Origin of the sequence: Pseudoduganella guangdongensis, assembly GCF_009857475.1 — a bacterium.
Classification (GTDB): Bacteria; Pseudomonadota; Gammaproteobacteria; order Burkholderiales; family Burkholderiaceae_D; genus Rugamonas; species Rugamonas guangdongensis.
In genome coordinates, this window is sequence record NZ_WWCJ01000011.1 from 57672 (window position 1) to 114974 (window position 57303).

At 64.0% G+C, this 57303-nt stretch carries 49 protein-coding genes and 1 tRNA gene (2 of these 50 running past the window's edge); 14 read left to right on the forward strand and 36 right to left on the reverse strand.

Features of this window, described 5'->3' with window-relative positions; genetic code table 11:
* The 4 genes from GTP41_RS16460 to GTP41_RS16475 all read right to left on the reverse strand — a co-directional run.
* Positions 1-624, reverse strand: partial view of a zinc-dependent metalloprotease gene (locus tag GTP41_RS16460; protein WP_161026664.1) — the 5' end (the start) only. Its footprint begins 1779 nt before the window's first position; 624 of the gene's 2403 nt are visible here — the first part of the coding sequence; its start codon is at positions 622-624; its stop codon lies beyond the left edge, outside the window.
* Between the two features lie 3 nt (positions 625-627).
* Positions 628-2802, reverse strand: a complete 2175-nt coding sequence (locus GTP41_RS16465; protein WP_161026665.1) for a prolyl oligopeptidase family serine peptidase — start codon at positions 2800-2802, stop codon at positions 628-630.
* Between the two features lie 92 nt (positions 2803-2894).
* The gene (locus GTP41_RS16470; protein WP_161026666.1) at positions 2895-5270 is read right to left on the reverse strand and encodes a putative bifunctional diguanylate cyclase/phosphodiesterase; all 2376 of its coding nucleotides are present in this window, start codon (positions 5268-5270) and stop codon (positions 2895-2897) included.
* 4 nt (positions 5271-5274) lie between these two features.
* Positions 5275-5910, reverse strand: a complete 636-nt coding sequence (locus GTP41_RS16475) for a methylamine utilization protein (protein WP_229502914.1) — start codon at positions 5908-5910, stop codon at positions 5275-5277.
* Positions 5911-6029: 119 nt separating this feature from the next.
* Here GTP41_RS16475 and GTP41_RS16480 point away from each other — a divergent pair, with 119 nt between their 5' ends.
* Together GTP41_RS16480 and GTP41_RS16485 are read left to right on the forward strand one after the other, a co-directional pair.
* Positions 6030-7874 carry a GGDEF domain-containing protein gene (locus GTP41_RS16480; protein ID WP_371867364.1) on the forward strand — a complete coding sequence of 615 codons (1845 nt, stop codon included), beginning with the start codon at positions 6030-6032 and terminating at the stop codon, positions 7872-7874.
* A complete protein-coding gene (locus GTP41_RS16485; protein WP_161026667.1) occupies positions 7871-8437 on the forward strand; it encodes a DUF5625 family protein in 567 nt (188 codons plus the stop codon). Before GTP41_RS16480 ends, GTP41_RS16485 begins: the two co-directional genes overlap by 4 nt.
* Here the strand turns inward: GTP41_RS16485 and GTP41_RS16490 are convergent.
* The 5 genes from GTP41_RS16490 to GTP41_RS16510 all read right to left on the reverse strand — a co-directional run bounded on the left by GTP41_RS16490 (position 8421) and on the right by GTP41_RS16510 (position 13513).
* Positions 8421-8768 carry a hypothetical protein gene (locus GTP41_RS16490; protein WP_161026668.1) on the reverse strand — a complete coding sequence of 116 codons (348 nt, stop codon included), beginning with the start codon at positions 8766-8768 and terminating at the stop codon, positions 8421-8423. The genes GTP41_RS16485 and GTP41_RS16490 overlap by 17 nt on opposite strands.
* Positions 8713-9684, reverse strand: coding sequence for a tetratricopeptide repeat protein (locus GTP41_RS16495; protein WP_161026669.1), 972 nt, complete (start codon positions 9682-9684; stop codon positions 8713-8715). Before GTP41_RS16495 ends, GTP41_RS16490 begins: the two co-directional genes overlap by 56 nt.
* Positions 9685-9759: 75 nt before the next feature.
* Positions 9760-11814, reverse strand: a complete 2055-nt coding sequence (locus GTP41_RS16500) for a TonB-dependent receptor (RefSeq protein WP_161026670.1) — start codon at positions 11812-11814, stop codon at positions 9760-9762.
* A gap of 81 nt (positions 11815-11895) precedes the next feature.
* The gene (locus tag GTP41_RS16505) at positions 11896-12243 is read right to left on the reverse strand and encodes a hypothetical protein (protein ID WP_161026671.1); all 348 of its coding nucleotides are present in this window, start codon (positions 12241-12243) and stop codon (positions 11896-11898) included.
* Between the two features lie 19 nt (positions 12244-12262).
* Positions 12263-13513, reverse strand: coding sequence for an Hsp70 family protein (locus tag GTP41_RS16510; RefSeq protein WP_161026672.1), 1251 nt, complete (start codon positions 13511-13513; stop codon positions 12263-12265).
* A 117-nt stretch (positions 13514-13630) separates the two neighbouring features.
* Here GTP41_RS16510 and GTP41_RS16515 point away from each other — a divergent pair, with 117 nt between their 5' ends.
* Positions 13631-14722 (forward strand): LacI family DNA-binding transcriptional regulator, encoded by a 1092-nt coding sequence (locus GTP41_RS16515; protein WP_161026673.1) that lies wholly within the window; start codon positions 13631-13633, stop codon positions 14720-14722.
* Positions 14723-14796: 74 nt separating this feature from the next.
* Here the strand turns inward: GTP41_RS16515 and cphA are convergent, their stop codons facing one another.
* Both cphA and GTP41_RS16525 read right to left on the reverse strand, forming a co-directional pair.
* Positions 14797-17367: a cyanophycin synthetase gene (gene cphA / locus GTP41_RS16520; RefSeq protein ID WP_161026674.1), complete on the reverse strand. Its 2571-nt coding sequence runs from the start codon at positions 17365-17367 to the stop codon at positions 14797-14799.
* A 15-nt stretch (positions 17368-17382) separates the two neighbouring features.
* Positions 17383-19560 carry a cyanophycin synthetase gene (locus GTP41_RS16525; RefSeq protein ID WP_161026675.1) on the reverse strand — a complete coding sequence of 726 codons (2178 nt, stop codon included), beginning with the start codon at positions 19558-19560 and terminating at the stop codon, positions 17383-17385.
* A gap of 105 nt (positions 19561-19665) precedes the next feature.
* Between GTP41_RS16525 and GTP41_RS16530 the strand changes: the two genes are divergently transcribed.
* From GTP41_RS16530 to GTP41_RS16540, 3 genes are all read left to right on the forward strand, one after another.
* Complete coding sequence (locus GTP41_RS16530) at positions 19666-21951, forward strand: cyanophycin metabolism-associated ABC transporter (RefSeq protein ID WP_161026676.1); 2286 nt, start codon at positions 19666-19668, stop codon at positions 21949-21951.
* Positions 21941-22408: a cyanophycin metabolism-associated DUF1854 family protein gene (locus tag GTP41_RS16535; protein ID WP_161026677.1), complete on the forward strand. Its 468-nt coding sequence runs from the start codon at positions 21941-21943 to the stop codon at positions 22406-22408. The genes GTP41_RS16530 and GTP41_RS16535 overlap by 11 nt, the downstream gene beginning before the upstream one ends.
* A gap of 98 nt (positions 22409-22506) precedes the next feature.
* Positions 22507-22893, forward strand: a complete 387-nt coding sequence (locus tag GTP41_RS16540; RefSeq protein WP_161026678.1) for a bacteriohemerythrin — start codon at positions 22507-22509, stop codon at positions 22891-22893.
* 59 nt (positions 22894-22952) lie between these two features.
* Here GTP41_RS16540 and fnr read toward each other — a convergent pair whose 3' ends face one another.
* The 5 genes from fnr to GTP41_RS16565 all read right to left on the reverse strand — a co-directional run bounded on the left by fnr (position 22953) and on the right by GTP41_RS16565 (position 27466).
* Entirely contained in the window at positions 22953-23726 is a 774-nt protein-coding gene (gene fnr, locus GTP41_RS16545) for a fumarate/nitrate reduction transcriptional regulator Fnr (RefSeq protein WP_161026679.1), read from the reverse strand.
* Between the two features lie 99 nt (positions 23727-23825).
* Positions 23826-24461, reverse strand: coding sequence for a response regulator (locus GTP41_RS16550; protein WP_161026680.1), 636 nt, complete (start codon positions 24459-24461; stop codon positions 23826-23828).
* Positions 24454-25572 carry a hybrid sensor histidine kinase/response regulator gene (locus tag GTP41_RS16555; RefSeq protein WP_161026681.1) on the reverse strand — a complete coding sequence of 373 codons (1119 nt, stop codon included), beginning with the start codon at positions 25570-25572 and terminating at the stop codon, positions 24454-24456. Before GTP41_RS16555 ends, GTP41_RS16550 begins: the two co-directional genes overlap by 8 nt.
* Positions 25569-25982, reverse strand: coding sequence for a response regulator (locus GTP41_RS16560; RefSeq protein ID WP_161026682.1), 414 nt, complete (start codon positions 25980-25982; stop codon positions 25569-25571). Before GTP41_RS16560 ends, GTP41_RS16555 begins: the two co-directional genes overlap by 4 nt.
* The gene (locus GTP41_RS16565; RefSeq protein ID WP_229502915.1) at positions 25982-27466 is read right to left on the reverse strand and encodes a sensor histidine kinase; all 1485 of its coding nucleotides are present in this window, start codon (positions 27464-27466) and stop codon (positions 25982-25984) included. Before GTP41_RS16565 ends, GTP41_RS16560 begins: the two co-directional genes overlap by 1 nt.
* Positions 27467-27641: 175 nt before the next feature.
* On the opposite strand from GTP41_RS16565, the gene GTP41_RS16570 reads away from it, so the two are divergent.
* Positions 27642-27902, forward strand: coding sequence for a TraR/DksA family transcriptional regulator (locus tag GTP41_RS16570; protein WP_161026684.1), 261 nt, complete (start codon positions 27642-27644; stop codon positions 27900-27902).
* Here the strand turns inward: GTP41_RS16570 and GTP41_RS16575 are convergent.
* Positions 27899-28492: a hypothetical protein gene (locus tag GTP41_RS16575; protein ID WP_161026685.1), complete on the reverse strand. Its 594-nt coding sequence runs from the start codon at positions 28490-28492 to the stop codon at positions 27899-27901. The genes GTP41_RS16570 and GTP41_RS16575 overlap by 4 nt on opposite strands.
* Positions 28493-28654: 162 nt before the next feature.
* Here GTP41_RS16575 and GTP41_RS16580 point away from each other — a divergent pair, with 162 nt between their 5' ends.
* Complete coding sequence (locus GTP41_RS16580; RefSeq protein WP_229502916.1) at positions 28655-30508, forward strand: ATP-binding protein; 1854 nt, start codon at positions 28655-28657, stop codon at positions 30506-30508.
* Here GTP41_RS16580 and GTP41_RS16585 read toward each other — a convergent pair.
* Positions 30505-30951, reverse strand: a complete 447-nt coding sequence (locus GTP41_RS16585) for an Hsp20/alpha crystallin family protein (RefSeq protein ID WP_161026687.1) — start codon at positions 30949-30951, stop codon at positions 30505-30507. The genes GTP41_RS16580 and GTP41_RS16585 overlap by 4 nt on opposite strands.
* 203 nt (positions 30952-31154) lie before the next feature.
* Here GTP41_RS16585 and GTP41_RS16590 point away from each other — a divergent pair, with 203 nt between their 5' ends.
* Both GTP41_RS16590 and GTP41_RS16595 read left to right on the forward strand, forming a co-directional pair.
* Positions 31155-32867, forward strand: a complete 1713-nt coding sequence (locus tag GTP41_RS16590) for a molecular chaperone HscC (protein WP_161026688.1) — start codon at positions 31155-31157, stop codon at positions 32865-32867.
* Between the two features lie 16 nt (positions 32868-32883).
* Complete coding sequence (locus GTP41_RS16595; protein ID WP_161026689.1) at positions 32884-34488, forward strand: TonB C-terminal domain-containing protein; 1605 nt, start codon at positions 32884-32886, stop codon at positions 34486-34488.
* A 15-nt stretch (positions 34489-34503) separates the two neighbouring features.
* Here the strand turns inward: GTP41_RS16595 and GTP41_RS16600 are convergent, their stop codons facing one another.
* The 13 genes from GTP41_RS16600 to GTP41_RS16660 form a co-directional block, all read right to left on the reverse strand.
* Complete coding sequence (locus tag GTP41_RS16600; protein ID WP_161026690.1) at positions 34504-35715, reverse strand: erythromycin esterase family protein; 1212 nt, start codon at positions 35713-35715, stop codon at positions 34504-34506.
* Positions 35716-35779: 64 nt separating this feature from the next.
* Complete coding sequence (locus GTP41_RS16605; protein ID WP_371867365.1) at positions 35780-36643, reverse strand: SMP-30/gluconolactonase/LRE family protein; 864 nt, start codon at positions 36641-36643, stop codon at positions 35780-35782.
* Between the two features lie 2 nt (positions 36644-36645).
* Positions 36646-37686, reverse strand: a complete 1041-nt coding sequence (locus GTP41_RS16610) for an aldose epimerase family protein (RefSeq protein ID WP_161026691.1) — start codon at positions 37684-37686, stop codon at positions 36646-36648.
* Entirely contained in the window at positions 37683-38297 is a 615-nt protein-coding gene (locus GTP41_RS16615) for a 2-dehydro-3-deoxy-6-phosphogalactonate aldolase (protein WP_161026692.1), read from the reverse strand. Before GTP41_RS16615 ends, GTP41_RS16610 begins: the two co-directional genes overlap by 4 nt.
* Positions 38294-39187 (reverse strand): 2-dehydro-3-deoxygalactonokinase, encoded by an 894-nt coding sequence (locus GTP41_RS16620; protein ID WP_161026693.1) that lies wholly within the window; start codon positions 39185-39187, stop codon positions 38294-38296. Before GTP41_RS16620 ends, GTP41_RS16615 begins: the two co-directional genes overlap by 4 nt.
* Positions 39181-40329: a galactonate dehydratase gene (dgoD, locus tag GTP41_RS16625; protein WP_161026694.1), complete on the reverse strand. Its 1149-nt coding sequence runs from the start codon at positions 40327-40329 to the stop codon at positions 39181-39183. Before dgoD ends, GTP41_RS16620 begins: the two co-directional genes overlap by 7 nt.
* Entirely contained in the window at positions 40326-41096 is a 771-nt protein-coding gene (locus GTP41_RS16630) for an SDR family NAD(P)-dependent oxidoreductase (RefSeq protein ID WP_161026695.1), read from the reverse strand. Before GTP41_RS16630 ends, dgoD begins: the two co-directional genes overlap by 4 nt.
* 15 nt (positions 41097-41111) lie before the next feature.
* The gene (locus GTP41_RS16635) at positions 41112-44951 is read right to left on the reverse strand and encodes an NAD(P)-binding protein (RefSeq protein ID WP_371867366.1); all 3840 of its coding nucleotides are present in this window, start codon (positions 44949-44951) and stop codon (positions 41112-41114) included.
* Between the two features lie 7 nt (positions 44952-44958).
* A complete protein-coding gene (locus tag GTP41_RS16640; protein ID WP_308700858.1) occupies positions 44959-46716 on the reverse strand; it encodes a glycoside hydrolase family 2 protein in 1758 nt (585 codons plus the stop codon).
* A gap of 499 nt (positions 46717-47215) precedes the next feature.
* Positions 47216-47290 (reverse strand) — tRNA-Val (locus tag GTP41_RS16645).
* Positions 47291-47302: 12 nt separating this feature from the next.
* Positions 47303-48004, reverse strand: coding sequence for a DNA polymerase III subunit epsilon (gene dnaQ / locus GTP41_RS16650; RefSeq protein ID WP_161026697.1), 702 nt, complete (start codon positions 48002-48004; stop codon positions 47303-47305).
* A gap of 50 nt (positions 48005-48054) precedes the next feature.
* Positions 48055-48495: a ribonuclease HI gene (gene rnhA, locus GTP41_RS16655; RefSeq protein ID WP_161026698.1), complete on the reverse strand. Its 441-nt coding sequence runs from the start codon at positions 48493-48495 to the stop codon at positions 48055-48057.
* Complete coding sequence (locus GTP41_RS16660; protein WP_161026699.1) at positions 48488-49267, reverse strand: class I SAM-dependent methyltransferase; 780 nt, start codon at positions 49265-49267, stop codon at positions 48488-48490. The genes rnhA and GTP41_RS16660 overlap by 8 nt, the downstream gene beginning before the upstream one ends.
* A gap of 21 nt (positions 49268-49288) precedes the next feature.
* On the opposite strand from GTP41_RS16660, the gene gloB reads away from it, so the two are divergent.
* Together gloB and GTP41_RS16670 are read left to right on the forward strand one after the other, a co-directional pair.
* The gene (gene gloB, locus GTP41_RS16665; RefSeq protein ID WP_161026700.1) at positions 49289-50074 is read left to right on the forward strand and encodes a hydroxyacylglutathione hydrolase; all 786 of its coding nucleotides are present in this window, start codon (positions 49289-49291) and stop codon (positions 50072-50074) included.
* A gap of 11 nt (positions 50075-50085) precedes the next feature.
* Positions 50086-50736 carry a 2-hydroxychromene-2-carboxylate isomerase gene (locus GTP41_RS16670; protein ID WP_161026701.1) on the forward strand — a complete coding sequence of 217 codons (651 nt, stop codon included), beginning with the start codon at positions 50086-50088 and terminating at the stop codon, positions 50734-50736.
* A 138-nt stretch (positions 50737-50874) separates the two neighbouring features.
* Here GTP41_RS16670 and aceB read toward each other — a convergent pair whose 3' ends face one another.
* On the reverse strand, positions 50875-52464 hold the full coding sequence (aceB, locus tag GTP41_RS16675) for a malate synthase A (protein ID WP_161026702.1): 1590 nt from the start codon (positions 52462-52464) through the stop codon (positions 50875-50877).
* A 122-nt stretch (positions 52465-52586) separates the two neighbouring features.
* Between aceB and GTP41_RS16680 the strand changes: the two genes are divergently transcribed.
* On the forward strand, positions 52587-53492 hold the full coding sequence (locus tag GTP41_RS16680; RefSeq protein ID WP_161026703.1) for a LysR family transcriptional regulator: 906 nt from the start codon (positions 52587-52589) through the stop codon (positions 53490-53492).
* A 72-nt stretch (positions 53493-53564) separates the two neighbouring features.
* On the opposite strand, the gene GTP41_RS16685 is transcribed toward GTP41_RS16680, so the two are convergent.
* From GTP41_RS16685 to GTP41_RS16700, 4 genes are all read right to left on the reverse strand, one after another.
* Positions 53565-53768, reverse strand: coding sequence for a cold-shock protein (locus GTP41_RS16685; protein WP_028102570.1), 204 nt, complete (start codon positions 53766-53768; stop codon positions 53565-53567).
* A 200-nt stretch (positions 53769-53968) separates the two neighbouring features.
* On the reverse strand, positions 53969-54325 hold the full coding sequence (locus GTP41_RS16690; protein ID WP_161026704.1) for an Hpt domain-containing protein: 357 nt from the start codon (positions 54323-54325) through the stop codon (positions 53969-53971).
* 3 nt (positions 54326-54328) lie between these two features.
* The gene (gene upp / locus GTP41_RS16695; RefSeq protein WP_161026705.1) at positions 54329-54979 is read right to left on the reverse strand and encodes a uracil phosphoribosyltransferase; all 651 of its coding nucleotides are present in this window, start codon (positions 54977-54979) and stop codon (positions 54329-54331) included.
* 45 nt (positions 54980-55024) lie between these two features.
* Positions 55025-56707: an isovaleryl-CoA dehydrogenase gene (locus GTP41_RS16700; protein ID WP_161026706.1), complete on the reverse strand. Its 1683-nt coding sequence runs from the start codon at positions 56705-56707 to the stop codon at positions 55025-55027.
* Positions 56708-56953: 246 nt separating this feature from the next.
* On the opposite strand from GTP41_RS16700, the gene GTP41_RS16705 reads away from it, so the two are divergent.
* On the forward strand, positions 56954-57303 hold the start of the coding sequence (locus GTP41_RS16705) for a putative bifunctional diguanylate cyclase/phosphodiesterase (protein ID WP_161026707.1). 1399 nt of this gene lie beyond the right edge of the window; 350 of the gene's 1749 nt are visible here — the first part of the coding sequence; the start codon lies at positions 56954-56956; the stop codon falls past the right edge of the window.

The window sequence follows — 57303 nt, forward strand, 5'->3', positions numbered from 1 at the left end:
CACCTGGCGCACATACTCGCCGCTGCCCGGACCGGCAAAGGTCAGCAACGCTTCAAGTTCGATATTGTCGGGGAATGCTTTCGCCTCGGCCGGCAGCACCGCGCTGCGCCTTTCGTCGATGCGATAAGCGCCCTGCTTCGTATCGGCCAGGCGCTGCACCACGCCATGCTGGTCAGCCAGCAGGAAGCTGGAGAAATCCACCAGGTGGCGCGCGCCTTCGCTGGCCAGGATATCGCCCGACCACAGCACGGCACCGGCAAAGGATTCTGCCACCGCATTGCGCTCGTCGGCATCGGCGGAACGCGCGACAAAGCGCGTGTTCTCCTGCACCAGGAACAGGCGGTTGCCAAACTTCTGGAAGCGCACCACCTTGCCCTCGCCCGCCTGGGCACGATCCAGGCCGACATCGTTCGAGCCCAGCGCATAAGGTAAAGAGGTGGTGAGCAGGAACGGCTGGCCCAGCTCGCGCACGGAAAGGAGCACGCGCCCCTTGTCCGCGTCGCGCCACAGCTCGATGAAACCGGTCTGCGGCGCGAGCGAGCGCGTATGGTCAGCGAAGGTTTTTGGCGCCTCTGCTGCCGTGGCCGGCGCAATCAGGGCAGCCCACAGCAGCAGCGCGCGCACGGCTTACTGCCCGCCGGTGGTGGACGCAGCCGGTGCGGCTGGCTGCATATCCAGGGCGCGGGTCAGGAAGCCCCAACGGTCGGCCACTTCCTCGATCTGCTTGGTGGTCGGTTTGCCGGCGCCGTGGCCAGCCTTGGACTCGATGCGGATCAGGATCGGGGCCGCGCCGCCCTGCGCAGCCTGGGCTGCGGCAGCAAACTTGAAGCTGTGCGCAGGCACCACGCGGTCGTCGTGGTCGGCGGTCAGCACCATGGTCGCCGGGTAGCAGCCGCCCTGCTTCAGGTTATGCAGCGGGGAGTACTTGACCAGGGCCTTGAACTCGTCGGCATTGTCGGACGAACCGTAGTCCGAAGTCCATGCCCAGCCGATGGTGAACTTCTGGAAGCGCAGCATATCCAGCACGCCCACCGCAGGCAGGGCCGCGCCGAACAGGTCCGGACGCTGGGTCATCGCCGCGCCGACCAGCAGGCCGCCGTTGGAACCGCCGCCGATCGACAGCTTGGCTGGCGAGGTCACCTTGTTCGCCACCAGCCATTCGGCCGCGCCGATAAAGTCGTCGAACACGTTCTGCTTTTGCAGCTTGGTGCCGGCCTTGTGCCACGCTTCGCCGTACTCGCCGCCGCCGCGCAGGTTGGCCACCACGTAGACGCCGCCCATTTCAACCCATGCCAGGTTGGCCACGGAGAAGCTCGGAGTCAGCGAGACGTTGAAGCCGCCGTAGCCGTACAGGTAGGTCGGGTTGCTGCCGTCCAGCTTCATGCCCTTCTTGGACACGATGAACATCGGCACCTTGGTGCCATCCTTGGAGGTGTAGAACTGCTGGCGCACATCGAACGCGCTCGGGTCGAAATCGACCTTCGGCTGGCGGTAGATGCTCGACTTGCCGGTCTTCATATCCAGGCGGTAGATGGTGGCCGGGGTGGTGAAGCTGGTGTAGGCGTAGAAGGTCTCGGTATCGGTCGCTTTGCCGCCGAAACCGCCCGCCGAACCCAGGCCCGGCAGCGCGATATCGCGCACATGCTTGCCCTTCAGGTCGACGATCTTCACGGCGCTGTGCGCGTCGCTCAGGTAGTTCAGCACCAGCTGCTTGTTGACGATGCTGGCGCCGGTCAGGGTTTGCGCGGTTTCCGGCACGATCTCTTTCCAGTTCTCGCTGCCTGGCTTGCGCACGTCGATGGCGATCACGCGCGAACGCGGCGCGTTCTTATCGGTCAGGAAGTAGAAGATCGGGCCGTCGTTGTCGATGAAGTTATAGGAAGCGTCGAACTGCACCAGCAGGTCTTCCACTTTGGAGTCCTTGGCCTTCAGGTCTTTGACGAAAACGCGGTTCTTGCGCTCGGTGCCGTGCGAGCCGTTGATGATCAGGTAGCGGCCATCGTCGGTCACTTCGGCGCCAAAGCCCCATTCCTTCTGGTCAGGGCGGTGGTACACCAGCACGTCGGCATCCTGCGCGGTGCCCAGCTTGTGGAAGTAGACCTTCTGGAAGTAGTTCACGCCAGCCAGCTTATTGGCTTCGGTCGGTTCGTCGTAACGGCTGTAGTAGAAGCCGGAGCCGTCAGCCGCCCAGGCGGTGTTGGAGAATTTGACCCACTTGATATGGTCGGCCAGGTCCTTGCCGGTTTCGATATCGCGCAGCTTGATTTCATTCCAGTCGGAGCCGGAAGCGGCGGTGCTGTAGGCCAGGTACTTGCCGTTCGGGCTGACGGCGGTGCCGGCCAGCGCCACGGTGCCATCGGCAGCCAGGGTGTTCGGGTCCAGCAGCACGCGCGGGGTTTCGTTCAGGTTCTTGGCGGTGTACAGGACCGACTGGTTCTGCAGGCCGTCGTTACGGCTGAAAAAGTAGCGGCCGCCCTTCTTCGACGGCACGCCATAGCGCTCGAAGTTCCACAGCTTGGTCAGGCGCGCCTTGATCGCTTCGCGTTGCGGGATCTGCGACAGCCACGCGTTGGTCACCTTGTTCTGTTCCTGCACCCAGGACTTGGTCTCGGCGCTGTTGGCGTCTTCCAGCCAGCGGTAGGGGTCGGCAACCGTGGTGCCGTGATAGTTGTCCTGCTGCTCAACCTTCTTGGAAACCGGATAGGTCACGGCGGCGGCGCCTGCTGGGCAGGATTGGGCCAGGGCCTGGCCGCTGAAGGCGGCGATCAGGGAAAATGCAAGGGTAGCGCGCTTAAATGGCATGTGTCGTCCATAGGGATAGTTATGAATGCGGCAGCGATCATAACGTGGAATATGACAAATAAGTAACTATCCGGAGCGCCCCGGGCAGTTTTTTATTCGGCCAAAGCGGGTGCGCGCCAGTTCTCGACCCAGCCCGCCAGCTGGTCGGCCGGCATCGGGCGGCTCATGAAGTACCCCTGCCCCTGGTCGCAGCCCATCTCCGCCAGGATGTTCCAGGCGGCGTCGTCCTCCACGCCTTCCGCCACCACGCGCAGGCCCATATTGTGGCCAAGGTCGATGGTGGAGCGGACGATCTTGGCGTCGCCCACGTCGTTCGCCATGTTCAGCACGAAGGATTTGTCGATCTTCAGTTCGTCGACCGGCAGGCGCTTCAGGTACGCCAGCGAGGAATAGCCGGTGCCGAAATCGTCAATCGACAGGTCGCAGCCCATGGCGTGCAGGCGCTCCAGCGTTTGCTGGGCGCGCACCGGGTCGTCCATGATGGCGCTTTCGGTGATCTCCAGGCAAAAAGCGCCGGGCGAGACGTGGTGGCGCATGAAGATCTCGGCGACCTTGACCGGCAAATCCTGGTCCAGCAGGTCGCGCGTGGACAGGTTGACCGACACCTTCAGGTGGATGCCGCGCTGCGCCAGCGCATGGCACAGCTCCGCCGAGCGTTCCAGCACCCACTGCGTCAGCACGCGGATAAAGCCGGTTTGCTCGGCGAACGGGATGAACTGGTCCGGGAAGACGTTGCCGCGCACCGGGTGCTGCCAGCGTACCAGCGCCTCCGCGCCCACCACACTCCCGGAGGAGAAGGTGATCTTGGGCTGCACGAACAGGCGCAGCTCGTTGTTCTCCACCGCGCGGCGCAATTCCGTCAGCAACGACAGGCTTTGCTGGCTACCCTCGTCAATCGACTCCTCATACACCACGGCGCCGTCGTTGCGCTGCTTGGCGGTATACATGGCCACTTCGGTCTTGCCCAGCAGCTCCTCGCCATCCACGCCATGCTCGGGGTAACCGGCAATGCCGATGCCGGCGCCGATGTCGACCATCTGCTGCTCCAGCGAGAGCGGCGTTTCCAGCGCCTGCAGGATTTCCGACGCCACCACCACCGCCTGCCCCAGATCCGAACCTGGCAGCAGTACCGCGAACTCGTCGCCGCCAAGGCGCGCCAGGTAGGCCTGGTGGCGCCGGTTGGCCAGCAATTGCTGCAGCCGCCCCGCCACCAGTTTCAGCAAGGCGTCGCCAAAGCTGTGGCCCATCACATCGTTGACATGCTTGAAGCGGTCCAGGTCCATCATCAGCACATAGACCGAGCCGCCGCGCTTCTTGGCGTCGCCCAGCGAGTCGTTCAGCTTGAGCAGGAACTGGGCACGGTTGGGCAGGTTGGTGAGCGGGTCCCAGTACGCCAGGCGTTTGATTTCCTGTTCGCGCTTGGCGATACCGTCGCGCATGCTGCCGAAGGCGTTGGCCAGCGCGCCGATCTCGTCGGCGCGGGACGACGCGATATCAACCTTGTAATCGCCCTGCTCCAGGCGCCTGGCCGATTCGGCCAGCTGGCGCAGCGGCTGGGCAATGCGCTTGGCCGTCAGCACGCTGGCCACGGCGCAGATGACAATGCCGGCCACGGTCAGGCCCAGCAGCCAGTGCTCCAGCCGCTCATATTCGGCGGTGGCTTCGTCTATCGAGCGGCCCAGCATGGCCACGGCCACATGGCCGTCATCTTCCCCGATAGGCGTCATGCGCACCGAGTAGCGGTCGCCGTCGATCGCCAGGTCCACCGCGCCGGCCGGCACGCTGCGCATGCTTTGCAGCTGGGGCATGATGGTGCCGACCGACGCCGGCGGCCAGCTGGACGCCACCGGCAGCCAGTGCCCTCTGGCGTCGCGCGTCAGCAGCAGGGTTTGCAGGGCCGTGGTCTCGCGCATGTCGCGCGCCAGCCGTTCGTCGAGCGGGAATGCCATCACCACAAAGCCGATCGTCACCGGCGCCTTCACCGGCACCACCACAATCTGGTACGGCATGCGCTCCACCACGGCGACGCCGTTGGCGCCGTCGCTCTCCTCCGCCTTGTCCAGCATGGTCACGACCATGTGCTCCAGGCCCGCCGCCTGGGCGTCGCTGGTCGACGCCACCACCTTGCGCTCGGGGCTCACCAGCATGGTCATCGAGGCCTTGATGCGGCGGCCGTGGTTGGCCAGCGCCGATTCAATGGTGGCGCGGTCGCCTTCATCGGTGTTGCCGATGGCGGCGAGGAAGCCGGTATCGCGCGCCAGCAGGCGGGCGCCGTTGCGCAGGTTCTGCGCATTCTGATCCATCAGCCGCGCAAACACTTTGCCGCCATTCACCAGCTCCGCGGCAATCGCCGTGCGCGCATTGCTGTCGATGCCGCGCTGGATCACGGCCAGCCCCACCAGCTGCACCACGATCAGCAGCACCAGGAACAGGGTGACGATGCGGCTTTCCAGGCTGCGGAATCGCATGGCGTCAGTTGGCCGGGGCGTCCGCATCGGCGGCGCGCGGTTTCAGGGACATTTTGAAGTTGGCGCTGGCGCTGCCGTCGGCCAGGCGGGTGGGCTGCTCCAGCGCGTTGCCGCCCACGATATCCGGGTGCCAGGCTTTCAGCACGTACTTGCCAGCCGGCGCATCCAGCGCAACGCGCCCGGCGGCGTCGGTCTTGCCATAGTACGGCGTATCGACAATGCGCACATAGGCGATCATCTTGTCGTGGATATTGCAGCCGAGGACGACGGTACCCGGCTTCTCAAAGGTTTGCGGCTCGGCCGTGGTGCCGGTATACAGCTTCTGGTCGAACTTATGCGGCGCCGAGAAGGAATAAATGTGGTGCCGCACCTTGTCGTTGTTCGGGAAGTAAACCTTGCTGCCGGTCTGGACCACCGACACCAGCGGGATGAACTTCAAGGCCTTCTGGCTGATTTCGCCGGCCTTGAGCGTTTTCGGCAGTGTCTGGCCGCCGTCGGCTTCCAGGTAGACCACCGCGTCCGCCACCGGTTTGCCGGCGGCGTCCACCACCTGCACGCTGATTCCGCCCGCAGCCTGCACGGCGCCGGCGCAAAAGAAGGCCGCCATCATGGCGGAACGGGAAAGGAGCTTGCTCTGCATCGTTCTTTGGCTGGAAGGTGGAAGCCTATTGTAGCGCTAAATAACTGTTTCCAGTATTCATCATGTTGTCACAATCCAGGGCCAGAATCCACGCGTTGCCCTAATGCCGCCGGACCACCGTGAGCCCCTCTGCCGCCCTCCCCAATAATGTGACCTACCTGCGCGCCGCGCCGGACGAGCTGCTGGGTCAGCACCTGCTGGACATTATCCAGCGGCGCCAGCTGCACGCCCTGTTCCAGCCCATCGTCCACATGCAAAGCGGGGAGATCATTGCCTACGAGGGACTGGTGCGCGGCCCCTCGGACAGTCCGCTGCATTCTCCGCTCAACCTGTTCCGGGTGGCGCGCGCCAATCACCTGGCGCGCGAGGTGGAATACCTGTGCCGCCGCATCGTGCTGGAGCGTTTTGCCGAACTCAAGCTGCCGGGCAAGCTGTTCCTGAACGTCAGCCCGGAATCGCTGGTGCGCCAGCCTGACGGGGTGCAGGGCGAAACCCTGGGCTACATCCACGAATTCGGCATCAACCCGGCCAACGTCATTATCGAGCTGACCGAGAACCAGCCCACCTACGACTACGAGCTGATGCGCGAGGCGGTGCTGCATTATCGCAACATGGGCTTCCAGATCGCGATCGACGACCTGGGCGAAGGCTTCTCCAGCCTGCGCCTGTGGTCCGAGCTGCGGCCGGAGTTCGTCAAGATCGATATGCACTTCATCCAGGGTATCGACCACGACCCGGTCAAGCTGCAGTTCGTACGCTCGATCCAGGAAATTGCCGACAAGTCGAACACGCTGGTCATCGCCGAAGGCATCGAAAAGGCGGCCGAACTGCTGCTGCTGCGCGACCTGGGCGTGGCCTACGGCCAGGGCTACCACCTGGGGCGGCCGCACGCCGTGCCCGCCAAGGCGCTGCCGGCAGAAGTGGTCAAGGTGCTGGGCCGCAATGGGGTGGCGGTCTACCCGCAGCGCGCCGCCGAGCGCAATGCCGTCAGCATCCGCAAGCTGCTGCACGAAGTCGCCACCGTGCCGCCCTCGATGAACAATAACGAGGTGTACGAGATCTTCATGGCCGACCCCAAGCTGCTGATCATCCCGGTGGTGGACGCCGGCCAGCCGCTTGGCCTGGTGTCGCGCTTCGACATGATCGACCACTTCGCCCGTCCCTACCAGCGCGAGCTGTACGGCAAAAAGCCCTGCACCCTGTTCATGGACCCCAAGCCCATCATCGCGGAGGCCGATACCAGCCTGCAGGACCTGTCGCGCCGCATGGCCGAATCCGACGCCCACCACCTGTTCAACGGCTTCATCATCACCGAAGGCGGCCGCTACATCGGCATGGGCACCGGCCACGACCTGATGCGCGAAATCACGCAGATGCAGATCACCGCGGCGCGCTACGCCAACCCGCTCACGCAGTTGCCGGGCAATGTGCCGATCAACGAGCATATCGACCGCCTGCTGGAAAGCGCCACCCGCTTCTGGGTCTGCTATGTGGACCTGGACCATTTCAAGCCCTTCAACGACGTCTACGGCTACCGGCGTGGCGACGATGTGATCCAGCTGACCGGCAACATCCTGGCCAAGCACGGCGACCACGGACGCGATTTCGTCGGCCACATCGGCGGCGACGATTTTGTGATCCTGTTCCAGAGCGAGGACTGGGAACAACGGTGCCAGGCCATCCTCGATGATTTCGCTACGGCAATTGTCGACTTCTACAGCTACGAAGACCGCGAGCGCGGCGGCTACATCAGCGAAGACCGGCAGGGCAAAAAGGTGTTCTACTCACTGATGAGCCTGTCGGCCGGCGTACTGCGTGTCGAACCGCACCAGTTCTATTCCCACCACCAGATCGCGGCCCGCGCCGCCGATGCAAAGAAACAAGCAAAAAAGATACACGGAAACAGTTTATTCCTCGATCGCAGGATGCAATCCACTGAGCCGTCGCCTATAGTGAATGCATGACCCCTTTCCTCTACAGCCTGTGCCAGAAGCCCGTCGTCGGCCTTGCCATGGCGGCTGTGGCCTTGTGTGAGTTCCCGCCCCTGGTCAAAGACGCCCCGATGCAGCTGGATGCCGCCGGCAGCGTACTCAGCGTCGATGTCGAGGTGCCGGTGGACCTGAGCTACACCCTGCTGGTCGAGCTCAGCAATCCCGCCGGGGACTCCCTCAGCAAACAGGAAATCACCATCCTGGGCGACCGCCGCGTGGAGGATTGCATCGAAACCGTGGACCTGGCCAAAGTACCGCGCCAGGAACGCGCCAGCTACGGGCGCGCCATGCCCTTCAAGGTGGAAGTGCGGCGCAAAGCCGACAATATGCTGGTGCACTCGCGCCAGGTGACCACCCTGTGCGTGGCCAGCAAATGGGCCAACCAGCGCTCGCGCAGCCTGGGCAATATCGCCCTGGTGCGCGGCGCCTACAGCTTGCGGGTGGAAAATGTCGCAGCCCAGGCCGGGCTGGGGCGCCTGAACGCCACGGTCTTGCTGGCGCCGGTCAGCGAAAAACCGCTTAGCGCGCAGCGATAGTCTCTTCCAGCCGGCCGCTTTCCACCCATCCCAGGCTGATGCGGCCGGTGCGCGGGTTCACGTATTGCACCTCGGTAAAGGTGCCATACTCGTTCAGCGCGTGCAGGGAATCACCCTTGATCACGAAGGTAGCGCGCAGGCGGCAGCCCGGTTCGGGCGCGGAATGGAAATGCAGGCGTTCTTTGCCCGCCACGCGGCGGCCCGCCTGCCAGTCCGCCACCGCCACCTGCTGCTCGCGCGCACGCTGCAGCACGCTGCCGCAATCCGGCGCGGCGTCAGCGCGGGCTGCTGCGAGCATCACGACGGTGAGGAGGGGGACGGAGAGCTTCATCGAAGTTAATGCTGCCATGAAATTGTTCGTCAGGCAATGCCGTATCGAGCACGCCCCCGCGCAAGCCTTCCAGGTTGTGCTGTGCCAGGGTATGGCCCTGTGCGGCAGCTTTGCGGTACCAGTGCAGCGCTTCCGTTTCATCCTGCGAAACGCCCTGCCCGGTCGCATACAGCACGCCCAGATTGTTCTGTGCGGCCGCATCGCCCTGTTCCGCCGCGCTGCGGTACCAGTGCAGCGCCTTGCCCAGGTCGCGCTGCACGCCGTCGCCGCTGGCATACAAGACACCGACACTGAACTGGGCCTGGGCCGATCCACCCTCGGCCGCCAGGCTGTACCACATCAGCGCCTGGCCAGGGTCGCGCTCGACCCCGCTGCCGTGCGCATACATACTGCCCAGCAAACACTGCGCGTGCACCTCGCCCTGCACCGCCGCCTTGCGCAGCCAGGCCAGCGCCCGCTCGCAGTCTGGCGCTACGCCGCGCCCGTTGAGGTAAGCCTCGCCCAGCAAAGCCTGCGCACTGGGCACACCCTGCTCCGCCGCACGGCAGAACCAGCGCACGGCCATCTCTTCATCCTGGGAAACACCGCGACCGCGGCGGTACATCTGGCCCAGGTTTTGCTGGGCAGCCGGATCGCCCTGGCGCGCGGCGCGGCGGAACCAGTACACCGCCTCCAGGTCGCTGCAGGCGGTGCCATGGCCGCGGTAGTACATGGCGGCCAGCTGGTTCTGCGCAAAGGCAAGGCCCTGCAGCGCCGACCGGCGCATCCAGCTGAAGGCTTGCCGCGGGTCCGGGTCCACGCCCTGGCCGTTCTTGTACAACAAGGCCAGGTTGAACTGGGCGTAGGGGTCGCCGCGCTGCGCGGGCCCGAGAAACCACCGGAAGATGCGCTCCCGGTCCGCAACACGCTTGCCCATTGCCGCCTCCCATGCCTCAGATTGTTATCTAAAGTATAAGAAGCGACTTTCAGGCGGGTTTGATCTGCCTCAAACTCAGAACTTGGCGCGCACCCCAAATACGAAGTTACGGCCCGGCAGGGGCGAAATATCCTTCAGCAGCGAGGTCGAAACGCGGATTTCGTCATTCAGCACGTTCTTCGCCAGCACAAACCAGGTCAGGTCCAGGTCCTTCAGCTTTTGGGTGTAGGACAGATTGGCGTTGACCTGGTTGTAGGCGCCGGACGGCGAGCTTTCGAACGCGGCCAGGCGGTCCTGCGACTGGGCATGGATCCAGGTCGCGCCGACGCGCCAGGCGCTGCTGCGGTAGCCGATGCTGGCACCGAAGCGGGTGGCCGGTTGCAGCGGCAGGCTGCCGGCGTTCTTCAGTTCGCCGCGCGAGGTGTCGGCGAACAGGCGGCCGTTCAGGCCCAGGCCGTGCGGGTTGTACTCGATCTCGCCCTCCGCGCCGCGCACGGTGGCGTCGCCCTGGCTGAACACGCGTTCGCGGAACTGCTCGCCATCGTGTCCTTCGTGGCCTTCGCCATCGACCATTTTGCCGGTGACGTGGCCGTAGATGAAGTCGGAAATGCTGTTGTGGAACAGGTTGGCTTTCCAGCGCAGCAGGCCGGCGGTCTTCTGCAGCGACAATTCAATATTGCGCGAGGTTTCCTTGCGCAGGTCCGGATTGCCCAGGTCGAAGGTGATGGTGGCGTGGTGCGGGCCGGCCGAATACAGCTCTTCCGTCGTCGGCGCACGCTGCGCGCGCGACAGGGTCAGGCCGGTGGCATAACCAGGCGTGAACGACCACAGCGCACCCAGTGCGCCGCTTTGCAGCGAGAACGAGCGGTCCAGGCCGGTGACCGGCTGGCGCTTGACGCGCTCCGTGCGCACGCCAGCGTTCACGCGGACCGGGCCCCATTCTTTTTCCTCCACCAGGAAGGCGGCCGTGGATTTGGAGCGGGTGGCCGGCACGGTGTCGCCGTGCGCATGGCCGTGGTCGTGCTCGTCTTCGCCCTCGTGCTCGCCTTCGTGTTCCTCGTGCTCCTCCTCGTGGCCCGCAGCCTTGGCGGCAAAGTGGCTCAACTCGGTTTGCAGGCCGAAGGTGCCGTGCCAGCCATTGATCGCCTTGTGCACCATCTCGGCACGGGTTTCCAGCGCGCGGTTGGTGAACTGTACTTCCGGCACACCGTCCTCGCCCAGTTCGGCGTGGCGGTAGTCGGTGTAGCCAGCCTTGAACTTGGCCGACTCAATGCCCGGCAGGATGTTCTTGAACAGGCTGTCGATATCGTAACGCGTCTGGTGCTGGTCGATCACCGCGCCCTCGTCGCTCGGCACGCCGTACTTGTTGTCCAGGCCGGAAACCGAAGCGCCCACATAACCCCAGGCGTCGATATACGAACCGCCCAGGCCGCCGCCCTTCTCTTTGGTCCCCGAATTCGGCAGGCGGCCACTGCCCGAGGCCGGATCGCCCGCCACACGGTTGCCCGGGATCTTGTAGTCGCCCGACTGGCGCGCGTTGGCGTCCAGGTGCAGGGCCAGCTTGCCAATGGCGCCGTCGAGCGTGCCGGAGGTGGCATGGCCCTGGTCCACGGTGCTGTAGCGCGCTTCGGCCTGGCCGGTCAGCTTGGGTTCCCGCGCTGGCGGAATGCGCTCATTGACCACGTTCACCAGGCCGCCGATGGCGCCCGAACCGTACAGCAACGCAGCCGGGCCGCGCAGGATTTCAATCTGGTGCGCCACCGCGCCGTCGCCCGCCACCGCGTGGTCGTTCGACAGGCCGGAAACGTCGGAAACGGCCATGCCGTTCTCCAGCATCTTGACGCGCGCGCCTTCCAGGCCGCGAATGATCGGGCGCGATGCGCCGGCGCCGAAGGCCGACGACGACACGCCCAGTTCCGACGACAGCGTTTCGCCCAGCGAGTTCGCCATCTTGTCGCGCAGCTCATCGCCCGACAGCACTTTGGCCGGCAGCAGGATCTGTTCGGTCTCGCCTTTATGGAAAGGGTTGGCGGTGACCACCACCTTGGTCACTTCGCCATCATCAGCGTGGGCGAATGCGGATACGGCCGACAGGACAGCGCCTGCCAGCAGGGAGTACTTGAAATTCATGTTATACCTCTGGATACGACAAACGAAAGCGAGCCGGCAGCGCGGGGGTGCCGGCGGCAGCAATTAAAGGGTTTCGTTGTGTCAGGCCAGGGGTGGCGCGCGCGAATCGTAGGCGCGCGCGGTACGCGCACCGTGCGGGGCGGCCAAGGCCGCGCCGGCTTGCGGCGCGCTGTATTCGACTGCCGGGAAGGTGAAGCTCGGCGTGTGGATGGCCGACGCCAGCGGGGCGAAGGCCGCGCACTGGCTGCAATTGTGATCCAGCGCCAGCCCGGCGCTCAGCCCGCTTTCGCCGGCATCGCCCGCCTGCTGCTGTTCGCTGCCATGGCGGTAGTCCGACCAATGCGACACCGCGTGCGCCATCCCAAGCTGCTGGGACAGGACCAGCAGCAAGGCAAGCAGTACATGCAGGATGTGGCGATTGGCTTTCACGGCGGCTATTGTACGCAGTTTAGCCAAACTTGCGCAATGCATCCCTGGCCAGGCCGGCGCCGATGCTGCCGAACAGGTCGCCTTCGACGCGGCGCGCGCCCGGCACCAGGGCGGCAATGCGGTCGCGCAGCAGGCGCACGCCGCTGGAACCGCCGGTGAAGAAGATGGTGTCGACCTGCTCCGGCTGCACCCCGGCGTCGGCCAGCAACTGGGTCACGGTCGCGCCCACGCTATCGACCAGCTGGCCCACGGCGCCGTCAAAGCCTTCGCGCGTTACATCCAGCACCGCGGGCGGCACCAGGCGCTGCAGCGGCAGCTGCACCAGGTCTTGCGTCGACAGGCCGATCTTGGCCTCCTCTACCTGCAGGGCCAGCCAGTGGCCGGCACGTTCCTCGATCAGGTGCTGCAGGCGTTCCAGCTTGGCCGGTTCGCGCGCATCGCGGATCATCTCGCTCAATTGCGCCTGCATCTTGCGGGTGTAGGCCTGGTTGATGGTATGCCAGGTGGCCAGGTTGAAGTAATAGCTGGACGGCACGTCGGCGCCGCTGCGGAACTGGCTGCCATAACCGAGCAAGGGCATCACGCTCGACAGGCTGAGGTATTTATCGAAATCGGTACCGCCGATATGCACGCCGCCGGTGGCGAGGATGTCGTCGGCGCGTTCGCTGCGCGCCACGCGGTCCGGGCCCAGGCGCACCAGGGTGAAGTCGGACGTACCGCCGCCAATGTCGGCGATCAGGACCAGTTCTTCACGGTCGATCTGGGATTCGTACTCGAAGGCGGCGGCGATCGGCTCGAACTGGAAGGCCACATCGCGGAAGCCGACGCTGCGCGCGATCTCGGCCAGGGTGTCCTCGGCCAACTGGTCGGCGGCGGCATCGTCGTCGATGAAGTGCACCGGGCGGCCCATCACCACGTGCTCGAACTTGCGGCCGGCGGCGCTTTCGGCGCGGCGCTTCACCTCGCCGATGAATTGCGACAGCAGCAGGCGGAAAGGCAGCGCACGTCCGCCGACCTCGGTCTGGCCGTCGATCAGGCTGGTGCCCAGCAGGCTTTTCAGGGAACGCATCAGGCGCCCTTCGCAGCCGGCCAGGTACTCCGCCAGGGCCGCGCGGCCATAGCTGGTTTCCTCATCCTCGGCATTGAAGAAGACCACGGAGGGCAGTGTCATTTTGCCATCCTCAAGCTCCAGCATGATGGGATGGCCGGGGCGCACCCACCCTACGGTGGAGTTGGAAGTGCCAAAGTCAATGCCGCACGCGTTAACCATCGTGTTCGTCCGCTAAGAAAAAGGGGCGGTATTTTACCAGAGAAGGCGCGGCTAGCACGCCACAACCCAGGCTTATAAACGTAGAGCAACTGTTGCCATGTGGTAAGATTATAGGATATGCGAGCAACCAAGCCAAAAACCGCCCTTAACGCCGTCGAGCAAAAGGCCATCATCCTCCAGGAGGGACGCCGCGTCACCTCCTATGATGTGGCGTTGGTGGCCGGCGTGTCGCAATCGGCGGTGTCGCGCTGCTTCAAGCCCGGCGCGAGCGTGTCGAAATCGACCTATGCGCGCGTGATGAAGGCGGCCGAGTGCCTGGAATACATCCCGAACGCGGCGGCGCGCAGCCTGATCACGCGCCGCAGCAATATCGTGGCGATCGTGGTGTCGCATTCCAGCATGCTGTACAACCCGGCAGCATTGTCGGAATTATCACAGCAGCTGAACCGTCGCGGCAAACGGGCCCTGCTCTTTACCATGCAGCACGAGGGCGAGATCGAAGGCATCCTGAACGACCTGTGGCAATTCCAGGTGGACGGGGTGGTGGCGGCATCCACGGTGACGGCCGCCCATGTGGCGGAATTCAAGCGGCGCCAGGTGCCGCTGGTGGTCTTTAACCGCCATCTGCGCGACCTGGACGTGAACAGCGTGCTGTGCGACCAGCAGGAAGCGGCGCGCGTGGTGGTAAGCCGGCTGGCGGCTGCCGGCCATCGGCAGCTGGCCATCATCGGCGGTCCTAGCCAGAATTCCATTGCACGCGAGCGGCTGCGCGGGGCGCTGGAACGGATTACGGAGCTCGGGCTGCCGGAGGCGCCGGTGTTCCATGGGCAGTTTGATTACGCCAGCGGTGTGGCGGGCCTGCATGAGCTGATCGCGCGCATTGGCGCGGTGCCGGATGCGGTGATGTGCGCAAATGATGCGATGGCCATGGGCTGCGTGGATGCGGCGCGCCAGCATCTGCATATCGATGTGCCTTCGGGGATGTCGGTGGTGGGGTTCGATGCCGTTGAGGGGTCGAACTGGTTGAGCTATGAGCTGACCACGGTGCGCCAGCCTTTGCACAAAATGGCAGTGGCGGCGGCGGATTTGCTGTGCAACCTGATTGAGGCGGACGGCGTGGTGGAGTCCGAGAAGCGGGTGTTTGCTGCGCAGTTTGTCGAGGGCGAGACGGCGTTGCTGGTGGCGCGCAAGACTGCGTTGGCGGCGTGAGGGCTTCCGAAGCTTAAGTCCGGGAACCCGTAAAACCGGGGGCCGACCCTAAGGATCAGACCCCGGCCCTGCGGTTAAGCGGCAGCGATCCGCTTGGCGATATAAGCCAGCGACTCCTCCACCTGATCCACCAGGATCAGGCACAGGTCGCCGTCCTGCAAACGGTCCATCGCCGTATCAATCGCATTGAACTCGCCAGTGATCTCGTCGATCTTGCTGGTGCGGCTGGCACCCTGCAGCCCCTGGCGCAGCAAACCCACCACCTCGCCATCGGCACGCCCGCGCTGGCAGGCATCCTGGTACAGCACCACGTCGTCAAACGCCTTGCCCAGGATCTCGGTCTGCTCGCGGATATCCTGGTCGCGGCGGTCGCCCGCGCCGGAAATCACCACCGAACGGCGCTTGGCCGGCATCGCATCTACCGCCTTCACCAAGGCCAGCATCGCATCCGGATTATGGCCATAGTCGGCAATCACGGTCGCGCCGCGATACTTGAAGATATTGAAACGCCCCGGTGCATTATGGCTGTCGGTGGTAAAGGTCAGCAGGCCGCGACGAATCGCATCCCACGAAACCCCTGCCGCCCAGGCCGCCGCCACCGCCGCCATGGTGTTCTCCACCTGGAAGCCGATGGTGCCGTTAAAGGTGATCGGCACGTCCGACAGCGCAATACGCTGCTCGTTCTTGCCTTCCACCGCCACCAGCTGGCCATTCTCCACGTACACGGTACGCTTGCCCTGCGCCAGGTGCGTCGCCACCACCGGATGGTAGCGGTCGGCGCCGAAGAAGATCACCTTGCCCTTGCACTTGGCCGCCATGGCAGCCACGATCGGGTCGGTCGCGTTCAGCACGGCATAGCCATGCTCGTCCACATTCATGACGATCACGCGCTTCAGCACCGCCAGGTCTTCCACGGTGGTGATGTAGTTCAGGCCCAGGTGGTCGCCGGCGCCGATATTGGTCACCACGGCCACCTTGCAGCGGTCGTAGGCCAGGCCTTCGCGCAGGATGCCGCCGCGGGCGGTCTCGAACACGGCGGCGTCCACGTCCGGGTGATTCAGCACATTGCGCGCCGAACGCGGACCGGAGCAGTCGCCCGAATCGATCTGGCGGCCGTTGACGTACACGCCGTCGGTGTTGGTCATGCCCACGCGCAGGCCGGATGCGGCGACCAGGTGCGCGGTCAGGCGCACCGTGGTGGTCTTGCCGTTGGTGCCGGTCACGGCGATCACCGGAATGCGGCCATCGTCACCTTCCGGGAACATGGTGTTGATGATCGCCTCGCCGATCGGGCGACCCTTGCCGTAGGACGGCGACAGGTGCATGCGCAGGCCCGGCGCGGCATTCACTTCCACCACGCCGCCATTCTGTTCTTCGATAGGACGCAGCACCGAATCGCAGACCACGTCCACGCCGCAGATATCCAGGCCGATCATCTGCGCCGCTTCCACCGCGCGCGCCGCCACTTCCGGATGCACATCGTCGGTCACATCGCTGGCGGAGCCGCCGGTCGACAGGTTGGCGTTATTACGCAGCACCACGCGCTGGCCGATCGGCGGCACGGAGTCCGCAGCCAGGCCTTGCAGCGCCAGGCGCGCCAGGGCGATATCGTCGAAACGGATCTTGGTCAAGGCGGTGCCGTGGCCGGTGCCGCGACGTGGATCGGCGTTGACGATGTCCACCAGCTCGCGCACCGAGTGCACGCCATCGCCCACCACATGCGGCGGGTCGCGGCGGGCAGCCGCCACCAGCTTGTTGCCGATCACCAGCAGACGGAAATCGTGGCCCGCCAGGAAGCGCTCGACCATGATATCGTCGCGGAATTCCTTGGCCGCGTTGTAGGCGGCGATGGTTTGTTCGCGGGTGGTGATGTTGACGGTCACGCCCTTGCCCTGGTTGCCGTCCTTCGGCTTGACCACGACCGGCAGACCGATCTCCAGCGCCGCCTTCCAGGCGTCTTCCGCGTCTTCGGCGGTGCGGCCGGTCGGCACCGGCACGCCGGCGGCGTCCAGCAGTTTCTTGGTCAGTTCCTTGTCCTGCGCGATGGTCTCTGCGATAGCGCTGGTCGAATCCATTTCAGCCGCCTGGATGCGGCGCTGTTTCGAGCCCCAGCCAAAGCTCACCATCGACCCTTCGGTCATGCGGCGGAACGGGATCTTGCGTGCAATCGCGGCGTGCACGATGGAGCCGGTCGATGGGCCCAGGCGCACGTCTTCGTCCAGCTCGTGCAGCTCATGCAGCGCGCCGGCCAGGTCGAACGGCGTGTCGTCCATGGCCGAACGGCACAGCTTTTCCGCCCATTGCATGGCGAGGCGGCCCACCGATTCCTCGGTGTACTCCACCACGGTCTGGTAAATGCCTTCCTCCAGCGTCGGCGTGGTGCGGCTGAAGGTCACCGGGCAGCCGGCTTCGGCTTGCAGGCCCAGGGCCGCCAGTTCCAGCACGTGCGCCATCGGGATGGTGTCGGCGTGGCCGTCCGGCTGCAATTGCGCCAGGCGCGGGAAACGGGTGCGCAGGCGCACTTCGAAGCCAGGGATCTTGTCGACCGAACGTTCCTCCGGCGTGCAGGACACGATGGATTCAACAGCGGTGTGGTGGCTCCACAGATTTGGGCCGCGCAGCGCGCGGGTGCGAATAACTTCCATTCCTCGTAATCCCGTTTAGTTTTTCTTGGTGTTCCACTCGAAGGTGCGCAGCGCCGCGCCGATCAGGTCCGGCGACAGGCCCATGGCCCAGCCGGCGCCAATCGCCGCCAGCACGGCTTCGGTACGGTCTTCTTCGCTCGCGGGCAGGCAGGACGGAGGCAGCACGGCCAGTTCGTCGCGCCCGGCCGCCATGACAAAGCCGCCTTCGCGCAGGAAGACTGCACGGCCGCCGTCCTGGCGGTGCGAGTCGAGCGCCGGCACATGTTCGTCCAGGCCGTAGAAGATCACGTCGCCGTCGCACAGCTCGGCCATTTCAGCCACTTGCGCGTCGGACGCGTTCAGCACCGCCGCGCCTTCCGGCAGCACCACGTCCACCTGGGTGCGCAGCACGCCGAACATCTGTTCCGGGTCGTTGATGTAGAACTCGCCCAGCTCCTCGTGGCCGCCGGCGTCGGTCACCACGCCCACCGTGCACTTATCGTAGGAGAAGCCTTCGCTCAGGATCATGCGGTTGGAGTTGGCGAAAACCGCCGCCTCCACATTCTTGTTAATCAGCAGGCGCTGGCCGGATTCCCATTCAGTGAGCGGGCCGCGCGCCACCGGGCGGCCATTCAGGTACACGCCCTGCTCGGTCGCGGTGCCGACATAGCGGCCGCCCATTTGCAGCAGCCAGCCGATCAGGCGCGCGATCAGCGCATTCTGGCGCGAGCCAGCCACGCCCACGATAGGGATGCGGCCATCCTCTTCGTCCGCGAACAGCTGGTCGGCAATCGCGTGCCCCACCGGGCGCGCCACGCCGCCGGCGGCGGGCTTGAGGTGGGCCAGCAGGCCCGGGCTCGCGTTCACTTCGATGATCGCGCCGCCCTGCTCTTCCAGCGGTTTCGAAATATCCGCCGCCACCAGGTCGATACCAGCGATATCCAGGCCGATGGTGCGCGCCGCCAGTGCCGCCATTTCAGCGACCGCCGGATGCACCAGGTCGGTGACGTCGTTGGCCACGTTGCCGTTCACCTGGATCAGGACCTTGCGGCCCGCTTCCACCACCGAGTCCGGGGTCAGGCCCTGGCGTTTCAGGTCCAGCAGCACTTCTTCCGATTTTTTCGGTTCCACGATATTCAGCGGGAATTCCTCGGTGGTACCGCGGCGCGGATCGGTATTGATCTGCGAATCCACCAATTCCTGCACCGACGACTTGCCGTCGCCAGTCACCCACAGCGACTCGCCCATGGAAGCGGCCACCATGCGGCGGCCCACCACCAGCAGGCGGTGCTCGTTACCGACGATGAATTTCTCAACGATGACGCTCTTGCTGCCACCGCGCACCACGGCGATATCGTAAGCCGCCTTGACGTCGGCCTCGGTCATCAGGTTCAGCGACACGCCACGGCCATGGTTGCCGTCGTATGGCTTGACCGCCACCGGCAGGCCGATGTCCTGCGCCTCTTCCCACGCCTCATCGGCGCTTTTCACCAGGGTGCCCTCCGGCACCGGCACGCCGACCGATTTCAGCATGTCCTTGGTCATGTCCTTGTCGGACGCAATGCCTTCGGCGATGGCGGAGGTATTGTCGGTTTCGGCCGTCCAGATGCGGCGCTGGCGCGCGCCGTGGCCAAGTTGCACCAGGTTGCCGTCGGTCAGGCGGATATGCGGGATCTTGCGGTCGGTCGCCGCGTCCACGATGGAGGCGGTCGAAGGACCCAGGCACAGCGACTCGACCATCGAGGTCAGTTTTTCAACGGTGGCGGCCAGGTCGTAAGGCTTGTCTTCGATGGCGGCCATCATCAGGTCCTTGCCGGCAGCCAGTGCGGCGCGGCCAACCTGTTCCTGGCGCGTACGGAACGCCATCTTGTAGATGCCGCTGCCCTCGGCCGTCTGGCGGGTCTTGCCGAAGCCGGTGCGCATGCCGGCCAGGTTTTGCAGTTCGAGCACGACGTGTTCGAGGACATGGCCGGCATAGGTGCCGTCGCGCAGGCGTTCGAGGAAGCCGCCGCGCTCACCGACGCCGCAGCGATGCTCGATCAGGCCTGGCAGGAAGGCGATCAGGCGCTCGTAAAATCCGGGGAGTTTGTTCGAAGGGTAGTTTTCAAGCTCGCCGATATCCAGCCAGGCCTCGATCACCGGGCGATAGGTCCAGATGTTCGGTCCGCGCAGGTGTGTTACACGGAGAAACTCAATATCTTTCTTTTTTGTCATTTTTAGCTCTTGTACCTCTTGCGGTATACTCCGCCCGTCCTTCTATTTTCCCACTGTTTCGCAATTCTTGCCACTTGGCAAAGAGTGCCCGGAGTCTCATTCACAATGATAACAAACCAACTTTCCTCTGAGCTCAGCCTGACAGAACTTCCCGACAGGTGGCGCACAGAGATTCCAGCCCTGCTTGCACCTGATGAAAACGTGCTCGGCGCGCTGGAGGTTGACCTCGACTCCCGACTCCACTTCAACAAAGGCCTGGTCGTTATCACGGAGCGCCGCATTATGGCACGCGCCCCCGGGGAAACGGTATGGCAGGACTGGGCTTATCGTCGTGGGATGGTTCTAAAGCTGCACGACCACGCCGGCGTCGGCCACCTGGAACTGGTGGACGACACGCAGCGCCTGGCCGCATGGCGCTTCACTTTGGGCCAGAACCTGCTTGCCATCCGCCTGCAGGAAAACTTCGTCCGCCTGCACCAGGCGCATGTGGATGGAAAACCACTACAGCAAGTCGAACAGAACGCCTGCCCAACCTGCAAGGCCCCGCTGGAAGCCGACCAGGAAGAATGCCCGGTGTGCACCAAGGTGGTCCACACGCCGCCATCCACCTGGACCCTGTTCCGCCTGTGGCGCTTTGCCCGCCCCTACCAATGGCAGCTGCTGCTTGGCTTCACGATGATGCTGCTGTCCACCGGCGCGCACCTGATCCCGCCCTACATCATCATGCCGCTGACCGACAATGTGCTGATCCCTTACCAGAACGGCAAGCCGGTCGAACAAGCGCTGGTGATGCAGTACATGGCCGCCCTGACCGGCGCCGCCGTGCTGGCGTGGATCTTCGGCTGGGCCAAGACCTACATCCTGGCCCTGGTCTCGGAGCGCATCGGCGCCGACCTGCGCACCACCACCTATGAACACCTGCTGCGCATGTCGCTCGAATACTTCGGCGGCAAGCGCACCGGCGACCTGATGTCGCGCATCGGCTCCGAATCGGACCGCATCTGCGTCTTCCTTTCCCTGCACCTGCTCGATTTCGCATCCGACGTGCTGATGATCGTGATGACCGGCGTGATCCTGTTCACGATCGATCCATGGCTGGCGCTTGCCACCCTGCTGCCGCTGCCGTTCATCGCCTGGATGATCCACCTGGTGCGCGACAAACTGCGCACCGGGTTTGAAAAGATCGACCGCGTATGGGGCGAGGTCACCAACGTGCTGGCCGACACCATCCCCGGCATCCGCGTGGTGAAAGCCTTCGCGCAGGAGACCCGCGAAGCGACCCGCTTCCGCACCGCCAACAAGCACAACCTGGCCGTCAACGACAAGTTGAACAAGGTGTGGTCGCTGTTCTCGCCGACCGTCTCGTTCCTGACCGAATTGGGCATCCTGGTGATCTACGTGTTCGGCATCTGGATGATTTCCAAGCACAACATCACTGTCGGTGTGCTGAGCTCCTTCGTACTGTATGCCAACCGCTTCTACGGCAAGCTCGATTCCATGAGCCGCATCGTTTCGGTGACGCAGAAATCCGCCTCCGCCGCCAAGCGTATTTTCGACATCCTGGACCACGTCTCCAGCGTGCCGGACCCGGTGCAGCCGGTGAAAGTCGACAAGGTCAAAGGCGACATCACCCTGCGCGAAGTCGGCTTCCGCTACGGTAACCGCGCGGTCAATCGCGGCGTGAACCTGGAAATCAAGGCTGGCGAAATGATCGGCCTGGTGGGCCACTCCGGCTCCGGCAAATCCACCCTGGTCAACCTGATTTGCCGCTTCTACGACGTGGCCGAAGGCGCCATCCTGCTCGATGGGCAGGACATCCGCAACTTCGCCGTGTCCGACTACCGCCGCAATATCGGCCTGGTGCTGCAGGAACCCTTCCTGTTCTTCGGCACCATCGCCGAGAACATCGCCTACGGCAAGCCCGACGCCAGCCGCGAAGAAATCATGAAAGCCGCGCGCGCCGCGCACGCGCACGACTTCATCCTGCGCCTGCCGCAAGGCTACGACTCCATGGTCGGCGAGCGCGGCCAGGGCCTGTCCGGCGGCGAACGCCAACGCATCTCGATTGCGCGCGCCCTGCTGATCGACCCGCGCATCCTGATCCTGGACGAAGCCACCGCCTCGGTCGACTCCGAAACGGAAAAAGAAATCCAGAAGGCGCTCGACAACCTGGTGGCAGGCCGCACCACGATTGCGATTGCCCACCGCCTGTCCACGCTGCAGCGCGCCGACCGCCTGGTGGTGATGGATCGCGGCAAGGTGGTGGAAGAAGGCCCGCACGACGAGCTGATGGCCAAGGAAGGCGCCTACTACCGCCTGTACCAGGCGCAAGCGCGCAACGTCGACACCGACCTGGATGACAAAGCAAAGAGCCGCGAAGATGACAACTAATTTCAATTTGAGCCGCGACAGCTTCGGCAAACTGAACCTGATCGACGCCAACGGCGTGCTGCACGAAGGCGTCTCGCCGGTGCGCGCCTTCCCCATCCAGGCGCCGGAAGAAGGCCTGTCCCTGGTCAACAGCGACGGCAAGGAAGTTGCCTGGCTCGACAAGATTTCCGACCTGTCGCCCGAGATGGCCGACGTCGTGCGGGAGGAGCTTGCCGGGCGCGAATTCATGCCCGAAATCAGCCGCATCGTCGACGTGGGCAGCTACGCCTGCCCCTCCACCTGGACGGTGGAAACGGACCGCGGCGCGACCAGCTTCGTGCTGCGCGGCGAAGAAGACATCCGCCGCATTGGCAGCGTATCGCTGCTCGTCTCGGACAGCCATGGCATCCACTTCCTGATCCGCGACCAATACGCGCTGGACAGGCACAGCAAGAAAATCCTCGACCGCTTCATGTAACACGGGCTCTGCCGTTGCGAAGCAAAAATTGATCTGGGTCATGGGCGGTGGGTGTTTCCGCGAAGCACAATATCTCCACTACAAATTTGGAGACGCCCATGGATTCCATCGTTTTCGGTCCCGACCTGGCACTCGGCATCCCTGTGATGGATCAGTCGCACCGGGTCATCTTCGATTTGCTGGAGTCGATGCAGGCCCTGCCGCACCCGGTCTTCGACGAAGCTTGCCATACGCTGGCGGCGGAGTTCGCGGAGGACCTGGCGGAGGAGAACCGGCTCATGGAATCCATCGGCTATCCCCTCGCCGCCACCCACCGCGCCGCCCACGATAGCCTGCTGGCCTGCCTCGACCAGGCCCTGTGCCTGCTGGCCAGCGGCGATGAAGCGGGTGCGCGCCAGATCGTGCACTCCCTGCCAGACTGGATCGAGGCCCATATCAACACCATGGACCTGGCCCTCGCAATCGCCGCCAGCCACCTGAAATAAAAAAGGGGCAGCCGAAGCTGCCCCATACACCCCCTACAGGTGAGAAACTTGTAACTCGCTCAGGCGACAGCCAGCTCTTGCGCCATGCCACCGGAAGACAAGGCTTCCAGCTTGGAGCGGTCAAGAATGCGCAGGTCGCGGTTTTGCAGCACGATCGAGCCGTCCTGGCGCAGGCGGGCCAGTTGGCGGCTGACGCTTTCCACGGTCAGGCCGAGGTAGCCGCCAATGTCTTCACGCGACATGCGCAGCTGGAAGCTGGTCGAGGAGTAGCCGCGCTGAGCGTAGCGGCCAGCCAGGTTCAGCAGGAACAGGGCCAGGCGCTGTTCGGCGCGCATATGGCTCAGGAACAGCATCACCGATTGCTCGCGCTGGATTTCGCGGCTCATGGTGCGATGGAACTGTTGCAGCAGGCCCGGAATCTGCATGACCAGCTCCTGCAGGCGCGAGAATGGAATTTCACAGACTTCGCTGTCTTCCAGCGCCACGGCATTACAGGAGTGCTGGCCGGCGCCAATCGCTTCCATGCCCAGCAGGTCGCCGGCCATGTGGAAGCCGCCGATGGTCTGTTCGCCGCGCTGGTTCACCTGCAAGGTCTTGAAGTGGCCAAAGCGCACAGCGTACAGGCTGTGGAAGCTGTCGCCGGTCTGGTACAGCGCTTCGTCGCGGGAAACGCGGCGGCGGCGCGAGATGATCTGGTCCAGGCGGGCCACGTCGTCCTCAGCCAGACCCTGCGGCAGGCACAGGCGGTTGAAGCTGCACAGCGAGCATTTCGCCGCGACTGGCGCGCAATTATTGGTGGCACTTGCAGGGGTGATTGGGATTACCGGGCTCATGATCGTGCTCCTTGTTTTGATGGAGACAGTATCGCGCCCGCTTGCATTTCCCGGTATCAAGCTTCCTGTGTAGTTGCTGTAGTGGTTCCCCTACAGCTTTCAGATCAGTCCGTGCTCCAGCGCATAGCGGGTCAACTCGGCATTGCTGGACATGCCCATTTTCTCCAGGATGCGGCTGCGGTAAGTGGTCACCGTGTTAGGACTGAGGTGCAGTTTTTCGCCGATCTGCACCAGCGGCTCGCCCTGGGCGATCAGCTTGAACACTTCCAGTTCGCGGTTGGACAGCTCCTCATGGTCGCCACTGGGTCCGCCACCCACCAGAGTTGCCAGTTTTTCAAGTAGTGCCGGACTGACATGCTTGCCGCCCGCCGCCGCCTTGCGCACGGCTTCGATCAGGGTCGGGGTCGGCGCGTCCTTGGTCAGGTAGCCGGAGGCGCCCAGTTTCAATGCCCGTACCGCGTAAATCTCTTCCGAATACGTGCTCAGCACCAGGACCGCCATGCGCGGGCATTCGCTGCGCAGGGATTTCAACAAGTCCAGGCCATTCTTGCCCGGCATCTTGATGTCGACCAGGGCCACGTCGAAGCTGCGTTCGGCCACCCGGGCCATCGCTTCCACGGCATTGCCGGCTTCGCCCTCCACGCTGATGTCAGTCGCGGTGCCCAGCATCAGGCGCACGCCATTACGGGCAATGGCGTGGTCGTCCACCAGCAGCACGGTGATTTTGTCACCCATTCTTGTCCTCCAAAGGCAGGCGCAGTTGCAGGGTGGTGCCCTGCCCGGCCTTGCCGCTGATTGTCAGTTCGCCGGCGAAGCGGCGCGTGCGTTCGTGCATGCCGAACAGGCCCCAGGATTCGCGGTCGGACAGGCCGGCGCTTTCGATGCCCTTGCCGTCGTCCTCCACCCGCAGCACCACATTCTCGCCGTCGGTGTCGACCTGCACCCGCGCTGCGCTGGCGTCGGCGTGGCGCACAACGTTGGTCAGCGCTTCCTGCGCCACGCGGAACAGCATGGTGCTGCGCTCGGCGTCCAGTTCCAGCGCCGCCGCGTCGGGCGTGATAGTGCAGGTGCAGCGCAAGCCGCTGCGCTGCGCCACTTGCTCGGAATACCATTCCAGCGCGGGCCAGATACCCAGCTGGTCGAGCACACTGGGGCGCAGGTCGGTGATCACGCGCCGCACCGTCTCGATGGCGTCCTGCGCCAGCTTGGCGGCATCCTTCAGCAACGGGTCGGACTGCTCGCCACCGCGCTCGATGGCGACCGAGATGTAGGCCTTGATGCCGGTCAGCAGGCCGCCCAGCTCGTCGTGGATTTCCTGCGCAATGCGGGTGCGTTCATGTTCTTTCAGCTTTTCCTGGTAGGCGGCCAGCTCGCGCAGTTCCTTCTGCGATTGGCGCAGCACGCGCTCGGCTTGCAGTTTTTCCTCGATCAGGCGCTGCTCGCGCAGCAGGCGGTCGATGGCGCCGGCCAGGAAATCGAGGTAGCGGCCGTCGCTGTCCTTCACCAGGTAGTCGCGCGCGCCGCGCCGCATGGCTTCCGCCGCCACGGTGGCGCTGTCGGCGCCAGTCAGCATCATGACCGGGATGGTGGGCTGCGGTTCGCCCTGCTCGGCCGCCAGGCGCGCCAGGAACTCCAGGCCGGTCAGGTCCGGCAGGTGGTAATCGAGCAGGATGCAGTCCGGCTTTTCGCGCAAGGCGATCTCCAGGCCGTCCTGGCCGCTCTCCGCTTCCAGCAGCTCGCAATCAAAGCCGGGCGCCTGCGCAAAGGCGCGGCGGCAGGCGATGCGGTCGACAATATCGTCTTCGACGATCAGCACGCGGACGGAATTGCCGGCCCCATTCGTCATGGCAGCTCGCTGATGGTCCAGTACAGGTTAATCGAACGCACCACCTCGACGAACTGGCGGTAATCGACCGGCTTGGTCATATAGCCAGCCACGCCCAGGTCGAAGCTGCGCATCTTGTCCTGCTGCTCTTCCGAGGTGGTCAGCACGATCACCGGAATGCGGCGCAGCATGGGGTCTTGCTTGATATTTTGCAGGAACTCGATGCCGTTCATGATCGGCATGTTCAGGTCCAGCAGGATGATGCATGGCTGCTCGCTGTCCGGCTCGCGCAGGTAATCCAGCGCCGCTTCGCCGTTCTCCATCGCGACCACGCGGTTGCCAACGTGGACTTCCTTCAGGGCGCGCAGGATGGTCATGACATCGACCTGGTCGTCCTCCACCAGCAGGATTGGCTTGCTTGTATTGTTCATCAGTTCTCTTTCTTCTTGGGCAGGGTGAAATAGAAGATGGTGCCTTTGCCCAGTTCGGACTCCAGCCACACCCTGCTCTGGTACATTTCTACAATCTTCTTCACCAGCGCCAGGCCCACCCCGGTGCTCTCCACGCGGTCGCGCGGGGCCAGGGTCTGGAACAGCTGGAATATGCGTTCAAAGTGGCGCTCGGCGATGCCGGGGCCGTTGTCGCGTACGTGGAAGCGCCACTGGCTGCCTTCGTCGCTCCAGCCGACTTCGATCTCGCCCTGCGGCTTGTCCATATACTTCACCGCGTTCGACACCAGGTTGTGGAACAGCTGCTGGATGCGGGTCGGTTCGCCGGTCACGGTCGGCATGCCGGGCATGATAGTGACCTTGATATGGGGCGGCGGCGCCAGCAAGTCCACCACCTCGGCCACCAGTTGCTCCAGCTTGACCGGCACCACCGCTTCCTTGATGCGGCCGACGCGCGAGTACTGCAGGATGCCATCGATCAGAGCGCCCATGCGATGCACGCGGTTGATCAGCAGGCGCATATGCTCCTTGCCTTCGTCGTTGAACTTGTCGGCGTAATCGTGCGCCAGCCAGTCGGCCAGCGAGCCGATGCCGCGCAGCGGCGCTTTCAGGTCGTGCGAGACGACGTAGGCGAAGTTGGTCAGTTCCTCGTTGGCACTGGTCAGTTCCTGCAGCAGCTGCTGCGCCTTTTCCTCGGCGGCCTTGCGTTCGGTGATATCGCGCACCAGGCCGGTGAACATGCGGCGCCCGTTCAGCCACATCTCGGTGACCGCCAGGTCCATCGGGAAGATGCTGCCATCGCGGCGCTGGCCCTGCACCTCGCGCCCTTTGCCGATGATGCGCTTCTCGCCGGTAGTCATATAGTGGTGCAGGTAGCCGTCGTGCGCTTCGCGGTGCGGCGCCGGCATCAGCATCGACACGTTGCGGCCCTGCACGTCGGCTTCGGCGTAGCCGAACATGCGCTCGGCGGCCGGGTTCATGCGCTCGATAGTGCCTTTCTCATCGATGGTGATGATAGCGTCCACCACGGTTTCGAAAATGGCGCGCATGCGCGCTTCGCTCTCCTGCAGCGCGTGCTCGGCCTTTTTGCGGGCGCTGATGTCGTGGATGGTGGCCATGACCATCGGCTGCATTTCCTTGTCCTGCAGCGGGGACAGGCTCACTTCAACCGGGAATTCGCTGCCGTCCTTGCGCCTGCCCTGCAGCTCGAATCCGGCACCCATGGCGCGCGGGTGCGGGCTTTCAAAATAGCTGCCGCGCAGTCCGACATGGCCGTGGCGGAAGCGTTCCGGGATCAGGCTTTCCAGGGTCCGGCCTTGCAACTCACCGGGAGCGTAGCCAAACAGGAGCTCCAGCGCTGGGTTAACCAGCAATAGCTGCCCTTCCTTGTCGATGATCAGCATGGCATCGGTGGCCGATGCCAACAGCCACTGCAGGCTGCGTTCCGCAATCGTTGAATGAGTCAAAGCCGGGTCCTGGTGAGTGTCAAATCCTGTCATCCTATGATTGTAGCGTCTCACGCGGCAAGGAGCCAAACGCGTCGCGGAAAGAATAAATTATCCAAACTTGACATAGGTCAAGCGGGACTGGTGACGTGGCGCATGATGGCCGTTAAAGTTTCTTCAAAAGTGGAGACTAGCCATGTTACCTGAAGAAATTGACCGTTGGGCCACCGTCCTGCGCGAACGGCGCGAGGTGCTGGCGGGCCGCGATCTGGCAGAAGTCGCGGCGATTGATGCTGCGCTCGATCGTTTGCAGGCCGGGACATTCGGCCAGTGCCAGCGCTGCGGCGTCGCCATTTCCTCCGGCCGCTTGCAGGCCCAGCCCAGCGCGGCGACATGCCTGGCATGCCAGGAGCTAGCCGAGCACCAGCGCGGATTTGTGGCCTTCTCGGCGCTCTAGCGCCATTTCCCCCGGTACGCTTTGCAGGCCGGCCCGTATTTTTCCGCGCCATTGCAGATGTGGCGCCGGCATTCCACCGCACCGGGTTCGCCGGGCAGCGGGCAGCGTTTGAAAACTTTCCAGTACAGCGACTTCTCCCCGGCGGCCTTGCTGCGGATAGCGCGCGGCCGGCCCGCCTTTCTGCCCTCCTGCAGAGCGTAACGCGTCGCCTTGCTGGCGGTGCCGGCGCGTTTTCCCTTCACCTGCTGTTCCGCCGCCCCTCGGGCAACCCGTACTTTGGGCGCGGCCGGCGTGCTCTTCGCAGTCGGCGTGGGCGGTGCGGCGGGGGGCGAGGCGGCGGCGGACGTTGTGGCCAGCACCGGGGTGCCTGCGATTTCGGCGGGCGCCGATGGCGGCGGAACCAGCGCAGCAACGGCGGCCATGTCCCGCTCAACCCCGATGCGCTGGGCCACCAGCACTGCGCCACCGGCCACGCCGGCCATCAGCGCGCCGCACGCCATCCAGAAAAGGGGGGCGCGCCAATCCCCCAGCGGCGACGTGGCGACGGGTGGCGCTGCGGGCGCCTGCTGGTGTTCTGGCTCCTCGGTCATAGGCGGAAGATAGCAACAAATCGCCCACTCCGGCGCGTGCTAAGATAGTTACTCGATTGCAAATGGGACCCAACGCGTATGAAAGGCTTCCGAGGCTTCTTTCGCGATCTAGGACTCCAGCGCAAACTTTTGCTGGTGTCGGTCTTTACGACAATCGCGGCGATGCTGGTAGCCCTGCTGGCCCTGGCCAGCTACGACCTGCTGGTTGCCCGTCCCCGCCTGGTGCAAGACCTGGCAGGCCGCAGTGACTTGCTGGCCCTGAACCTCGACGCCGACCTGAATTTCGCCGACAGCAACGGCGCCACCCGCAAGCTGGACGCCCTGCGCAGCAGCCCCGAGATCGCGCGCGCCTGCCTGTTCACCGCCGACAAACGGCTGTTCGCCTTCTTCAACCGCAATGCCACGGGCAGCGGCTGCAACTGGCCGCGCGAACTGGAACGCCCCGGCCACCGCTTCGATGGCAATCTGCTGTCGATGCTCACCCCCGTGCGCTTTGAGCGCGAAGTGGTGGGCTTCCTCGCTATCGACTACGAACTCGCGTCCACCTTTGCGCGCCTGCGGCAGTATGGGCTGGTGCTGGGGGTGGTCTTCCTCACCCTCTTTTCAGGCGGCATCCTGTACGCCGCCGGTATGCGGCGCCTGGTCACGCAGCCGCTGCTGGCGCTCTCCGGCGTGGCCGACCAGGTCACGCGCGAACAGCGATACGACCTGCGCTCGCCCGTCTCCGGGCAGGACGAAGTGGGCCGCCTGGCATCCGCCTTCAACGCCATGCTGGCCACCGTGGCCGCGCGCGACGCCGCTTTACGCCGCAGCCAGGCGCTGCTCAACAACATCGTGGAAAAGTCCTCCGCCGTGATCTACGTGAAGGACCTGGACGGACGCTACCTGATGGTCAACCACAGCTTCCGCATGATCCTGCCGCACGGCGCGCCCGAACCACTGGGCAGCACCGACGAAACCCTCTTCAGCGCCGATGTGGCGCACAAGATGCGCCAGAGCGACCGCGCCGTGCTGGCCAGCGGGCGCGCTTCCAGCCACGAGGAAACCGCGCCCGCCATGGCGGGCGGCGCCCGCACCTATATTTCCGAGAAATTCCCCCTCATCGATGAATTCGGCCAAATCTGGGCCCTGGGCGGCGTCTCCACCGACATCACCGACCGCAAGCGCGGCGAACTCGAACTGGAAGAGCTGATCAACGTCCGCACACGCCAGATCGCCGACACCAACCGTGAACTGGCCGACTCCCTGGGCACCCTGCAGCGCGCCCAGGATGAACTGGTTCGCAGCGAAAAGCTGGCAGCCCTCGGCTCGCTGGTGGCCGGCGTGGCGCACGAGTTGAACACCCCGATCGGCAACAGCCTGCTGGCCGTGAGCACCCTGCTCGATCAGAGCACCACCTTCGCCGGCATGGTGGAAAGCGGCGTGAAGCGCTCGGAACTGAACGCCTACATCGCCGACGTGAACAACGGCAGCCAGATCGTGCTGCGCAACCTGCACCGTGCGGTCGACCTGGTGGCGAGTTTCAAGCAGGTCGCTGTGGACCGCGCCACCTCGCAGTGCCGCGAGTTCCAACTGGACGAACTGGTGTCCGAAATCCTGCTGGTGCTGATGCCCACCTTCAAAAAATCCGGCGTCCGCGTCAGCCATGACATAGCGCCGGGCATCCTGATGGCCAGCTACCCCGGCCCGTTCGGGCAGGTCTTGATCAATCTCGTCAATAACGGCCTGATCCACGCCTTCGAGGGGCAGGAGAACGGGGAAATCAGCATCACCGCCGAAGCCGGCCGTGACACGGTCGCGATTACCGTGCGCGACAATGGGGTTGGCATCGCGCCGGAAAACATGGGCAAGATCTACGACCCCTTCTTCACCACCAAGCTGGGACGCGGCGGCTCCGGCCTCGGCCTGAACATCGTCTACAACATCGTGTACGGCGTGCTGGGCGGGCGTATCGACGTAAAAAGTGCCCTCGGCGAGGGCACCAGTTTCATCCTGACTTTGCCAGTCAGGGTTTAGTGGATTTCCAGCTTGCGGCTGCCCTGCTGGGCCTTTTTGGGTAGCGTCAACTCCAGCACCCCTCCTTCATACTTGGCATTGGCCTGCTCGTCATCAATCTCGTGCTCGAGCTGGAAGCTGCGGTATTGCGCGCCGTAAAAGCGCTCGCTGCGCACGATATTGCCGCCTTGCTGCTGCTCGTCGCTGCGCCGGGCTTCGGCAGCAATGCTGACCCGGTTGCCGTTAATGTCCACCTTGATATCTTCCCGGTTGACGCCCGGCAGGTCGGCGCGCACCGTATAAGACGTCTCGTTTTCATGCACATCGATACGTATTGGTTGCTGGCTTTCGCCCTCGCGCATGATGTTTCCGAGCCGGAAATCGCGGAACAAGTCCTCAATGTTGCGGAAGGGATCGAAACGGGCCAGTTCTGTGATGGGATCGTAGCGCCTCAGGTTAGCCATGGCCTCCTCCTTTCAAATGACTGTGTGGGCCATGGTAATTCCGCCCCCCATGCCGCGCCAGAAAATGTGGGCAATCGTGCTGCGGAACGCCTTTAAAACTACCTATCGCTCGCCAATAAGGTAATTACCTCTAATACAACGACTTTTCTCTACAAAAAATAAATGCTAGTCTGTTGATTTGTAAAAAATACATCGGAGTAGCAATGATTGTCGGGATCGACCTTGGCACGACAAATAGCTTGGTGGCGGTTTGGCAAAATGGCGAGCCACGTTTAATCCCCAACAGCCTGGGCGATTTTCTGACGCCGTCCTGCGTCAGCGTGGACGAAGACGGCACGATCCTGACCGGCAAGGCTGCACGCGAACGCCTCCAGACCCACCCGGCACAGAGCGCGGCGGTGTTCAAGCGCCATATGGGCAGCAATATGCAATTCAACCTCGGCGGGCGCAATTTCCGTGCCGAGGAACTGTCGGCCCTGATCCTGCGCGCTTTGAAGGAAGACGCCGAAGCCGCCCTGGGTCAGCCGGTCACGGAGGCCATCATCACCGTGCCCGCCTATTTCTCCGACGCCCAGCGCAAGGCCACCCGCGCCGCCGGCCAGCTGGCCGGGCTCAAAGTGGAGCGCTTGCTGAACGAGCCGACCGCCGCCGCGCTGGCCTACGGCATCCACCAGCGCGACCAGGAAACCCAGTTCCTGGTGTTCGACCTTGGCGGGGGCACTTTCGACGTGTCCGTACTGGACCTGTTCGAAGGCGTGATGGAGGTGCGCGCCTCGGCTGGCGACAACTTCCTGGGCGGCGAGGATTTCGTCAACCTGCTGACCGATGAATTCTTCAAGCAGGCGGCCATTCCCGTCGCGCTGAAGAACGACGGCCGCTTCATGCAAAGCCTGCTTGCGCAGGTTGAGCAAGCCAAGCGCCAGCTCAGCGAGGCATCGCAGGCCACCCTGCAGACCCACCATGCCGGCACCAGCTACTCCATGCCGCTCGACGAGGCCGCGCTGGAGCGCATCTGCGCCCCGCTGCTGGCGCGCCTGCGCTCGCCGGTGGAACGCGCCCTGCGCGACGCCAACCTGCACACCGCCAACCTGGACAGCATCGTGCTGGCCGGCGGCGCCACCCGCATGCCGATCGTGCGCCGCATGGTGGCGCGCATGTTCGGCCGCTTCCCGTCCTGCGACATCAATCCCGACGAAGTGGTGGCGCTCGGCGCCGCCGTGCAGGCCGGCTTGAAGATGAACGATGCCGCGCTGGATGAAATTGTGATGACCGACGTCGCGCCCTACTCCCTGGGCGTCGAAGTATCGATGCACCTTGGGCGCGACCAGTTCTCCTACGGCCACTTCGATCCCATCATCGAGCGCAATACCGTGGTCCCGGTTAGCAAAGTGAAAAGCTATTACCCGAACAGCGACAAGCAGACTTCCCTGCGCATCAACGTCTTTCAGGGCGAGGCGCGCATGGTGCGCGACAATATTTCACTGGGCTCGATCGACATCCCCATCGCGCAGGTGGCGGGCCAGGATAACGGCGTGGACGTGCGCTTCACCTACGACGCCAACGGCCTGCTGCAGGTTGAAGCCACGGTGACGCTGACCAAGCAGACGCATGCGCTGGTCATCGAAGGCAATCCGGGCGTCCTGAGCCCCGACGAAATCAAGGAGCGCTTCGCCGCGCTCTCCGAACTCAAGATCCACCCACGCGACCGGATCGAGTTCCGCACCATGCTGGCACGCGGCGAACGCCTGTACCAGCAGCTGCGCGGCGCAGCCCGCGAGGAACTGGGCCGCCAGCTGATGCAATTCGAACGCGCGCTGGAAGCACAGGACGACCGCACTTCGCGCCAGGCTGCCAAAACCTTCCAGGAAATGCTTGAGTATTTCGAGCACCAAAGCTTCCTCAACCTCGACGAATAGTACGCGGCACAGTTACATGCGAGACAGTTTTCCCTTCCTCATCCGACTCGGTCTGCGCCCGGACGTCGATGCCAAAGATATCCGCCGCGCCTATTCGCGCGAACTGAAAAAGATCGACCAGGAAGCCGACCCGGCCGGTTTTCAGGAGCTGCGCGAGGCCTATGAGACCGCGTTGAACTGGCATGCCCATATGCAGTTCGAAGCTGCGCAGCAGGCGGCCGAGGAAGCGCCGCCGGCGCCCGCGCCAGCGCGCGTACCGGTGCCCGCGCCCGAACCAGACCCGGCGCCGTCCCTGCTGATGGCGCAGGAAGACCCCTATCAGTTGGCCGACCAGGCCTTCCAGAAATTCCTGGCCAGTACAGAAATGCTGGTACAGCGCAACGACACGCGCCACCGCACGCTCTGGAAGACCGTGCTCCAGCGCAGCCTGGACGATGACCGCCTGCTGAACCTGACCGCGCGCGCCATTTTCGAAGCGCGCATCGTCCATCTGCTCGCCTCGGGCTGGAAGCCGGGCCACGAAACGTTGTTCGTAGTCGCCAACGACATCTTCGAATGGGAGCGCGACCGCAACCGCATCCTGAAATTTGGCGAAGCCGGCGGCATGGTGAACCGGGCCATCGACGAGTGGAAGGTCTACGAGTCACTGCCGCCGGCGACCGTCTCCACCTTCAAGCAGTTGATCAATTTCATGCGGGCCACGCCCGACCCGTCGGGCGCTGGCCGCAATGACCTGATGTCGTTTTACCAAATGGCCAGCCGCTTCTACACCTGGCTCGCCGTCATCATCGACCGGCAGATCCTGGAAGCCTGGGGCGAGGCAGCCAACGCGGAAGTTGAGCGCAACGGGCCCGGCAGCGCAGTCCCGATGGAGCGCTCAGAGCCCGAATGGCAGCCGGAGCCCGAGAAGAAGTCCAGTTGGGCCAAGCCCGCCACGCTATGGCCGCTGTTCATTATCCTCTTTATGGTGCTGCGCGCCTGCTTCAACAGCATCGACGAAGATAAGCATGCGGAACGCTTCGCCCGCGACAGCCAGGCGCCGCGTGTGTACAACAGCGCCCAGGCCGAAAAGCCGCCAAGCAAAGAGCACATCGACCAGATCGGCGCCAGCATCCGTTACAAGTGGCCTGCCAATGCGCCTGTCGGCAAATACGCGGTGGAGTACGAAGTCTATATCGATAGCGGCGGCAATTTCCTCGGCACGCAACTCATCACCTCCTCCGGCAACACCGGCTACGATGAGGCGGTGCGGAAGGCAATCAAGGGATTCGGCCCCTTCGAGCGTGGTACGGCAACCGCCTTCCGCCTACGCTATGGCACGGAGCTCACCAGGTCCGAGGCGCCGCAAGGCAAACGCGCCACGAAAGCGCAATTGCAGGCCGTGCAGGATGAGATCTTCTACGTCCCCGGCGCCGCTATTGAAGACGGCGTGCTCAAAGTGGGCTACGAAGTGGAGCTGAACGACGCGGGCCGCGTGATCCACCTGAAAAAGCTCAAGCCATCACGCGACCCGAATTTTGATGACGTGGTGGCCGACGCACTGAGGGAGACCCGCGCCTTCCCGCCGGATACGCTGCGCAAGTTCAACGTCGAGTACTCGCGCACGATCCAGCGCCAGTAAACGCGCCCGTATCCCCTACCGCGCCATGCGCACCGGCGTGATCTTGCGGATGAAGAGCAGCACATCCCAGTTCACGCCAAGCTCCGCGCCCGGCTGCACCAGGTACTCATAGCTGAACTGCGGTTGCAAGACCGGTGCGCCGGGGCTGAGGCCCAGCACCTCGTATTTCTCTTTGGCGAGCGTCGCTTCCAGGCTGTCGGCGGGAATGGCCGGCAAAGGCAAGGGCTTCATCGTCGCGAAGTCGAGGATCTCGCCGCCGGCGCCGCTGAACTGGACGACCTTGTAGTCCGGCCCCCAGCGGCGGTGCATGACCTCTCCCGCCTGCAAGTTGCGCGGCGTGCGCTGAAAGCCGCGCGCCACATGCACGGTGTGCGCCCAGATCACCACTTTGCGGCCCGGGTACATGCGCTCGGCCAGCCAGATCGCGTTGTCACCCATCTGGTTATCGCGCTGGTAATCGTGGTCCGCGCTCCAGTAGCTGGCCGCCTGCGCCTCTACACTCTTCACCACCTGGCACCAGAAGGCATTGCCCGAGTACGCGACGGGCGCGGCCTCGGTCTTGCACAGGGCATCTTTCAAGGCGCCGGAATGCTGGCTGAAAGCTGCCTGCTGCGGCGCTGCGGGCGGCGTGCGCCGCATTTCCAGCAGCGGCTGCGCCAGGCCCGCGTAGTGCTCCCAGCCGGCTCCATTGGCCAGCGCCGGCGCCGCCTGCAGCAAGTGGCTGCGCAAGCGCGGGAGCAGTTCGGTCCTGCTCAACTCACCCGTATGCTGGGCATCGATGCCGCCCAGCGCCAAGGGCTTCCCGGCGGCGCGCTGACGGTCGAAATACTGCAGCATGCCGCGCCCCTCCGCCGTCCTGGCGTACATGAAGAAGACATTGCCGGGCGCGACATCATCCAGTTTTTCACCCTGCTCCACGCGCTGCGCCAGGCGGGCGATATCGTAAAAGCCGCTCTCCAGCAAGAGCACATCGAAACCCATTTCCTGGTGCAGAAATTTGAGCACGCGAGCCTTCAGCAGGTACTCTTCGCGGCCGCCATGGGTTTGCTCACCCAGCGCCACCACACGCGCATTGCCGATGGCTTGTGCCAGCGGTTTTAGATCGCTGAAATCCTCCAGGTCCGGCTCCACGCCGGCAATCGGCCATACCTTGCCCGGCGCCGCGCAAGCCGGAGCCGCCAGCGCCAGGGCGCAGGCGCAGGCCGCGACAAACTTCCCAATCACCATAATGAGCTTTCACACTTATAAAAAAGCTCACTTTAACACCAATTAAATACCAATTTAACTATGGCTATTCATTTCTATGTCCAAAGCGCACTTCCGGCAAACCAACGGTGTCCGTGATGGTGACGGAGAATACCCCGCCGGCATAGCGCTCCGGCACCAACAGGTCCACCAGCGCGCTGGTGACGAACAGCTGGTTAAGGAGCGCGCCGCCGAAGGCGGGACAGGTGGGTTGGCTGACGGGGACCGCGATGACGCGTTCGACACTGCCATCCGGCCGGTAGCGCACGATCCGGCCGGCGCCCCACTCGGCGTTCCAGAGGTGGCCGTCGGCATCCACCAGCGAGCCATCGGGCTCGCCGCCGCCCGGCGGCAGGCGCGCGAACTCGCGTTGCCCGGTAAGCTGGTCGCCGTAGTCGCAGCAGGAGATCGCGCCGCCCAGCGAATCGCAGAAGTACATCGTCCCGCCGTCCGGACTAAAGCAAATGCTGTTGGCGATTGCCACCGGCTGCAGTGGCAGGCATTCCAGCTGCAGGTCATGCGCCAGCCGGTAGAAGCGGCCGATCGGCGCGCGGCCGACCGCCTCGTTCATGGTGCCGAAAACAAAACGGCCTTCCCGGTCGCAGCGGCCATCGTTCAGGCGCGTGCCGTGGACGTCCGCCTCGACCTCGACGATGGTCGTGACCTCGCCATCGGCCAGGCTGAACCAGGCCAGGCGGCTTTCCAGTCCCAGCAACAGGCGCCCGTCAACCGCAGTGAGGGCGAAGGATGCCAGCCGTTCGGGCATGTCCCACTGGTCGCTGGCCCCGCTGGCCGGCGTGAAGTTCCACAGCTTGCGCCCGAGGATATCGGTCCACCACAAGCGCTGCGTGCGGTCGCACCATACGGCGCACTCACCCAGCACGTTTTGCGCATCAACGATCAAGTCCACGGCTACCTCCAGTTGTCTAATGCGTACAGCGCCGACATACAGCAAGGCACGCCCGGCCGGCAAACCAGGGCGGGGAATCCCGCGTGGTTGGGTGCATCCGGGAACTGCTGCGGCTCCAGGCAAAGTCCAGCGTACTGGCCGAATACGCGTCCCTGCCCCGATAACGAGCCGTCCAGGTAGTTCCCGCTGTAGAACTGCATGCCAGGGCTGTCGGTGTAGATTTCCATGCACCGCCCGGAGGCCGGATCCGCCAGGCTGGCGTGCGGTCCCGGCATCCCGTTCAGCACAAAATTATGGTCGTAGCCGCCGGCCAGCGCCAACTGCGGATGCGCCGCGCACAGCCCTTCGCTGATCCGGCGTTGCAGGCGCAAGTCAAACGGCCCATCCGCCACCGGCGCCCGCTCCCCCGTCGGTATCAGGTCCGGTCCCACCGGCAGGTAGTGCTCGGCGTCGATGCACAGCAGGTGCCCCAGCACATCGCCCGCGCCAGCCAGGTTGAAGTAGCTGTGCTGGCTGATGCTGGCAATGGTGGCCTGGTCCGCCACCGCTTGGTAGATGCAGCGCAGCGCGCCGGACGCCAGCAGCTCATACGTCACCAGCACCAACAGGTTGCCGGGGTAGCCCGCTTCCCCGTCGGGGCTGAGCCGGAACAGGCTGACGCGCGCCAGGTGCTGCTCGGCGCTGGCGCGCCCCTGCCAGTGCTGCTTGTGGAACCCGGCCTTACCGCCATGCAGGTGGTGCTTCCCTTCGTTCTGGTCAAGCTGGAAGGCCTTGCCGTCCAGGTAAAAGTGGCCGCCGTTAATGCGGTTGGCAAAGCGTCCCACCAGGGCGCCCATATACGCCCGGTCGCACTCATACTCGCGCAGCGTGTCGTAGCCCAGCACGAGGTCGGTGCCGCCAGCGGTCAGGCACCAGCGCCGGATGATGCAGCCGTAGTCCAGCACCTGCAACTGCATCCCCGCCCCGTTGTCCAGTGTGTACTCCAACACCGGCGTGCCGTCCGCCAGGGCGCCGAAAGAGCGTTCGGCGACCGAGGGCTTCATGATGCGTGCCAGGCCGCCAGGATTTCCTTCGCCCGCCCTTCCAGTTCGGCCATCGGCAAACCCGGCTCATACAGCCGCCCGCCGATGCCGAAGCCGTCCGCACCGGCGCGCCGCCAGTCCCCCAGGTTGCCGGCGCCGATGCCGCCCACCGGCCACACGCGCGCCGTGGATGGCAGGATAGTCTTCACGCTGCGCAAGCCCGTCGGACCCAGCGCCTCAGCCGGAAACCACTTCACCGCATCCGCGCCCGCCGCGAGCGCCGCCAGGGCCTCGGTCGGGGTGGCGACACCCGGCACGGCCAGCATCCCCATCGATTTGGCCAGGCCGACCACGTCCGGATTGAAGTTGGGCGCGATAAGTATGCGCCCGCCCTGGCCGAACACGGCTTCCACGTCCTGCCTGGACAGCACAGTGCCGCCGCCGACCAGGGCGCCGGGCGGTTTGATGCCATTGATAATCCCGATGCATTCCAATGCCCCGGGACGGTTCAAAGGCACCTCCAGGATGCGAAAGCCGCTGGCGAACAAGGCGGCGGCCACCGCCGGCGCTTCTGCCGGTGACAAGCCGCGCAGGATTGCCACTAATGGTGGCTGGTAGTCGTCAATATTCATGATGGCAGGACCTTCAGGAATCGCCCCAGCGCGGCGCAAAAGGCCTGGTCCGGGTCGATCAATTGGGTGGAGTAGCCAAGCATCTGGGCCACTTGCAGGTAGGGCGCCTCCAGCCCGCGGGCAGCGATCAGGCGCAGCAAGGGCTGCTGGCCGGCGGCCTTGCGCCGCGCCGCGAATTCCGTGCCGATCAGGAGGCCACTCACGTAGGAACGCGTGGAGGACGGCGCCGCTTCGCCCGACACGACGCGGGCGCGCGCCTCAAACAGCGTATGCGACAAGGCGCCAGCGCGCTGCGCGCGTTCGGCGCCCGCCTGCAGCGCGTGCGCGTCCTCGGTATCATCCATCAGGGGCGCCAACGTTCCGGCGGAACGCAATGCCGCAAACAGCTCGCCTGTGATGAACGTGGTCAGGCGCTTGATGACGCCGCCCTCCAGCTCGACCCATTTGCTATGGGTGCCCGGCAGCAGGTACAGGCCGTCGCCATGGCGCAGTTCCAGCGCGCCGTATAACTGGGTTTCCTCGCCGCGCATGACATCGACGCTGCCGTGCTCGCGATAGCAGTAGCCGGGGACAATAAAGCAGGCCGGCGCTGCCGCCACCGGCACCAGGGTTTCCGGCAGCCGCGCCAGGGGCACGCTGTGGTCGAGATACGCGACCTCCAGCCAGCCCAGGGCGCTGCCCACCATGCCGGACATGACGACCGGCACACCGGACTCCACGCCGAGTTCGGCGCGCAGCTCCTGCAGCGATTCGGCGAAGCGTCCGCGTACCGCCAGCGCGCCCTGGCCGTCCTGATGCTGTTGCAAGCAGCGGCCATCGGCACCGACCAGGTAGGCGCGCCGGTTGCTGGTGCCCCAGTCGATCCCCAGCAGGCGTGCCTGTGCTACCACTCCGCCACGCTGCCATCGGCATGCCGCCACAGCGGGTTGCGCCAGTCCGGCGCGCTGCGGCTTGCTTCGATGACCCGTTCTTCGTTGATGTCCACGCCCAGCCCAGGCAGCGGCAGCGGTTCGATGTAGCCGCCTTCCATGCGGAAGTCGGCGGCGTTATGCACGTAGTCCAGCAGCTCCGCGCCCTGGTTGTAATGGATGCCCATGCTCTGCTCCTGCAGCACAGCGTTGTAGGAAACGAAATCGACCTGCAGGCAGGCGGCCAGCGCCACCGGGCCAAGCGGGCAATGCGGCGCCAGCGCCACGTCATAGGCTTCCGCCATGGCGGCGATACGCAGGCATTCGCTGATCCCCCCCGCATGCGACAGGTCGGGCTGCAACACCGCCAAGCCGCCCTGCTCCAGCACGCGTTTGAACTCAAAGCGCGAGTACATGCGCTCACCGGCAGCCAGCGGAATGCTGGTCATGTCGGACAGGCGGCGGTAGTAATCCGACTGCTCGGCCAGCACCGGCTCCTCCACAAATAGGGGCCGGTACGGCTCCAGCTCGCGCAGCAGCGGTTTGGCCATGGGCCAGGCCACGCGGCCATGGAAGTCGATGCCGAATTCAATGTCGTAGCCGAACACCGAGCGCAGCCCGGCGATCCGCGCCACGGCGGCATCCACCGCTTTCGCGCTGTCCAGCATTGCCAGCTCCTCGGTCCCGTTCATTTTGAAGGTGTTCAGCCCCAGTGCCTGCAAGGTCTGGATGCCGGCCACGATGTCGGCCGGGCGGTCGCCGCCCACCCAGCTGTAGATCTTCATCCGGTCGCGCACCAGGCCCCCCAGCAACTGGTACACCGGTACGCCCAGGGCCTTGCCTTTGATATCCCATAGCGCCTGGTCGATGCCGGCCAGGGCGCTCATGAACACCGCGCCGCCGCGATAGAAGCCGCCCCGGTACATGGCCTGCCACAGGTCGTTGATGCGCGCCGGGTCCTGGCCGATCAGCAGCTCGCCCAGTTCATGCACGGCGGCCTCCACCGTACGGGCGCGGCCCTCGATCACCGGTTCGCCCCAGCCGCTGATGCCCTCATCGGTATCAATCTTGAGGAACATCCAGCGCGGCGACACCCGGTAGGTACTGAGCTGCGTGATTTTCATGACCACCCCGCGTCGACGATAAATTCCTGTCCCGTACACATGGCGCCATCGTCCGCCGCCAGGAACAGCACCATGGCCGCCACATCGGCCGGCATCAGCGCGGCCTGCAGGCACTGGTTGCGCCGGATATCCTCCTCCGCCGCCGCATCCACCCACAGGGCCAGCTGGCGTTCCGTCATGACCCAGCCCGGCACCACCGTATTGATGCGGATGCCATCGCGCCCCAGGTCGCGCGCCAGGCCCCGCGTCAGGCCGGTGGCAGCCGCTTTGGCCATGGCATAGGCGGGATAGCCGCCGCTCTTGATATGCCAGCTGATGGAGCCCATGTTGACGATCGCCCCGCTTCCGCGCTGGCGCATGCCCGGCACCACGGCCTGGCAGGCGAACAGCATGGGGCGCTGGTTGATGGCGGTCAGGCGGTCCCACTCGTCCGGGGTAAGCGTTTCAAGCTGGTGCCGCTGGTCGTTGCCGGCGTTGTTCACCAGCACATCAATGTTGCCCATTGTGGCGCTGAAGTCGTTGATGGTCGCTTCCAGCGCGCCCAGGTCGGTCAGGTCGCAGCGGCGGAACAGCGGCACACCCTGTCCAGACGCCTTCATGCGGGCGCACAGGGCTTCCGCATCGTCGGCGGCAATATCGAGAAAGGCAACCTGCGCATGCTGGCGCAAGAAGGCCACCACCAGCGCGGCGCCGATCCCGGTCGCGCCGCCGGTGATCAGCACCCGTTTCCCCGCCAGGCTGGGATAGTTCGCCCATTTGCGTTCCATCGCGCTGCTCCCCGCTTACCGCGCGCCCGGCACGACCCGGCTGGCCTTGCAGGCCACCTGCTCCGCCACGCGCTTACCGGCCAGGAAAGCGTGGTCCGAGTTGTAGTACTCCCATTCGCTGTAGCGGCCCGCCAGGTGGATGTCGTGCTGCGCCAGCCATTCGCGCACCGTGGCCACATTGCGCGCGCGCTGGTGGTCGTACACCACATAGGCAATCGGCATGTCGACCTGGTTCGCAACCAGCACCTTGTCATCCTCGCGCATGAAGCCGACCTTGATCGCGTCCGCGATACAGCGCTGCACCAGCGCATCGCCGTCAAGCGGCAGGGGCTTCCACGGCGAGTAGGAAATCTCGCAGGTGAAGCCAAAGCCGCCCGGCGCATTGCAAGCCGGGCTGGCATTGCCTTGCACGAAAATGCGGTGGAAGATGCTGTCTTCGGGATAGTAGATCCAGTGCTTGTCGGTGACGTCCGTGCGGGCAATGCCGATGTTGACGCAACGGATCGAAATATGGCGCAACCCGCGCGCCGCTTCCCGCACCGCAGGGGGCGCGACCACCCCGATCAGCTTGATCAGCTCGGGCAGCGGCATGGTGCTGACCAGCTTCTCGTACTGAAAACGGCGGCCGTCGGCCAGGGTCACGACCCGTTCCTCGGGCAGCACCTGCGCCACTTCGGCGTTCAGTTCCAGCTTGCCGCGCATCAGCGGCAGGAAGCCGTTCATCAAGGCCTGGAATCCGCCTTGCTTCGGGTAGCCGAAGCGGGCGTTGGGCCCCATGGGGCGCGGCACCGGCTGCAATGCGCCATCGACAATCTCCCCCAGGTCGGGCAAGGGCACGCGGCCACCCAGCCAGGACGTCTCCATTTCATCCAGCGGCACGGTCCACAGCTTGCGGTTGTACGGAATGGCGAAGTGCTTGGCGATCCCCTCGCCCCAGACCTTGTAAATGAACTCCTCAAAGCTCTGGGTCCGCTCCGCGCGCGCCTGGGTGCTCGCTTGCGCCACTTCCACGCTGCCGTCAGCGCAGCAATCCTCGACCTGCGTGCTGGCGCAACCGGGCGCCGGCTGCACCTCGCCGTAGCGGGCGTTGATGGCGCCCACGATGCACTCCTTGATCACGTCGGGCGGCAAGCCATACAGCGCTCCCTGGAAGGGATAGCGGGTATAGACATTCTTGCTGTGGATCCAGGCTTCGCGCATTTGCCAGTGCTGGTTATCGCCCAGCAGCTTGTCGTACAGGTCCAGCACGTACGGGTCATTGGAGAACATGATATGGCCCGCGTGGTCGAAGGTGAAGCCGCGATCTGTAATCGAACGGCACCAGCCGCCAATGGTCGAATTGCGCTCGAGCAGCAGGCTGTCCGGGCCGATGTGATAGGCGGCCGACAAGCCCGTCGGACCGCCGCCTATCACGATACTGCCGTAGCGCTGGACGCTGGTGGCGGCGCGCAGCGGATTGACCTTGCCTCCCGCTGCGCCGCTCCCAGCACCGCCGGCACCGCTGGCCGCGTGGCCGCCATCCGCATGCCGCACCTCTGCGCGCGCTGCCTGGTCGGCAATCTGACCCTGCCCCGCCAGGCGCGCCGCCTTGCCGCCAGGCGGCGTGCGGTCGATCAATTCGTGCATGCGGTCTGCGGTCGCATCCCACGAGGTGCGCGCCACCACCTCGCGCATGGCCTGCGCCATGGCGGCGTTCTGCTCAGGCGTCTGCGCCAGCGCCGCTTCGCAATGGGCGATGAACTCATTATGGTCATGGCCGATGGCGACTATCGCGCCATACGGGTCCTCCACATCGCGGATGGCCGTGCTGACAATCGGCAGCTCGGCTGCCATATATTCCAGCACCTTGGTCGGGCTGATATAGCGCGTGGCCTCGTTCAGCGCAAACGGCAGCAGGCAGACATCCCAGCCCGCCAGGAATTGCGGCAGAGCCTTGTATGACTGCTGGCCGAGATAATGGACATTCTGCCGCTGCGGCAGCGAGGCCGGATCGATTTTGACGATGGGGCCAACCAGCACCACCTGCCATTCCGGATGCGCATCGGCGATGTCGGCGATCAGCTGCGCATCGAACCGCTCGTCAATCACGCCGAAGAAGCCAAGGCGCGGGCGCGGGATGCTGGTATGCAGCGGATGGCCATTGCTGCGGTCCAGCGCCTGCTCGAAATGCACCGCATCCACACTGCTCGGGAAACAGTGAGCATTGGCATGGCGGCTGCGCTTCGCCTCGTACAGGCTGGGGCCGCCGGTAAACACCAGGTCCGCAATACTTAGCAGCGCCGTCTCGCGCTGCAGCAACTGCTTGGGGGGATTCTTGAAGGCGCTCAGCTCGTCCATGCAGTCGTAGACCACCAGGGACGTGCGCAAGCCCTGCAGCAAAGGCAGCGCCATCGGCGTATAGAACCAGACCAGCACCTCTTCGCCGTGCGGCGCCAGGGCCGACACCAGCGGTTGCAGCAGCGGGATCTGGTCGTCGTGGAAGCCGGTCGCCTGCACCGGCGTATGCGGCTGGCAAACGGTCAGGTTCGGGGCCGGCCGCGAGATCACCATGCGCGCCTCCCCCTCCTCATACACCGGCTCCTCGACCAACACCACCTTGTAGTACTTCGCCAGGCGGGTGAGCAGGTGCTGCGGACGCTGGAACACGAAATCCCAGCGCAGGTGGCAAAAAACGATCAAGGTTTGCATGGTGTTCTCCCGGGTTTGGCATAGTTTGTCGGTCATGCGGATTGATTGACGCAAGGCGTTGGCGTAGGGCGCAACAAGCACCCGGGCCAGCGGGTCGGGACCGTCGCGGTCCAGGTCCCACAGGCCGCTGTGGTGCCAGTGATCGGCGTTGTCCCAATCGGGGCGGTCGATGGCCGGATAGAGGCAAATGCCGCACACCTCGGCACCCTGCTCATGCGCCATGGCCACCTGCTCCGCCATCTCGCGAATCCACACGCCGCGGCCGCTGCCGACGTGACTGGTTTCCGCCAACAAGACCGGGCGGCCGTAGCGCCGGTGCAGTTCCAGCAGGATGTCGTGCAAGGGTCGCCGGCGCGGATCGTCCAGGTGCCACCAAAGCCGCATATTGGTGCCACTCTCCCACTGGTTGCTGTGGTAGTAGTTGCCGCCAACCAGGTCGAGGTAGCGCGGATGGCCGCCCAGCTCCGGTTCCACGCGGCCGCACAGCATATCCAGCGCCTCGAACTGCGATGCGCTCCAGCCGGCGGCCTGCGCCGTCCAATCCGGCCGGTCCTTAGGCGCGATCACATGGATCAGCGGATCGCACTGGAGAAAGCGCGCAGCGGGCGAAATCTCGCGGATCGCATCGATGGCGGCAATCGAAGCGCGCACCAGTTGCCGCTTACCCAGCTCACCGGCCTGCTCGTGATACATGTTCAGGCAGCGGAACATATGCACCGACAAGCCCCATGCCGTGAACGACAACTCGTTCATCGGCGAATACACCGGCGCGGCGCCCAACCAGGGCGCCAGGAAGCGCGCGCTGGCCTGGCAGAAACGCACAAAGCGGGGCACGAAGTCATCGCTGTAAATATCCACGTCGTCCGGCCAGCCATAGTGGCAAAAAGTCCAGCAGCTTTGCAGGCCCAGCTCGCGCGCCGCCTCCAGCCGAGGCAACAGCGGCGAGAAATCGAACTGACCGTCGCGCTCGACCAGGCGCCAGCCGATTGATTCGCGCACCGTGCGGATGCCGAACTGCGCCAGCAGCGCGTAGTCTTCGCGCGCGCGACGCAGGTGGCCGGTGACCAGGTTCATGTCCTGCGGTCGGCCCGCGTGGTTGACATGGTCCGCACCCTCATAGCCGACCTGCCAGAAGGTTTCGAAGGGTTCGCAAGGAGGCTTCAGCACGGCGTACCTATTGCACATTGCGCGTCGCGGCGCTGATTTGTTCGAGCGGGACTTTGGGCGTGCGGTCGGCGTTCAGGAGCCCGTTGGTCTCCTGGAAGGTATCGGCAAACTGCGTGTAGCAAAAACCGCTGAACATCGCCGTTTCATTCACCACCGTGAGCAAGGCGCGGTAGTGGTCGAGGAAGGACTCCGCCGTGTTCTGGCGCGAATAGCCCCAGGTGTGATGGGCTGGTGCATTCGGGTCGAAGGCGATGCCGCCGAATTCGGTCAGCACAATCGGCTGGCCGCGGTGCGGGAAACCGTCAAGCGTGAGGATGCGTCCACCGGGACGGCGCTGGTCGAACAGCGTGCGCACAGGATCGGTCACCTCGTAGCGCTGGCGCACCCTTTCCGGATCGGGGTCGTAGTCGTGGATGCCGAGGATGTCTGTGGCCGACGCCTCCCAGCCATCGTTCCCGATTACCGGGCGGGTTGGGTCCAGCATGCGGGTCAGGTGGTATAGCGCCTCCACCGCGTTGCGGTGGGCCTGCACGGCGGTCAGGTTGGGCACGCCCCAGGATTCGTTGAAGGGCACCCACACGATCAGGCTGGGGTGGCTGTAGTCGCGCTCGATCGCTTCCGACCATTCATGCACCAGGCGCGTCATGGCGCGCGCGCTGAAGGCGTAGGCAGACGGCATTTCCTCCCACACCAACAGGCCAAGGCGGTCGGCCCAGTACAGGTAACGCGGGTCTTCAATCTTCTGGTGCTTGCGCACACCGTTAAAGCCCATGGCCTTGGCCAGTTCCACATCGCGCCGCAAGGCCAGGTCGGAGGGCGCTGTCATCAGACTCTCCACCCAATAGCCCTGGTCCAGCACCAGGCGCAGGTGGTAGGGACGGCCGTTGAGCATGAAGCGGTCGCGATTGATCGAGACCGAACGCATGGCGGTGTAGGAGCGCACGCGGTCCAGCACCTGGTCGCCGCTGTACAGGGTCAGCTCCGCGTCGAGCAAGGTGGGCCGCTCCGGGCTCCACAGGATCTCGTTGCGGGAATCGTCAATACCGGGATCGGACAAAGCGATCTTGCGGTTGGCCTCCTGGCCGACCAGCAGGTAGCTGTCGGCGGCCAACAGCTTCTCGCCATGCCACACGCGGACCTCCACGGCCAGGCCGGGACAGGCGTCGCCGCCGGCCAGCACCTCGCAGCCAAGCTCATAACCGTCGAAGATCGGCGTCCAGCGCAGGCGCCGGATATACGTCGCTCCAACGTTTTCCACCCATACAGACTGCCAGATGCCGGTGGTGCGCGGATACCAGATCGAATGCGGCTCGCGCTGCCAGTCCTGCTTGCCGCGCGGCTTGGCCAGGTCGGCCGGATCATCTTCCACAAAGACCACCAGGGTCTGTTCGCCCGCCACCAGTTCATCCGTGATGTCGGCCATGAAGGACGTGTGGCCACCCTCGTGCTCGGCCACCATATGGTTGTTGATCCAGACGCGCGCCTGATAATCAACGGCGCCGAAATGCAACAGCGTGCGCTCCCCGCGATGCTCGACGGTAAAGCGGCAGCGATACCAGCAGGCGCTATGGAAGCCGGTATCGGCGATGCCGCTAGCCTCGGACTCCGGTGCAAAGGGAACCGAGATGCGGCGCGACCACGGGATCGGATCGGTAGGCATCCTGAACTGGTGCTCGTCGTCGAATTCGAACTCCCACTCGCCATTCAGGGACTGCCATTGGTCGCGCACCAGCTGTGGTCGCGGGTATTCAAAATCGCCCATCATCGCCCCTGCCCGTTTTTGATTTTTCGTCGGGCCATCGTAGCAGCGCACCTGCCTAAGCGCGCTTACGATACGAACGGGAAAATTAATCGACCAACAAGCGCGCCCTTTAGCTACCGGCTGTATGCGAAGTGCGGTCGTGTCTGTCGAGCCTGCCTGGCGCCGCTGCATCGACGCTGCCGCTTACAGCGACAAGCGGGAGCCATCGATCAGAACGAACACTAAACGACTGGCCGCGCGACGCGCACGCCATGGAGCAGCATACGAAGCGATGCTGAAAGCAATGACCGACAAACTGGAGCGCTACCCCAACCTGCGCTCGCGCCTGAGGCTCCCCCCAGACAAAGGTCGTCTGCAAGCAGATCCTGCGGCTGGAGTTTTCGATGGCGGAATCGACGCTAGAGGACATGTCGTCACGCAGCCGCTGCAAACCGCTGCCGTCTGGACGCGTATGAAAAGAAAAAGGCCTGCGACGTGAGTCGCAGGCCTTTTTGAAGAATTCTGGTGGGAAGTGCAAGTTTCGAACTTGCGACCCCTGCAGTGTGAATGCAGTGCTCTACCCCTGAGCTAACCTCCCGAAGTGGCGCTATTATAGACTAGCCGAGCGCCAAACACAAGTTCCCTTCACAGCCTTGTCCAGACCGTCCAGGAATTCCGCATGGGCGGCGGCCTCGGCATCGCTGGCACGCAGCACCATGACCTCCGCCAGCGCGATTTCGCCGATATCGATCCCGCCGCTCGATTCCTCAATCACGATATCCATGCCCAGGCTGTTCTGGCCGCGTGTCATGGCCAGGTAAACGTCCGCCAGCAGCTCCGCGTCCAGCAGCGCGCCGTGCAGCTTGCGGTGGGCGTTGGAGATGCCGAAGTGTTCGCACAGCGCATCCAGCGAATTACGCTTACCCGGGCGCATTTCCTTGGCCTGCACCAGGGTGTCGATCACGCCGCTAATGTGCGAATCGAAAGTCGGCAGTTTGAGCATGCCGAACTCGTGGTTCAGGAAGCCCAGGTCGAACGGCGCGTTGTGGATGATGACTTCCGCATCGCGGATGTACTCGCGCAGCTCTTCCACGATCTGGTGGAAGCGCGGCTTGTCGCGTAAAAACTCGGTGGTCAGGCCGTGTACTGCCAGCGCGCCCTCTTCCGAATCGCGGTCCGGATTGATGTAGCAGTGGAAGTTATTGCCCGTCAGTTTGCGGTTGAATAGTTCGACGCAGCCAATTTCAATGATGCGGTTACCCTGTTTCGGGTTAATGCCGGTAGTTTCAGTATCAAGGACAATCTGACGCATAGATCTTCGCGAATGGGGGTTTTGTAGCAAGCTGAGCAGTATAACAGGCCTTATTTCTTGCGGACCGATTCCACGCCCAGGTTGGCCAGCTGGTCAGCGCGTTCGTTGCCAGGATGGCCATTGTGTCCGCGCACCCAGCGCCAGTCCACCTTGTGCATGGCTTGCGCCGCGTCCAGCGCCTGCCACAGGTCGGCGTTCTTGACGGGTTCCTTGGCGGCGGTCTTCCAGCCGCGCGCTTTCCAGCCGTGGATCCATTCGCTGATGCCTTTCTGGACGTATTGGCTGTCAGTGTGCAGCACCACTTCGCATGGCCGCTTGAGGGCTTTGAGCGACTCGATCACGGCGGTCAGCTCCATGCGGTTGTTGGTGGTGTTCAGTTCGCCGCCAAAGATTTCCTTCTTGGCATCGCCCGCCACCATCATGGCGCCCCAGCCGCCGGTGCCGGGATTACCCTTGCATGCGCCGTCGGTGTAAATCTCTACTTTATCCATCGAATCTTTCTTTATGTTTGTTCGCCGCCGGCACCGCAACGGGCGCCGTGGCTGCTTTGTGTTTCCAGGCAGGGCCGATCAGGCGCATGCCTTTCACACGTTTGATGGCCTGCACCATGTACACGCCGCCGAAGTACGGCCAGTATTTGGCGCCGGCCTTGTCCATGAAGCCGTAGCGCGCCAGCCAGCGCTCGGTGCGGCAGGCCGGGGCGTAGCAGCCCAGATGGGTGTGGCTGACGCCCATGTTCAGCAATTTCAGCCAGTCCTTAATGCGCGGCATGGAAATGAACTCGCCTGCCCTCGGCAGGTAGTGCGAACCGGTCAGGCGTCCGGTCATCTGGCGCAAGCCCCACAGGCTGGTGGGGTTGAAGCCACAGACGATCACCTGCCCTTCCGGTATCAGCACGCGCTCCACCTCGCGCAGCACCTGGTGCGGCTCGGCGGAAAATTCGAGCACATGGGGCAACACCACCAGGTCCATGCTGCTGGAGGCGAATGGCAGCTCCAGGCTATCGAGCGTCAGGGCAACGGCGCGGCCAGCGCCGGAATGGCGCGGGTGCAGGCGGATATCGGCCAGCCACTGGTGCGGCATGCGGTTGGCGGCCAGCGCGTCAATCTGGGGCATGCCGATCTGCAGCGCGTTGAAGCCGAAGATATCCGCCACCATCTTGTCCAGGCATTGCTGCTCCCAGGCGCGCACGTAGGCCCCTGGCGGTGTTTCCAGCCATTTGTCGAACGCTATAATGGATTCGTCCGATGTTGCGCTATCCATGCAATCCCTTTGATTGAGCCCATGAGCAATCCTGTTTCCGTCCTGACCGTTCCCGCTTTCCGCGACAACTACCTGTGGCTGATTCACAATGGCCGCCATGCAGCGGTGGTCGATCCCGGTGACGCGGGGCCAATTCTTGCTGCTTTGCAGGAACATGGCTTGACGCTTACCGCCATTCTACTCACCCATCACCATGCTGACCACATCGGCGGCGTTCCTGGCCTGCTGGAGCGTTTCCAGGTGCCGGTTTTCGGGCCGCGCCACGATGGGATCGCGGCTGTCACCCGGCCACTGGACGAGGGCGACCAGATCGGGGTGACGGGGCTGGACCTGGCGTTGCGGGTTCTGGAGGTGCCCGGCCATACGCTCGGCCACATCGCCTATGTGCGGGATGGTGCGGAGCCGTGGGTGTTCTGTGGCGACACGCTGTTTGCCGGCGGTTGCGGGCGCCTGTTTGAGGGCACGCCGCAGCAGATGGCGGCGTCGCTGGGCAAGCTGGCGGCGCTGCCGGAGGCGACCAAGGTGTTCTGCGCCCACGAATATACACTGTCCAACCTGCGCTTTGCCAGCGCAGTGGAGCCGTCGAATACGGCTTTGCAGGCGCGCGTTACGGTGGAGACGGCGACCCGGGAGCGTGGCGAACCGACAGTCCCTAGCACCATCGGCGTGGAGCGTGCAACAAATCCGTTCCTGCGTTATCGTGAGCCTGAAATCGCGGCACAGTTGCGCGCGGCGGGCAAGCTGCATGGCGATGTGGCTCCGATGGAGATCTTTGCCGCTCTGCGCGAGTGGAAAAACAATTTCTGACCAGGAGAGTTATGCAAACCGTTCGCATGTACGTAGATCCGATCAGCCCGTTCGTGTGGCTGGCGACCAAGCAGGTGGCCCGTATCGAGGCGGCCGGCGTGCAGGTGGAGATGGTGCCGGTGCTGTTTGCGGCAATGTTGAATCATCATGGGCTGGTGGGGCCGGCCGAGGTGCCCGCCAAGCGGGCGTTGACTTTCCGCGATGTGATGCGGCAGGCGGATGCGCAGGGACTGGCGTTCATGGGGCCGCCGGGACATCCATTTAATCCGCTGCCGATGCTGCGCATGGCGACGGCGATTTCAGGCCGCACGGAGCGGATTGCGTTTGTGACGGCGGTGATGGCGGCTTGCTGGGAACTGGGGCAGGATGCGCAGGATTTCGGCATGCTGGCGCGCGTAGCGCGGGATTGCGGGCTGGATGGGGAGGCGCTGGTGGCTGCTGCTTCCTCGCCTGAGGTGAAGGCGGAGTTGGCGCGGGCGACGGAACAGGCTATCCAGGGCGGCGTGTTTGGGGTGCCGAGTTTTGTGTTTGAGGGGGAGCTGTTTTGGGGCGCGGATCGGGTCGAAGGGCTGCTGCGCAGGATTTCCGGGCATCGGATTGATGAAGCGCGGCTGGCGGAGTTTTTGGGGCGGGCGCCGTTGGCGACGCGCCCAAACCGGTAACCCTGAATTGAATGATCTTGCAGCTAACGAAGGGGGTAAGCCTTTGACGTTCGCAGAACGTCAATAACGTACGCCCTCCCCGTTGGCCGCGATGCAGACTGGGTCTGGCCCTCCGGGCCAGACCCAGCTTCGCCGGGTTTAAATTTCCTCGTACAACGGCAAGGTCAAGAACTCCTCAAACGCCTCCGAAGTCGACATCTCCTCAAAGATCTGGGCAGCGCGGTCGTAGGCCGGGGTGGAACCGTCCGGCGCAGTCGCCTTCACCTTCGCCAGCTCCTCCGGAATCATCGCGCGCACCATATCCGCGCTGACCTTACGGCCATCTTCCAGCACCCCCTTGGCAGAACGAATCCACTGCCACACCTGCGAACGCGAAATCTCCGCAGTCGCCGCATCCTCCATCAGGTTATGGATCGGCACGCAGCCGTTGCCATTCAGCCAGCTGCCCAGGTAGTGGATACCCACGTTGATGTTGTAGCGCAGGCCAGCTTCGGTAATCGGCGCCTCCGGCTTGAAGTCCAGCAGCTCCGCCGCAGTCACTTCCACATCCGGACGCTGCTTGGCGATCTGGTTCGGCGCGTCGCCCAGCACCTTCTTGAACTCGCCCATCGCCAGTTCCACCAGGCCCGGGTGCGCCACCCAACCGCCATCGTAGCCATCGGTCGCATCGCGCGCCTTGTCGTTGCGCACGCCGCCCATCGCCACTTCGTTCTTCTCCGGATCGTTCTTGATCGGGATCAGGGCCGCCATGCCGCCAATGGCCGGCGCATTGCGCTTGTGGCAGGTCTTCAGCAGCAGCAGCGCGTAAGCGCGCATGAACGGCGAAGTCATGGTGACCTTGGCGCGGTCGGCCAGGCAGAAGTCCTTGTCCAGCTTGAATTTCTTGATGCAGCTGAAGATGTAGTCCCAACGGCCGGCGTTCAGGCCGGAGCTATGCTCGCGCAGTTCGTACAGGATTTCGTCCATCTCGAACGCGGCCAGGATCGTTTCGATCAGCACGGTCGCCTTGATCGTACCTTGCGGCAGGCCCAGTTCATTCTGGGTCATGACGAAGATGTCGTTCCACAGGCGCGCTTCCAGGTGCGATTCCATCTTCGGCAGGTAGAAGTAAGGGCCGGCGCCGCGCGCCAGCTGCTCTTTCGCGTTGTGCACCATGAACAGCGCGAAGTCGAAGATGCCGCCGGAGACACGCTTGCCATCCACAGTCACATGCTTCTCATCCAGGTGCCAGCCGCGTGGACGCACCACCAGGGTGGCGGTCTTTTCATTCAGCTTGTACGACTTGCCGTTCTGTTCCAGTGCAATGGTCTTGCGGACAGCGTCCTGCATATTGATCTGGCCGGAGATCTGGTTGTCCCAGTTCGGGGAGTTGGAATCCTCGAAGTCGGTCATGTAGGAATCGGCACCGGAGTTCAGGGCATTGATCACCATCTTGCGGTCGACCGGGCCGGTGATTTCCACGCGGCGGCATTCCAGGGCTTTCGGGATCGGCGCGATTTTCCAGTCGCCGTTGCGGATATGCGCGGTCTCGGCCAGGAAGTCCGGGCGCTCGCCGGCATCCAGGCGCTTGGCGCGCTCCACGCGCTTGGCCAGCAACTCCTGGCGGCGCGGCTCGAACTGGCGGCTCAGCTTGGCCACCAGGGCCAGGGCTTCCGGGGTCAACACACGCTCGAAACCAGGCTTGATTTCACCGGTGATTTGCATGCCTGCAGGCAGGGTAATGCTCATAGTCTTTCTCCGTTTGATGATTAGTGTTGTGATCTGATGTTTTCCAGTATATTGACTAAAAACATAGTGAAACAAGACTAAAACGCATATCATCTGTGCGTTTTAGTCACAAATGACCGGGCATGGACCAATTCAAACAAATCTCCACCTTTGTCGAGGTGGTCAATCGCGGCAGTCTTTCCGCCGCCGCCCGCGCGGAAGGCATTGCGCCCGCGGTGATTGGGCGCCGGCTTGACGCGCTCGAACACCGCCTGGGCGTGAAGCTGCTCCAGCGTACCACGCGCAAGCTGGCGCTGACGGACGAAGGCACGGCGTTCCTTGAGGATTGCCAACGCATCCTCGCCGAGCTTGAATCGGCGGAAGCGGCCGTGGCCGAACGTAGCGCGCGCGCAACCGGGCACCTGATGATCTCCGCCCCGGCGGGTTTTGGGCGGCAACACGTGGCGCCGCTGATACCTTCCTTTGTAGCGGAACACCGTGACGTGTCGGTGACATTGAACCTGAACGACCGCGTGGTTGATTTGATTGGTGAAGGCGTGGACGTGGCGATCCGCATCGCCTCGCTGTCCGACTCCAACCTGGTGAGCATGAAGCTGGCGGACAACCATCGCGTGGTGGTCGGCACCCCGGCCTATCTGAAAAGGCACGGCGTACCGAAAACGCTGGACGATCTTGCGCGGCACAATTGCATGACGATCAGCAGTGAAGGCAGCCAGCGCGGCTGGACCTTCCGTCAGGACGACAAGAATGTGACGTTGAAAATTTCGGGGAATATGAGTTGCAACGACGGCGCCGTGCTGCACGATTGGGTGTTGGCTGGCAAAGGCCTGGCGTGGCGCTCGATGTGGGAAGTGGGCGCCGATATTGAAGCGGGCCGCCTGAGACCGGTGCTGGCGCAATACTCAGCCCCCGGCAACGACATTTACGCCGTATTCGCCCAGCGACGCCATTTGCCGCTGCGCATCCGCGCCTTCGTCGACTTCCTGCGCCGCACCTACGCGCAGCCTGGCTACTTCCACCGCCGTTAATACAGCAGAGGCGTAGGGACAAAAAAAAATCCTCGGATTCCGAGGATTTTTTATCGTTTGATCCGGTCTCGATTACAGAGGCTGGATGTTCGACGCCTGCTTGCCTTTTGGGCCGGAGGTCACGTCGAAGGAGACGCGTTGGTTCTCCTGCAGCGACTTGAAGCCGTTGCTCTGGATAGCCGAGAAGTGAGCAAACAGATCTTCGCCGCCTTCGTCAGGGGTGATGAAACCAAAACCCTTAGCGTCGTTGAACCATTTTACGATACCAGTTGCCATTACAATTCCTATTACAGTTAAATGAGCTTGCGCCCGTGATACCGTTTGAACCCAGTAACCTGAATCTAAACGATCCCGCATTATACCGAAATACCTGTTAAAAACACGCGAATTAAAAAATAAATTCACGTTTAATCCAACAGTTTTCGTACATGTATGTGTAACTATAGACAAGATTTATCAATCTTGTTTGATAAATATCAATCGTGCGCCCCAAACTTGGTTGCGCGGAAGTCTTTGTCTGCCCAATGCAACAGGGCCTGCACGGCAGTGTCGATGCCGTCCCACGCTGCGCCCTCTTCCATCACGCCGCGCACCAGTTGCTCGATGCGGCGCGACTCGTCGCCCAGGGCGTGCAGGCCGAATGAGCCGGCCGAGCCGGCGACGCTGTGCAGTGCGTGGTGCAATTGTTCCAGATTGGCGGGGGTGCGGCCGGCCGAGACGCAGAGCGCCAGGCCGTCGCGGATCGCCGCCATGCGTTCGGGAACGCTGGCGGCGTATTTGTCGCGCAGGGCTTGCAGCCGATCCTGAAATGCTGGGTCGGTCGGCGTCGCCATGGCTTACTTGGTGCCGAAAATGCGGTCGCCCGCGTCGCCCAGGCCCGGGATGATGTAGGCGTGTTCGTTCAGGTGCGAGTCGAGCGAAGCGCAGAAGATCTTCACGTTCGGGTGCGATTTCTGGAACACTTCAATGCCTTCCGGTGCGGCCACCAGGGCCAGGAAGACGATCTGGTCGTCGCTCACGCCGCGCTTCTTCAGCACGTCGACCGCATGCACGGCGGAGTTGCCGGTCGCGACCATCGGGTCGCACAGGATGAAGGTGCGGTCGGCCAGGTCGGGCAGGCGCACCAGGTACTCCACCGGCTGATGGGTATCGGGGTCGCGGAACACGCCGATGTGGCCGACGCGGGCCGATGGCACCAGGTTCAGCAGGCCGTCGCTCATGCCCACGCCGGCGCGCAGGATCGGTACCACAGCCAGCTTGCGGCCGGCAATGACTGGCGCCTGGATGGTTTGCAGCGGGGTTTCGATCTCGCGCGTGGTCAGCGGCAGGTCACGGGTGATTTCGTAACCCATCAGCAGGGTGATCTCTTTCAGCAGCTCGCGGAAGGTGCGCGTGGACGTGGATTTGTCGCGCATGTGGCTGAGCTTGTGCTGGATCAGCGGGTGGTCGGTGATGAACAGGTTGGGAAAGCGCGGATCTTGTTTCATATATTTATAGAATGAATTCGGTATGTAGGCGGCATTATCCCAGCCTCAGGCATTTTCGACCAGCGCCCGCTGTAGAATGGCTTCACAGTTAGTTCCGGCAGGCAACCTTCCGTAGGCACCGCCCGGCTCGCGCCCCAGGCGCGTGGCGACGAAGGCGGAGCTGACAAAGGCGGGCGCATGGCGCAGCAGCAATCCGGCCTGGATCGCCAGCACCAGCCGCTCCGCCAGCAGGCGGGCGCCGAATTCGTCGTCGCGCGCTTTCGGCAAGTCGGCCAGCAACTGGCTGGTGAAGCGCACATAGTCGGGGTCGGCGTGGCTGCCCTCCCCCAGTTCGGCGGCCAGCACTTCCTGCGCCTGGCTGGATTTGCTCAGGGCGCGCAGCAGGTCGAGGCACATGACGTTGCCCGATCCTTCCCAGATTGAGTTGACCGGCAATTCGCGGTACAGGCGCGCCAGCGCGCTCTCTTCCACATAGCCGCTGCCGCCCAGCACTTCCATCGCTTCGGCGCCGAAACCGGGGCCGCGTTTGCAGATCCAGTATTTGCCGGCCGGCGTCAGCAAGCGCGCCAGCAGGGCTTCGGCCGGATTGTCGGGGTGGTCGAAGCAGCGTGCCAGGCGCATGGCGAAGACGGTGGCGGCTTCCGATTCCAGCGCCAGGTCGGCCAGCACGTTCTGCATCAAAGGTTGTTCGGACAGCGGTTTGCCGAAGGCGCTGCGGCGGCGCGCGTGGTGCAGCACCTGGGTCAGCGCGGCGCGCATGATGCCGGCGGAGCCGAGCACGCAGTCGAGCCGGGTGTGGTTGCCCATTTCGAGGATGGTGGGAATGCCGCGTCCCAAGGCGCCCAACTGCCAACCGTAGGCGCCGGTGAATTCCACTTCCGCGGAGGCGTTGGATTTGTTGCCGAGCTTTTCTTTCAGGCGCTGCACGCGTATCTGGTTGCGCGTACCGTCAGGCAGGAAACGCGGCAGCAGGAAGCAGGTCAGGCCCGCCGTTTCGACCTGGGCCAGCACAAGGTGGGCGTCGCATTGCGGCGCGGAGAAGAACCATTTGTGGCCCGTCAGGCGGTACACCGGCTCGCTGTCCGCGCCGAACAGTTCGCGCACTTCGCTGGCCGGCACGGCTTCGGCCCGGGTGGTGTTGGAGCGCAGGTCGGAGCCGCCCTGCTTTTCCGTCATGCCCATGCCGATCAGGGCGCCGCGTTTTTGCTCGATCGGCAGCGGGCTGGGATCGTACATGCGCGACAGGATGCGCGGCAGCCAGCGCGCGGCCAGGCTCGGGCTGTGGCGTAGCGCCGGAACGCTGGCGTAGGTCATGGTGACGGGGCATTGCGAGCCGTTTTCCACCTGGCCGAACAGGATGTAGCGCGCGGCGCGCGCCACCTGGGCGCCGTGGTGCGGATGCTTGCCTTCCCACGGCGAGGCGTGGGCGCCGGCGGCGATCAGCTTTTCCATCAACTGGTGCCAGGCGGGGTGGAATTCGACCTCGTCGACGCGGCGTCCGTTGCGGTCGAAATTGTTCAGGACAGGTGGGTGGCTATTGGCTTGCCGCGCCAGCTCCTGCATGGCCGACGTGCCCAGCTCCGCGCCCAACTCCATCAAGGAGGCCATGGCGAATGCGCCGCCTTCGCGCTCCAGCGCTTCCCGCAAAGCGCTGTCGCAGGTGAACAGGTTGACGTTCTCAAACGGGCCGACCTGGTTGAAAACCTCGTGCGTGTCGAAACGATTCATCTCGCTCTCCTCGGCTTCCTCTGTAACGCGAGGCTAGCGCAAACTTTCAGTACAAGCAAGGTGCAGCAGTGCGGAAATATTGCTTAATAAAGCATCAAACATTTGCGTATTCGGTTCCAAACTGATTACGAGCAAAGAAATTTCCTAAAAACATGGCTGAATGTTGACGGTTTTCATGTAAAACATGAGCTTTAAGTGTTACATTTCTCTCTGGTTACGACCTGAAAGAAAGAATCGAGCGCAACAATGCTTTCCAGCTCCCCGACAGTGCCCTTACCGACATCGCATCATGAGGCAAACATCCTGCTTGAGGAAGCAGGCGATGTCGTGTTCCGGCTGAACCTGATGGGGCAAATACTGTTCGCCAGCCAGCGCAGCAGCAACCTGCTGGGCAATGGCAGGGAGCTCGAAGGCCTGCCCTTCCTGGCCTTGATTTCCGACCTCGATCACGCAGCACTGAAGTCCGCCTTCTCCGAATCCATCCAGGCCCGCGGTGCCAACCGCGCCGAAGTCCGCCTCAAGACCCCCGAGCAGGAAATCTGGTTTGAGCTGCGCGTCAGCAGCTACGCCACGCCGAACAAGGCATTCGAGCTGCT

What these genes read in the sequence shown, in the direction of transcription:
- aceB (WP_161026702.1), bottom strand. Translation starts at nt 52,464, where the DNA reads ATGAGCATTACCCTGCCTGCAGGCATGCAAATCACCGGTGAAATCAAG.
- GTP41_RS16595 (WP_161026689.1), top strand. Translation starts at nt 32,884, where the DNA reads ATGCGAGACAGTTTTCCCTTCCTCATCCGACTCGGTCTGCGCCCGGAC.
- GTP41_RS16585 (WP_161026687.1), bottom strand. Translation starts at nt 30,951, where the DNA reads ATGGCTAACCTGAGGCGCTACGATCCCATCACAGAACTGGCCCGTTTC.
- GTP41_RS16540 (WP_161026678.1), top strand. Translation starts at nt 22,507, where the DNA reads ATGGATTCCATCGTTTTCGGTCCCGACCTGGCACTCGGCATCCCTGTG.
- GTP41_RS16475 (WP_229502914.1), bottom strand. Translation starts at nt 5,910, where the DNA reads ATGCAGAGCAAGCTCCTTTCCCGTTCCGCCATGATGGCGGCCTTCTTT.
- GTP41_RS16680 (WP_161026703.1), top strand. Translation starts at nt 52,587, where the DNA reads ATGGACCAATTCAAACAAATCTCCACCTTTGTCGAGGTGGTCAATCGC.
- GTP41_RS16615 (WP_161026692.1), bottom strand. Translation starts at nt 38,297, where the DNA reads ATGAATATTGACGACTACCAGCCACCATTAGTGGCAATCCTGCGCGGC.
- upp (WP_161026705.1), bottom strand. Translation starts at nt 54,979, where the DNA reads ATGAAACAAGATCCGCGCTTTCCCAACCTGTTCATCACCGACCACCCG.
- GTP41_RS16550 (WP_161026680.1), bottom strand. Translation starts at nt 24,461, where the DNA reads ATGGGTGACAAAATCACCGTGCTGCTGGTGGACGACCACGCCATTGCC.
- GTP41_RS16685 (WP_028102570.1), bottom strand. Translation starts at nt 53,768, where the DNA reads ATGGCAACTGGTATCGTAAAATGGTTCAACGACGCTAAGGGTTTTGGT.
- GTP41_RS16660 (WP_161026699.1), bottom strand. Translation starts at nt 49,267, where the DNA reads ATGGATAGCGCAACATCGGACGAATCCATTATAGCGTTCGACAAATGG.
- GTP41_RS16465 (WP_161026665.1), bottom strand. Translation starts at nt 2,802, where the DNA reads ATGCCATTTAAGCGCGCTACCCTTGCATTTTCCCTGATCGCCGCCTTC.
- GTP41_RS16640 (WP_308700858.1), bottom strand. Translation starts at nt 46,716, where the DNA reads ATGATGGGCGATTTTGAATACCCGCGACCACAGCTGGTGCGCGACCAA.
- fnr (WP_161026679.1), bottom strand. Translation starts at nt 23,726, where the DNA reads ATGAGCCCGGTAATCCCAATCACCCCTGCAAGTGCCACCAATAATTGC.
- GTP41_RS16600 (WP_161026690.1), bottom strand. Translation starts at nt 35,715, where the DNA reads ATGGTGATTGGGAAGTTTGTCGCGGCCTGCGCCTGCGCCCTGGCGCTG.
- GTP41_RS16490 (WP_161026668.1), bottom strand. Translation starts at nt 8,768, where the DNA reads ATGAAGCTCTCCGTCCCCCTCCTCACCGTCGTGATGCTCGCAGCAGCC.
- GTP41_RS16515 (WP_161026673.1), top strand. Translation starts at nt 13,631, where the DNA reads ATGCGAGCAACCAAGCCAAAAACCGCCCTTAACGCCGTCGAGCAAAAG.
- GTP41_RS16530 (WP_161026676.1), top strand. Translation starts at nt 19,666, where the DNA reads ATGATAACAAACCAACTTTCCTCTGAGCTCAGCCTGACAGAACTTCCC.
- gloB (WP_161026700.1), top strand. Translation starts at nt 49,289, where the DNA reads ATGAGCAATCCTGTTTCCGTCCTGACCGTTCCCGCTTTCCGCGACAAC.
- GTP41_RS16700 (WP_161026706.1), bottom strand. Translation starts at nt 56,707, where the DNA reads ATGAATCGTTTCGACACGCACGAGGTTTTCAACCAGGTCGGCCCGTTT.
- GTP41_RS16535 (WP_161026677.1), top strand. Translation starts at nt 21,941, where the DNA reads ATGACAACTAATTTCAATTTGAGCCGCGACAGCTTCGGCAAACTGAAC.
- GTP41_RS16610 (WP_161026691.1), bottom strand. Translation starts at nt 37,686, where the DNA reads ATGAAGCCCTCGGTCGCCGAACGCTCTTTCGGCGCCCTGGCGGACGGC.
- GTP41_RS16525 (WP_161026675.1), bottom strand. Translation starts at nt 19,560, where the DNA reads ATGACAAAAAAGAAAGATATTGAGTTTCTCCGTGTAACACACCTGCGC.
- GTP41_RS16570 (WP_161026684.1), top strand. Translation starts at nt 27,642, where the DNA reads ATGTTACCTGAAGAAATTGACCGTTGGGCCACCGTCCTGCGCGAACGG.
- GTP41_RS16690 (WP_161026704.1), bottom strand. Translation starts at nt 54,325, where the DNA reads ATGGCGACGCCGACCGACCCAGCATTTCAGGATCGGCTGCAAGCCCTG.
- dnaQ (WP_161026697.1), bottom strand. Translation starts at nt 48,004, where the DNA reads ATGCGTCAGATTGTCCTTGATACTGAAACTACCGGCATTAACCCGAAA.
- GTP41_RS16470 (WP_161026666.1), bottom strand. Translation starts at nt 5,270, where the DNA reads ATGCGATTCCGCAGCCTGGAAAGCCGCATCGTCACCCTGTTCCTGGTG.
- GTP41_RS16510 (WP_161026672.1), bottom strand. Translation starts at nt 13,513, where the DNA reads ATGGTTAACGCGTGCGGCATTGACTTTGGCACTTCCAACTCCACCGTA.
- dgoD (WP_161026694.1), bottom strand. Translation starts at nt 40,329, where the DNA reads ATGAAAATCACGCAGCTCAGTACCTACCGGGTGTCGCCGCGCTGGATG.
- cphA (WP_161026674.1), bottom strand. Translation starts at nt 17,367, where the DNA reads ATGGAAGTTATTCGCACCCGCGCGCTGCGCGGCCCAAATCTGTGGAGC.
- GTP41_RS16575 (WP_161026685.1), bottom strand. Translation starts at nt 28,492, where the DNA reads ATGACCGAGGAGCCAGAACACCAGCAGGCGCCCGCAGCGCCACCCGTC.
- GTP41_RS16555 (WP_161026681.1), bottom strand. Translation starts at nt 25,572, where the DNA reads ATGACGAATGGGGCCGGCAATTCCGTCCGCGTGCTGATCGTCGAAGAC.
- GTP41_RS16485 (WP_161026667.1), top strand. Translation starts at nt 7,871, where the DNA reads ATGACCCCTTTCCTCTACAGCCTGTGCCAGAAGCCCGTCGTCGGCCTT.
- GTP41_RS16495 (WP_161026669.1), bottom strand. Translation starts at nt 9,684, where the DNA reads ATGGGCAAGCGTGTTGCGGACCGGGAGCGCATCTTCCGGTGGTTTCTC.
- GTP41_RS16630 (WP_161026695.1), bottom strand. Translation starts at nt 41,096, where the DNA reads ATGGAACGCAAATGGGCGAACTATCCCAGCCTGGCGGGGAAACGGGTG.
- GTP41_RS16500 (WP_161026670.1), bottom strand. Translation starts at nt 11,814, where the DNA reads ATGAATTTCAAGTACTCCCTGCTGGCAGGCGCTGTCCTGTCGGCCGTA.
- GTP41_RS16560 (WP_161026682.1), bottom strand. Translation starts at nt 25,982, where the DNA reads ATGAACAATACAAGCAAGCCAATCCTGCTGGTGGAGGACGACCAGGTC.
- rnhA (WP_161026698.1), bottom strand. Translation starts at nt 48,495, where the DNA reads ATGGATAAAGTAGAGATTTACACCGACGGCGCATGCAAGGGTAATCCC.
- GTP41_RS16670 (WP_161026701.1), top strand. Translation starts at nt 50,086, where the DNA reads ATGCAAACCGTTCGCATGTACGTAGATCCGATCAGCCCGTTCGTGTGG.
- GTP41_RS16590 (WP_161026688.1), top strand. Translation starts at nt 31,155, where the DNA reads ATGATTGTCGGGATCGACCTTGGCACGACAAATAGCTTGGTGGCGGTT.
- GTP41_RS16580 (WP_229502916.1), top strand. Translation starts at nt 28,655, where the DNA reads ATGCTGGTAGCCCTGCTGGCCCTGGCCAGCTACGACCTGCTGGTTGCC.